The 57671-nt window shown below is 52.6% G+C and carries 55 protein-coding genes, 5 tRNA genes and 1 pseudogene (2 of these 61 cut by a window edge); 13 read left to right on the forward strand and 48 right to left on the reverse strand.

Annotation, left to right across the window (positions count from 1 at the left end; all coding sequences use genetic code 11):
• The 4 genes in view from HCH_RS20385 to HCH_RS35250 are tightly spaced (at most 59 nt apart) and all read right to left on the reverse strand, a layout consistent with a single transcriptional unit that may run on beyond the window.
• A protein-coding gene (locus HCH_RS20385; RefSeq protein WP_011398326.1) for a hypothetical protein crosses the window boundary here: on the reverse strand, positions 1-404 show its 5' portion. It extends 259 nt beyond the left edge of the window; the window shows 404 of its 663 coding nt (coding positions 1-404); it begins with the start codon at positions 402-404; its stop codon lies beyond the left edge, outside the window.
• Positions 405-419: 15 nt separating this feature from the next.
• Positions 420-716 (reverse strand): type II toxin-antitoxin system RelE/ParE family toxin, encoded by a 297-nt coding sequence (locus HCH_RS35245; RefSeq protein ID WP_011398327.1) that lies wholly within the window; start codon positions 714-716, stop codon positions 420-422.
• Complete coding sequence (locus tag HCH_RS20395) at positions 706-960, reverse strand: type II toxin-antitoxin system ParD family antitoxin (RefSeq protein ID WP_011398328.1); 255 nt, start codon at positions 958-960, stop codon at positions 706-708. The genes HCH_RS35245 and HCH_RS20395 overlap by 11 nt, the downstream gene beginning before the upstream one ends.
• Positions 961-1019: 59 nt before the next feature.
• On the reverse strand, positions 1020-1121 hold the full coding sequence (locus HCH_RS35250; protein WP_083769802.1) for an HNH endonuclease: 102 nt from the start codon (positions 1119-1121) through the stop codon (positions 1020-1022).
• Between the two features lie 85 nt (positions 1122-1206).
• Between HCH_RS35250 and HCH_RS20405 the strand changes: the two genes are divergently transcribed.
• A complete protein-coding gene (locus HCH_RS20405) occupies positions 1207-1707 on the forward strand; it encodes a GNAT family N-acetyltransferase (protein ID WP_011398329.1) in 501 nt (166 codons plus the stop codon).
• A gap of 15 nt (positions 1708-1722) precedes the next feature.
• Here the strand turns inward: HCH_RS20405 and HCH_RS35255 are convergent, their stop codons facing one another.
• From HCH_RS35255 to HCH_RS20450, 10 genes are all read right to left on the reverse strand, one after another.
• Complete coding sequence (locus HCH_RS35255) at positions 1723-2079, reverse strand: HNH endonuclease (protein WP_011398330.1); 357 nt, start codon at positions 2077-2079, stop codon at positions 1723-1725.
• Positions 2079-2357, reverse strand: a complete 279-nt coding sequence (locus HCH_RS20415) for a hypothetical protein (RefSeq protein WP_011398331.1) — start codon at positions 2355-2357, stop codon at positions 2079-2081. Before HCH_RS20415 ends, HCH_RS35255 begins: the two co-directional genes overlap by 1 nt.
• Entirely contained in the window at positions 2357-2761 is a 405-nt protein-coding gene (locus tag HCH_RS20420) for a 3TM-type holin (protein WP_041598831.1), read from the reverse strand. Before HCH_RS20420 ends, HCH_RS20415 begins: the two co-directional genes overlap by 1 nt.
• On the reverse strand, positions 2758-3141 hold the full coding sequence (locus HCH_RS20425; protein WP_011398333.1) for a M15 family metallopeptidase: 384 nt from the start codon (positions 3139-3141) through the stop codon (positions 2758-2760). The genes HCH_RS20420 and HCH_RS20425 overlap by 4 nt, the downstream gene beginning before the upstream one ends.
• 88 nt (positions 3142-3229) lie before the next feature.
• Positions 3230-4618, reverse strand: coding sequence for a group II intron reverse transcriptase/maturase (gene ltrA, locus HCH_RS20430; protein WP_011395787.1), 1389 nt, complete (start codon positions 4616-4618; stop codon positions 3230-3232).
• Positions 4619-5260: 642 nt separating this feature from the next.
• On the reverse strand, positions 5261-5731 hold the full coding sequence (locus HCH_RS20435; RefSeq protein ID WP_148212635.1) for a hypothetical protein: 471 nt from the start codon (positions 5729-5731) through the stop codon (positions 5261-5263).
• 516 nt (positions 5732-6247) lie between these two features.
• Positions 6248-6874, reverse strand: coding sequence for a hypothetical protein (locus tag HCH_RS33930; protein WP_148212636.1), 627 nt, complete (start codon positions 6872-6874; stop codon positions 6248-6250).
• A 293-nt stretch (positions 6875-7167) separates the two neighbouring features.
• Entirely contained in the window at positions 7168-7584 is a 417-nt protein-coding gene (locus HCH_RS20440; RefSeq protein ID WP_011398335.1) for a hypothetical protein, read from the reverse strand.
• Positions 7585-7648: 64 nt separating this feature from the next.
• A complete protein-coding gene (locus HCH_RS35260) occupies positions 7649-8026 on the reverse strand; it encodes a zinc-ribbon domain-containing protein (protein ID WP_011398336.1) in 378 nt (125 codons plus the stop codon).
• Between the two features lie 93 nt (positions 8027-8119).
• Positions 8120-8590 carry a hypothetical protein gene (locus HCH_RS20450; protein WP_011398337.1) on the reverse strand — a complete coding sequence of 157 codons (471 nt, stop codon included), beginning with the start codon at positions 8588-8590 and terminating at the stop codon, positions 8120-8122.
• A 569-nt stretch (positions 8591-9159) separates the two neighbouring features.
• Between HCH_RS20450 and HCH_RS20455 the strand changes: the two are divergent.
• Together HCH_RS20455 and HCH_RS20460 are read left to right on the forward strand one after the other, a co-directional pair.
• Positions 9160-9976: pseudogene (locus HCH_RS20455) on the forward strand (IS5 family transposase).
• Between the two features lie 60 nt (positions 9977-10036).
• Entirely contained in the window at positions 10037-10516 is a 480-nt protein-coding gene (locus HCH_RS20460; protein WP_011398339.1) for a tyrosine-type recombinase/integrase, read from the forward strand.
• Positions 10517-10660: 144 nt separating this feature from the next.
• Here HCH_RS20460 and HCH_RS20465 read toward each other — a convergent pair.
• The 9 genes from HCH_RS20465 to thrS form a co-directional block, all read right to left on the reverse strand.
• A tRNA-Pro gene (locus HCH_RS20465) sits at positions 10661-10737 on the reverse strand.
• Positions 10738-10840: 103 nt separating this feature from the next.
• Positions 10841-11197 (reverse strand): MerR family transcriptional regulator, encoded by a 357-nt coding sequence (locus HCH_RS20470; protein WP_011398340.1) that lies wholly within the window; start codon positions 11195-11197, stop codon positions 10841-10843.
• Complete coding sequence (gene ihfA / locus HCH_RS20475; RefSeq protein ID WP_011398341.1) at positions 11178-11480, reverse strand: integration host factor subunit alpha; 303 nt, start codon at positions 11478-11480, stop codon at positions 11178-11180. Before ihfA ends, HCH_RS20470 begins: the two co-directional genes overlap by 20 nt.
• Positions 11481-11482: 2 nt before the next feature.
• Entirely contained in the window at positions 11483-13855 is a 2373-nt protein-coding gene (pheT, locus tag HCH_RS20480; RefSeq protein WP_011398342.1) for a phenylalanine--tRNA ligase subunit beta, read from the reverse strand.
• A 56-nt stretch (positions 13856-13911) separates the two neighbouring features.
• Complete coding sequence (pheS, locus tag HCH_RS20485; protein ID WP_011398343.1) at positions 13912-14907, reverse strand: phenylalanine--tRNA ligase subunit alpha; 996 nt, start codon at positions 14905-14907, stop codon at positions 13912-13914.
• Positions 14908-15000: 93 nt separating this feature from the next.
• Positions 15001-15357, reverse strand: a complete 357-nt coding sequence (gene rplT, locus HCH_RS20490) for a 50S ribosomal protein L20 (protein ID WP_011398344.1) — start codon at positions 15355-15357, stop codon at positions 15001-15003.
• A 21-nt stretch (positions 15358-15378) separates the two neighbouring features.
• The gene (rpmI, locus tag HCH_RS20495) at positions 15379-15570 is read right to left on the reverse strand and encodes a 50S ribosomal protein L35 (RefSeq protein WP_011398345.1); all 192 of its coding nucleotides are present in this window, start codon (positions 15568-15570) and stop codon (positions 15379-15381) included.
• Positions 15571-15627: 57 nt separating this feature from the next.
• Positions 15628-16164, reverse strand: coding sequence for a translation initiation factor IF-3 (gene infC, locus HCH_RS20500; RefSeq protein ID WP_083769803.1), 537 nt, complete (start codon positions 16162-16164; stop codon positions 15628-15630).
• 29 nt (positions 16165-16193) lie between these two features.
• Positions 16194-18107 carry a threonine--tRNA ligase gene (gene thrS, locus HCH_RS20505; protein ID WP_011398347.1) on the reverse strand — a complete coding sequence of 638 codons (1914 nt, stop codon included), beginning with the start codon at positions 18105-18107 and terminating at the stop codon, positions 16194-16196.
• A 293-nt stretch (positions 18108-18400) separates the two neighbouring features.
• On the opposite strand from thrS, the gene HCH_RS20510 reads away from it, so the two are divergent.
• The gene (locus HCH_RS20510) at positions 18401-19147 is read left to right on the forward strand and encodes a ParA family protein (RefSeq protein WP_041598833.1); all 747 of its coding nucleotides are present in this window, start codon (positions 18401-18403) and stop codon (positions 19145-19147) included.
• Between the two features lie 26 nt (positions 19148-19173).
• Here the strand turns inward: HCH_RS20510 and HCH_RS20515 are convergent, their stop codons facing one another.
• From HCH_RS20515 to HCH_RS20560, 10 genes are all read right to left on the reverse strand, one after another.
• The gene (locus HCH_RS20515; RefSeq protein WP_011398349.1) at positions 19174-20157 is read right to left on the reverse strand and encodes a TAXI family TRAP transporter solute-binding subunit; all 984 of its coding nucleotides are present in this window, start codon (positions 20155-20157) and stop codon (positions 19174-19176) included.
• A 187-nt stretch (positions 20158-20344) separates the two neighbouring features.
• Positions 20345-22738: an efflux RND transporter permease subunit gene (locus HCH_RS20520; protein WP_011398350.1), complete on the reverse strand. Its 2394-nt coding sequence runs from the start codon at positions 22736-22738 to the stop codon at positions 20345-20347.
• Positions 22739-22789: 51 nt separating this feature from the next.
• Positions 22790-23929, reverse strand: coding sequence for a WD40/YVTN/BNR-like repeat-containing protein (locus HCH_RS20525; protein ID WP_011398351.1), 1140 nt, complete (start codon positions 23927-23929; stop codon positions 22790-22792).
• A 114-nt stretch (positions 23930-24043) separates the two neighbouring features.
• Positions 24044-25429, reverse strand: a complete 1386-nt coding sequence (locus tag HCH_RS20530; RefSeq protein WP_011398352.1) for a DUF1329 domain-containing protein — start codon at positions 25427-25429, stop codon at positions 24044-24046.
• Between the two features lie 234 nt (positions 25430-25663).
• Positions 25664-28324: an aminopeptidase N gene (gene pepN, locus HCH_RS20535; protein WP_011398353.1), complete on the reverse strand. Its 2661-nt coding sequence runs from the start codon at positions 28322-28324 to the stop codon at positions 25664-25666.
• A 44-nt stretch (positions 28325-28368) separates the two neighbouring features.
• Complete coding sequence (locus HCH_RS20540; protein WP_011398354.1) at positions 28369-29196, reverse strand: DUF2797 domain-containing protein; 828 nt, start codon at positions 29194-29196, stop codon at positions 28369-28371.
• An 86-nt stretch (positions 29197-29282) separates the two neighbouring features.
• On the reverse strand, positions 29283-29567 hold the full coding sequence (locus tag HCH_RS20545; RefSeq protein ID WP_011398355.1) for a YeaC family protein: 285 nt from the start codon (positions 29565-29567) through the stop codon (positions 29283-29285).
• A gap of 216 nt (positions 29568-29783) precedes the next feature.
• A complete protein-coding gene (locus HCH_RS20550) occupies positions 29784-30674 on the reverse strand; it encodes a rhomboid family intramembrane serine protease (protein ID WP_011398356.1) in 891 nt (296 codons plus the stop codon).
• A 4-nt stretch (positions 30675-30678) separates the two neighbouring features.
• Positions 30679-31668, reverse strand: coding sequence for a metallophosphoesterase (locus tag HCH_RS20555; RefSeq protein ID WP_011398357.1), 990 nt, complete (start codon positions 31666-31668; stop codon positions 30679-30681).
• Positions 31669-31672: 4 nt separating this feature from the next.
• Positions 31673-32563 (reverse strand): NAD(+) kinase, encoded by an 891-nt coding sequence (locus HCH_RS20560; RefSeq protein WP_011398358.1) that lies wholly within the window; start codon positions 32561-32563, stop codon positions 31673-31675.
• A 170-nt stretch (positions 32564-32733) separates the two neighbouring features.
• Here HCH_RS20560 and HCH_RS20565 point away from each other — a divergent pair, with 170 nt between their 5' ends.
• Complete coding sequence (locus HCH_RS20565; protein ID WP_011398359.1) at positions 32734-33654, forward strand: DUF1853 family protein; 921 nt, start codon at positions 32734-32736, stop codon at positions 33652-33654.
• A 9-nt stretch (positions 33655-33663) separates the two neighbouring features.
• On the opposite strand, the gene HCH_RS20570 is transcribed toward HCH_RS20565, so the two are convergent.
• From HCH_RS20570 to HCH_RS20580, 3 genes are all read right to left on the reverse strand, one after another.
• Positions 33664-34605: a 1-aminocyclopropane-1-carboxylate deaminase/D-cysteine desulfhydrase gene (locus tag HCH_RS20570; RefSeq protein ID WP_011398360.1), complete on the reverse strand. Its 942-nt coding sequence runs from the start codon at positions 34603-34605 to the stop codon at positions 33664-33666.
• Between the two features lie 3 nt (positions 34606-34608).
• Positions 34609-35925, reverse strand: a complete 1317-nt coding sequence (locus HCH_RS20575; protein WP_011398361.1) for a DNA repair ATPase — start codon at positions 35923-35925, stop codon at positions 34609-34611.
• 368 nt (positions 35926-36293) lie between these two features.
• Positions 36294-38342 carry an NADPH-dependent 2,4-dienoyl-CoA reductase gene (locus HCH_RS20580; RefSeq protein ID WP_011398362.1) on the reverse strand — a complete coding sequence of 683 codons (2049 nt, stop codon included), beginning with the start codon at positions 38340-38342 and terminating at the stop codon, positions 36294-36296.
• 205 nt (positions 38343-38547) lie between these two features.
• Here HCH_RS20580 and HCH_RS20585 point away from each other — a divergent pair, with 205 nt between their 5' ends.
• On the forward strand, positions 38548-39603 hold the full coding sequence (locus HCH_RS20585) for an AraC family transcriptional regulator (RefSeq protein ID WP_011398363.1): 1056 nt from the start codon (positions 38548-38550) through the stop codon (positions 39601-39603).
• A gap of 266 nt (positions 39604-39869) precedes the next feature.
• On the opposite strand, the gene HCH_RS20590 is transcribed toward HCH_RS20585, so the two are convergent.
• From HCH_RS20590 to HCH_RS20620, 7 genes are all read right to left on the reverse strand, one after another.
• Positions 39870-39946, reverse strand: a tRNA-Asp gene (locus tag HCH_RS20590).
• A 24-nt stretch (positions 39947-39970) separates the two neighbouring features.
• Positions 39971-40046 (reverse strand) — tRNA-Val (locus HCH_RS20595).
• 36 nt (positions 40047-40082) lie between these two features.
• Positions 40083-40159 (reverse strand) — tRNA-Asp (locus HCH_RS20600).
• A gap of 20 nt (positions 40160-40179) precedes the next feature.
• Positions 40180-40255: transfer RNA gene (locus tag HCH_RS20605), tRNA-Val, on the reverse strand.
• Positions 40256-40477: 222 nt separating this feature from the next.
• Entirely contained in the window at positions 40478-40858 is a 381-nt protein-coding gene (gene gloA, locus HCH_RS20610; protein ID WP_011398364.1) for a lactoylglutathione lyase, read from the reverse strand.
• Between the two features lie 79 nt (positions 40859-40937).
• A complete protein-coding gene (locus tag HCH_RS20615) occupies positions 40938-41273 on the reverse strand; it encodes a hypothetical protein (protein WP_011398365.1) in 336 nt (111 codons plus the stop codon).
• 229 nt (positions 41274-41502) lie between these two features.
• Positions 41503-42354 (reverse strand): DUF2846 domain-containing protein, encoded by an 852-nt coding sequence (locus HCH_RS20620; RefSeq protein WP_011398366.1) that lies wholly within the window; start codon positions 42352-42354, stop codon positions 41503-41505.
• 383 nt (positions 42355-42737) lie between these two features.
• On the opposite strand from HCH_RS20620, the gene HCH_RS20625 reads away from it, so the two are divergent.
• Positions 42738-43292, forward strand: coding sequence for a hypothetical protein (locus HCH_RS20625; protein WP_011398367.1), 555 nt, complete (start codon positions 42738-42740; stop codon positions 43290-43292).
• Positions 43293-43359: 67 nt separating this feature from the next.
• On the opposite strand, the gene HCH_RS20630 is transcribed toward HCH_RS20625, so the two are convergent.
• The gene (locus HCH_RS20630; protein WP_011398368.1) at positions 43360-44256 is read right to left on the reverse strand and encodes a hypothetical protein; all 897 of its coding nucleotides are present in this window, start codon (positions 44254-44256) and stop codon (positions 43360-43362) included.
• 386 nt (positions 44257-44642) lie between these two features.
• Here HCH_RS20630 and purE point away from each other — a divergent pair, with 386 nt between their 5' ends.
• The 6 genes from purE (at position 44643) to HCH_RS20665 (ending at position 52124) form a co-directional block, all read left to right on the forward strand.
• Positions 44643-45134 carry a 5-(carboxyamino)imidazole ribonucleotide mutase gene (purE, locus tag HCH_RS20635; protein WP_011398369.1) on the forward strand — a complete coding sequence of 164 codons (492 nt, stop codon included), beginning with the start codon at positions 44643-44645 and terminating at the stop codon, positions 45132-45134.
• Positions 45131-46258, forward strand: a complete 1128-nt coding sequence (locus tag HCH_RS20640; protein WP_011398370.1) for a 5-(carboxyamino)imidazole ribonucleotide synthase — start codon at positions 45131-45133, stop codon at positions 46256-46258. The genes purE and HCH_RS20640 overlap by 4 nt, the downstream gene beginning before the upstream one ends.
• A gap of 358 nt (positions 46259-46616) precedes the next feature.
• Entirely contained in the window at positions 46617-47201 is a 585-nt protein-coding gene (sodB, locus tag HCH_RS20650; protein WP_011398372.1) for a superoxide dismutase [Fe], read from the forward strand.
• Positions 47202-47417: 216 nt separating this feature from the next.
• Complete coding sequence (locus tag HCH_RS20655) at positions 47418-49478, forward strand: putative bifunctional diguanylate cyclase/phosphodiesterase (protein WP_011398373.1); 2061 nt, start codon at positions 47418-47420, stop codon at positions 49476-49478.
• An 83-nt stretch (positions 49479-49561) separates the two neighbouring features.
• Complete coding sequence (locus HCH_RS20660; protein ID WP_011398374.1) at positions 49562-50155, forward strand: LemA family protein; 594 nt, start codon at positions 49562-49564, stop codon at positions 50153-50155.
• Between the two features lie 13 nt (positions 50156-50168).
• Positions 50169-52124: a M48 family metallopeptidase gene (locus HCH_RS20665; protein WP_011398375.1), complete on the forward strand. Its 1956-nt coding sequence runs from the start codon at positions 50169-50171 to the stop codon at positions 52122-52124.
• A gap of 67 nt (positions 52125-52191) precedes the next feature.
• Here HCH_RS20665 and gspD read toward each other — a convergent pair whose 3' ends face one another.
• The 4 genes from gspD to groL all read right to left on the reverse strand — a co-directional run.
• A complete protein-coding gene (gspD, locus tag HCH_RS20670; RefSeq protein ID WP_011398376.1) occupies positions 52192-54135 on the reverse strand; it encodes a type II secretion system secretin GspD in 1944 nt (647 codons plus the stop codon).
• Positions 54136-54198: 63 nt separating this feature from the next.
• The gene (locus HCH_RS20675; RefSeq protein ID WP_011398377.1) at positions 54199-55035 is read right to left on the reverse strand and encodes a type II secretion system protein N; all 837 of its coding nucleotides are present in this window, start codon (positions 55033-55035) and stop codon (positions 54199-54201) included.
• 6 nt (positions 55036-55041) lie between these two features.
• Positions 55042-55791, reverse strand: coding sequence for a type II secretion system protein N (gene gspN / locus HCH_RS20680; RefSeq protein ID WP_148212637.1), 750 nt, complete (start codon positions 55789-55791; stop codon positions 55042-55044).
• A 378-nt stretch (positions 55792-56169) separates the two neighbouring features.
• Positions 56170-57671: the 3' portion of a chaperonin GroEL gene (groL, locus tag HCH_RS20685; protein WP_011398379.1), read on the reverse strand. The gene runs 148 nt beyond the window's last position; only the last 1502 of its 1650 coding nucleotides appear in the window; its start codon lies off the right edge, out of view; it ends in the stop codon at positions 56170-56172.

Raw genomic sequence — 57671 nt, forward strand, 5'->3', positions numbered from 1 at the left:
ATATGAGCATTGTCAGGGTATGGAAGTTCAACGCAGTTTGGGTTCGGGACGTATCCAAACTCCTTAAATTGCAACTTTTGCTTCAAGTATTCTTCCTGCGTTTCCTCTTTCATCTCAACGTATAAGCAAAGGTCTTCAGGGGAACAGTCGAGCTTCCATTTGCCATCCACCCTTGAATAGGAGTACCACTCCCCTCCGATGAACTCGTTAAGGTCACCCCTACCAACAAGCCCCTCACTATCAGCAAAAAGCGTTGCCAGTAGTATCTCCTCGTTAAACCCTTCCGGCCTATACTTAGCCAAAGGCAGCATTACCGACTTTTCGACATCGCTTGCAAAGACATCATCCGGCTCAGGAAATGCCGTAAAGTTATCGCTGTTTGTGTAAATGCTCTCGGCTGTCATGACTGATCCCGTAGTTTATAAGTGCCGCACATAATCCATCGACTGATGCAAAACCCGAATAACGGCGACACCATAAACAGTTGGTTTGTAGAAGACTACATGAGAGCCTACGTAATAAGCTCGCAAAGAAGGGCGTACGTAGCTGCGATCACTGCCAAGAGTCTTGTTGTTAACGAGCGTTAGGAAAGCTTCGTTAATCTCCCTGATATAGGCTTCCGCCTTGTCTGCTCCCCACTCCCTTAACGAGAACTGATAGATTGAGACTAGATCAGCCTCCGCTTTAGGACGAAGCTTGAATGTGTTATCCGTCATTCGAGGTCTTTTTCATCCTTGCAAGAAACTCATTCACATCCCAGTTTTTAAGCTCTCCGCTGGCTTCTCCCTCATCAATCAGGCTACGAAGCTCTTGCAGTTTAGAAGCCGCCATCTGCTCTTGTAGCAACCTCAACCCTGCTCGGATAACTTCGCTCTGATTGTTATAGCTGCCGGTCTCGATCATCGAAGAAATGAAGCTTTCCAGCTCAGCGCTAGGCTGAAAGGTGATTGTTCTAGGCATGGTTCGCCCTCCACTTTGTAAGAACTATTCTTACAGTATCACAAACTGGTGAAGCCTGCTCAACTCTGCGACGTCTTACGCCTATGACAAAGCCTACAAATTCCCTGCAGGTTCTTCTCCTGATCGTCACCGCCTTTCGCTTTGGGCTGTATGTGATCCACCTCCGTCGCCGGACTAGTTCACCCTGCCTTGCCCAAACAGGTATTATTGCTTGCTATTTCAACCTCTTATACACAAGGAATTATAGTGAGCTGCACTATCAGAAAGGCAAAGAAAGAAGACTTCCCCGTATTACGCATGCTGTGGCAGTTTTACGAATACCATAACTCCTATTACACACATGAGGATATCGATCACAACGGCCTATTCGATATCGACGATGACTATATTTTGGCCACTCTTGAAGAAAAAGAAGAATGCGAGGTCTACTTAATTATCTCAGACCAGTCTGTCGCCGGGTTCCTTACCATTGAGCCCGTGGAGATTAGAGGGAAAGAGCTTCTAGAGCTTGCAGACTTATTCATTCTTCCTAAGTACCGATCTCGTGGAATAGCCAGTTACGCTATTAAAAACATGATCTTCAAAGAAGATAAGGCGTGGCACATTTCCATTTATCAAGGCGATACACTGGCGCTAGCATTTTGGAAGCGCATATTCCATAAGTTACCATTTAGGTCTGTCGGTGAGATATCGCCACCAGAAGTAGCAGGGTTTTATGAGTTTGTGGTTGAGGCAATAGCGCTTTAGTAACTTGGCCCCGACCTATTCCTTTGCGGTTTTATGACTGTGGCAAAGCCTGCAAATTGCCTGCAGGTTTCCTACTTGATCGTCACCGCCTTGCGCCTTGGGTTGGATATGATCCACCTGAGTCGCCGCACTGGTTCGCCCCTGCTTTAAGCACACCTGACACAGGTAGTTATCTCGTCTCAGTATCCGTGCTCTAAGCTTACGCCATTGCCAACCATAACCGCGTTGGGTGTCGCTGCCTTTCTGTTGTTGCCAGACTCCCCAGCGTGTCGCCTCTCGCTTGTCTGCGTGGCTTTCACAGTACCGTGACTTGTGCCGGGTCGTATTAGGGCAGCCTTTATCTTTGCAGGGCCTTAGCGATGCCTTGGGCATTAGCGTTCACTCTGCCGCTCGATCAGGCGGTCTAACTTGTCGTTGATGGCCCGCAGATCCGTTTTAATCTCATTACGGACGGCGTCGATACGCTGACGCTGTTGCACCTGCTCTTCATTCAGGTACTTCACCGCTAAGGCGTTTTGCTCCACACGGCGATCTATGGAGCCCGCCCAGGTGATCACGGAAATGGCGATTACCAGCGTGCTGATCAGATGGCCTACACTTATGGTCTTGTCCAAGTGCCAGTGCCTCCGGGTGGTTTGGTTCTCTTCCATTATTTCTTACTCATCACGTCGGTTACCTTGGGGGCGATCTTCTCCAGCGATCTGCCGGCGACGTATCCGCCTAAGCCTATTTGCAGCAGGTCCCAGGCTTCCACACTCAACCTGAACGTCAGCAGGCCGAAGGAGTCGCACACCACCAACGCCAGGAAACACAGCATGGTTAACGGGCGCCAGTTGCGCTGTAGGATGCTTTGCCCTTGCGCCTCCGCCTGAATCGTTCTGGCCTTCGCCTCCAGCAGCTTGGTTTCGTACTCCATCACTCGCTGGGTTAACTCGGCCTGGATCTGGAATAGCTGCGCCTGTACCTGCAGGCGCTCTTCGTCGCTGGTGTGGACGTTGTCGATCAAATCAGCGACCGGTTTAAACAGGTTCAGAATTGAAGTCCAGGCGCTCACGGGTATTCTTTCCAAGGCAGTTGGTAATGAGGTCCATCGAAAAAGCCGTTGAAGTCGCCGCCCCACTCTATGGGTATGCCCAGCTCTTCGGCGGCTTGCTTCACAGCGTCGGCGAGTATCTGGTAATAGCGAGTCTCCCAGGTGATCGCCCCATTAATCAAAGCACCCAAGTCCACCGCATGACCGGTTAAGTGGCGGCTGCGCATCGTTTTCGATTTGCGGGCCTTATACAGTTCCTTTTGGCGTTCGATGCTGCGCAGCCCTTCCAGCACAGTGAAGTCTATCGGTGTGATCTGAATCGCTCTCTCGATCACTTTCACAAGGTCAGGATGTAAGCCAACCAAGCGCGACTTGGAGCGCTTGCCTAAGTAGAAGCTCATGATTTGCATAACCCAGATCGAGTAGGAGGGGGAGTTACCTCCCCCGTCCTCTCACACCACCGGGCATACGGTTCCGTACCACGGCGGTTCATGATTGGCGCTGAAGCCGGTTCATCGTATCCAGCAAGCTTACCAGAGACAGGCGGTCGAACATCCTCTTGGGAAGCGCCGCGTTCATATGGGACGCGCCACTATTCCACCAAGGTCCCCGACCATTGCTTGCGCTACTCCAAGCCCTCTGCTCGGACAGTCCTAGTCGCATTAGATTACGGGCTCGGGTGTAAGTCCGTTTCCACTGTCGCCAGAGCAACAGGCGCAACCGCCGTCGCACCCAGCCATCGAGTCCTTCCACTGGGCGCTTCGAGGTCGTCAGGCGATAGTAGTTCGCCCAGCCCCGGAGTGCCGGATTCAGTCGCGCAATGGTGGTCTGCAGCGGTCGCCCTCGTGATTGTCTGAGCAACTGACGCAGTTTGGCCTGGTAGCGCTTCAGGCTCTTCGGCGCGATCCTCAGCCGTACCTGCTTGCGCCAGCTCACGCTGTAACCCAGATAGCTCCGGCGCCATGGTCGATCCACAGCACTTTTCTCCGCGTTCACTTTCAGGCGAAGGTGCATTTTCAGGTAATGGGTAATGCTAGTCATGACCCGGTGACCGGCCCGCTCGCTTCGGACGTAGATATTGCAGTCGTCCGCGTAGCGGCAGAACCGGTGGCCCCGGCGCTCCAGCTCCCGGTCCAGTTCGGTCAGGAGCACATTAGAGAGCAGAGGTGACAGGGGGCCGCCTTGCGGCGCGCCTTCCCGCCTTGGGCTGACCAGCCCACCGTCCAGCATACCGGCTTGCAGGTATCGGCGGATCAGGGTGAGCATCCGTCGGTCGGCGATGCGGCGGGCCAGCAGGCCCATCAGCACATCGTGGTTGACCCGGTCAAAGAACTGCTCCAGATCCAGATCGACCACCCAGCGGTGACCGTCGTTGATGTGCCGTTGCATCGCCCTAACCGCCTGATGGGCGCTTCGCCCGGGGCGGAACCCGTAACTGTGGTCCGAGAAGATCGGCTCCAGCATCGGGCTCAGCACTTGGTGCAGGGCTTGTTGGATCAGGCGATCCTGTACCGTTGGGATGCCCAGTATCCGTTCTCCGCCTTGCGGTTTGGGGATACTGACCCGGCGTACTGGTTGAGGATGGTAGTCTCCGGCCAACAGCCGCTCTCGCAGCGTTGGCCAATGCTGTTGCAGGTGGCCTTTCAGGGCCGCCACCGGCATCTGATCGACACCGGCGGCGCCCTTGTTGGACATCACCCGCTGATACGCATGCATCAGGTTCGGGCGCTCAAGCACCTGTTCCATCAGCGTATTCGGCTCCGCGTTCGTCCACGAGTGAGCCCCCGTGTCTGCCTCAACACGGGCTTCAGTCTCTGCCGGATACCGTCCGACGTCTCCCTGAATACCCTGACCCATCCGGATCGCTTCTGTCTTCATAAGCACATCACGAGAACTCACCGCCTACTGGCGGTCAACCATGTTCAGTCCTTCAGTACGCGGTAACGCACCTACTATGACCTCGGCTGAGTTCTGGCGCTCCATCCCCACCCCTCACGAGGTGAGTAGCACAACGGCAGAGAACCAGACTTCCCAGGGTAAGACGCGTGACCTTCACACTTATGCCCGCCGCATCTACGTCCACACCTTCCGTGCAAGTACGGGCTTTGACGGTATTTGCCGCCTTACCCAGTGTGGCCGCCTCGTATGCGATTCCTGTTCGTCAGGCCAGTGCTTTGCCTACGGCTTCCTTCAGATTCCACCTCACGATGGACACCCTTGCCGTTCGGCTAGTGGTTCCCCTTGCCGGGCCCACAGGGGACTTGCACCCCCAAGTCATCCGGCCAGCACCACCTGAACCGGAACAGCGCCCGTCAAGGCACTACGCGCCATGCCTGGCGCACAAAGCAAAAAACCCGGCTCCTTTCGGATACCGGGTCTCTATATGAAAACGCCCTGAGAGTTGTCAGGGCGCAGTAGTGCAGAATATGGGGATTAGCTTACACAATTGTTTCAAAAATAGCGACAATAACTAATAAAAATACAACATTTTTCCATAAAACAAAACAATAAGCCTTCCGGTTACTTCCCAGTAATGCAAAGCCAGCCGATCTTGACGTTAGCAATAACCTTATCTGACTTTATATAAACCTTTGAAACACTTGAGCCACGAGGAAGCTTCTCGCCATCAGTTCCAAATGCTATAAACCCAGCTAGCGCCGTTTCACTCATGTAATAGGTTGTTCCATCTTGAGTAAGAACCTTTATATCTATTTGTACGGGGTTTCCATCCTTATCCAGCAAACCATCAGATTCAAAACCGTCCATTTTGAAATCCCAGGTTATTACATCTTCAAACTCCAAGGTAATCCACTGAGTCTGATTTATAATTTCCAAGGCAGGATCGGGCGAAAACTCTTTCCAATCGGCGCCTAGTTCAACTTTATCGGCTATTTCCACCTGATACGGATTACGAAACAGCTCATTATATAGGTCACTATCACAACCAGATAAAGTGAACACCAAAAAAAGAGAGATAAGCATTTTATTCATAGCAGTTACAGTCGAAAGCCCATCCATTTACTAATAATTGACGCGTAACGGCTTCCTGATGCACATATAAGGAGGGCCACGCATTTCATAGAAATACAGTTCATAGAGACTTCTACTGGAGCATTCATATGAGGTAGGTAATCCCTAAACTACATTTTCCTATAATTGGAGGTTGCTATGGCACCATTACCTTATCGCAAGGTAAATAGGGCCATTACACAATATTCTGTCTTGGCGAATGACAAACCAGAATAAAGGCAACGCCAATGACGATACAAAAGTTAACAAAAAAGTAACTTGCGGTCCATCTAGCATGATACCTATGCCAATTGGACGAAATTTAATCAAGACTTAGCGCACCCTCGCGCCATCTCCCAGGCATGCATAGCCATTTCCACGCGCTATGCATTGAGATATGATGCCAAAGTATCCAACGGACACTGGGCCTTTACTAATGAAAGCTATCCCCAAAGCCACAATCAGTCCGATGTGATAGATGTACTTAGTGGGCAATATCTATCTATTAGATTTTAGACCACGTGCATTAACGGCTATAAACAACAGCGCACCAATTACAGCGACAAACCAAGCTGTACGTGGATGAGTGAATGCCTGTAGATATATAGGTGTTGGTATCGAAGCACTTACTAAATCAACACTATCCTTGGGATAAGGACCAGTATACTTTTGTGAAGATAACAAATTTCCATCTAGATCGTAGTGGTACTTCATTCTACTTCGCGCGGTAAATATATAAAAAGTAGAGTCCTCAGCTGGGAACAACTTGAATGGGCCGCCGGAGGCCTTTACTTGCCAGCCTCGTATAAACTGAAGAGAGTGATTATACAATTGGACTCTGCCAGATGGCTCATGAGGTACGACTAGGTAGCCGTCAGGATATTCTAGGGCTTTATCGGTATTACCTATTGGCCATTCAAAGGACTGCGAAGCACCTAGGCCAGAAATTGACGAAAGTGCAGGACCAAAAAAGCCTACAGCCCCAACAATAACGCAGGCACTAGCCAAGAAGTTTAAAATAGTTTTCCATGTGAACCCTTTTTGAGAAAAAACGATACTAATAGCTTGAGCGATCACCGCAGTCAGCAATACTAAGATAATAATCGAGGAAAAGTTTAGTTCCATAATTTGACGAATCTAACATTTGTATATCGCATATTCGCGCTTATCAATTTCATGACCTTGCAGATCCTTCAGGGGGGATTCAGCATGTTACATCCTATCCCGTATCTAACGCCAAAAAACGTCGCATCGTGGCTTGTCATCCACACAACCGGCGCCATTTACCGAGGTCACAACCATACTGTATTTTTATGCAGTATATTTTATCACTTTGGAGTTCACAATGCGCGTATCGCTACTTGGTCGCAGCGGTGCAAGGATGCGCAGTCGTTTACTCACAATGCCACTTAACTTTGTTATGCAACTCCGTCCACATCCTTTGACAAATCAAACCAAGCAATCACTTTAGCATCGTAAGGACCAATATACTTTTCGCCCTGCTTCGAGTCATAGTATTGCTTTGCACTTTCAGGTGTCGCGGATGATTCGGGCAATGCATTTCCGTTCTCGTCATAAGACCAGTGTGTACCAACCATCCTCTCAAACTTCTCTTTCATTTTCAGTTGAAATTCCATCTCTTCCGGATTCAACTCCAATACAACAAAAACTTTCTGATCAGGCACATCTTCAGGAAAACAGCAAAACCGATGAATTTCTCCCCGAAAGTATACCAATCCCTCTATTGGAGCATCGTAATAATTGGAGATAAAGCACCACCCAATTTCCTTTGGGTCAACCTTTAAGGTTGGTACTAGCAAATCATCTCTATCCATACTTCCACCTAATAATCACGGTCGCTGCATATTCATTCGTTTGCATTCGAAGGACGAGCTGCCGCTACTTGTTATATTTTCTTGCCAAACCTTCAAGATGGACTCTCCTGGCCTCCTCTTTCCTACGTTTTTCTTTGTAACGACACGACCGGCATCGTACAGCTTTCGATGCGATACTTCCTCTGGCAATCTCATACCACCACTTCTGTTGCTTTGCCGTCCATATCTCGTGACTTTCACAGTCCTTACATATGAAATGACGGTCTATATAAAAGTTTGGCAAACGCTCCAAAGGATTTATCTCCCTCAGAATTTCCGTATTTGCAGGCAACGCACCTTTAGGGACGACTTCTGAGTAAACATCCACCTCCGATCGCTTGACCCTCTCCAAGCGTGCGGCCTTTATTTCTTTTCTTCTCTGTAACCCACTTTTTCTAAACATAACGCCTTTGATCCTGTCGACAAAGATTAGACACGTCACTATGCTATTTTCGATGCATCATAACTCTCTGGGCAGAGATAGCCATAACCGCTCTTACTTACCAGTAGTGCAAAGCCACCCAATATTAGCGTCAGCAATAGCTCTGCTCGACCTAATATATATTGTTGAAACCTCTGTATCCTTTGGCAACTTAGTACTATAAATCCCGAATGCTATAAAGGAAGATATTGAACTTTCAGCGAGACGAAACTCTCGCCCATCTAGAGTAATTATCTTTACGTCTATTTTTATAGGATTATCATCTTGATCTACGAGCCCTATCGACTCCATGCCATCCTTTATAAAATCCCATTTCTCAGCCCCTTCAAACCCAATCGTAACCCACTGTCTTTGGTTAATAATTTCCAAGGGAGACTTAGGAGAAAACTTCTTCCATTCCTGGTCTAGCTTCACTCCTTCGGCCACGTCAACCATATATGGGTTACGAAAAAGTTCGTTGTACAGGTCGTTATCACAAGCCGACAATGTGAAAGCAAGCAAAAGAGTGATTAGAAATTTATTCATAGCAATTACGTTTCTATAAGCCTTAGAACGACATTTTCATCATAGCTACTAACGACCTTTCTAGCATGTATTCTATGTCGACCGGACGATATCAGTCAGCACCTTAAATGCTGGAACTCCAACGCATCAGCCGGAAAGCTGCCTTTTCCTTCTGACGATACCCGCGATTTTATAGAGCTTGCCAGGGTGTTACTGGAGAAGATCTGGCCAGAAAGCGAACGCTATTTGATTTGTGAAAAACACCAATACGTAGATACCTCCTTCGTTGCGGGAACAGGTTTCGCAACACCCTCCAAACAGCCCCCAAACCAGCCCTAATTTATTGATTAGTATTGGAATTCACGGATACTCCTTTTAAAAAACAACCTACGCTGCGCGCTCTTTAAAACCCAATTGCGAGAAAGCTTTAGGAGGAACCTCGTGAGAATTACCACATGGAACATGCAAGGAAACTCTAGAGGCTGTTATTAACCCGAACAATTTCTGAACATTCGAATATTTTTCGATCGTCTTGCCACGCAGTGGCTATCAGGAGCGGTTGATTCGGTTATCATTTGTGGGTGCAGACGATCACTCGAAAACCTTATCCAACCGATGTCAGCGATGAAGAATGGGCTTTTGTAGCGCCCTATCTGGCGCTGATGCCCGAATCTTCCGCGCAGCGTGCATGACTTGCGCGAGGTCTTTAACGCCCTGCGCTATATTGCCCGGGGCGGTTTGCTTTGGCGCCAGATGCCGCACGACCTGCCGCCCTGGCAGGTCGTGTATCAGCAAACCCGCCGCTGGATTGACGCGGGCGTGTTTGAAGCCTTGTTGCATGATTTGCGCGAGTTGATCCGGATTGCTGACAAGCGCAACGCCCAGCCCAGCGCCATGATCCTCGACAGCCGGACTTTGCAGTCGACACCGGAAAGCGGGGCGCGCGCCGGTTACGATGGAGCCAAGCGCCTCAAGGGTTCAAAAGTGCATCTGGCGGTCGATACGCTGGGGCAGTTGCTGGCGTTGCGGATCACACCTGCTAACGAGCAGGACCGGGATCAGGTGGCGGCTCTGGCTGAGCAGGTGCAGAAAGTGACGGGCGAGTCGGTGGAAGTGGCCTTCGTCGATCAAGGCTATACCGGCGAATCGGCGGCCCGGCAAGCCGAACAGCATGGCATTCGGTTAGAGGTGGTTAAGCACACTGAGGCGAAGAAGGGCTTTATTTTGCTGCCGCGGCGTTGGGTGGTGGAACGCAGCTTTGGCTGGATGGCGCGCTTTCGGCGGTTGAGCCGGGATTATGAGCGTCTGTCGACCGTACTGGCGGGCTTTCACTTCATTGCATTCGTGTGCCTGATGCTACCGACGGCGATGAAGGCATTGGCGGCATCAGGGGTGTCTATGAATTGAGCGGGTTAATAACAGCCTCTAGAAGAATATAAACGCATTAGATTTCATGCTCCAGCATGGATGAAAAATGCGATGGATTTAGCTTTGCTGACCCTTCAGCGACGAGAAGATATATCGAAGATGAAATTCGAAGATATTAAGGACGGATACCTGTATGTAATCCAAGAGAAAACAAAAAAACACGACACGGGATATTTGAGAATAGAAATAGGAGAGCAACTTCAAGAGGTCCTAAAAAGATGCCGCACAGACATCCCCAGCCCCTTCATAATAAACAGGAGGCCGCAAAGAAAATTCAAACGGATAAAGTCCAAACACTGGACCCAAGTGCTACCCGATATGATCTCAAGAGAGTTCAAGTCAATCAGGGATTCTCAAGTTGGACTGTACGAAAATTATCAAGAAGGTGAGAAGCCCACCTTTCATGAGATACGTGCTCTGGGTGAAAAATTGTACAAAGACCAAGGAAAAGACCCCAAGCAACTGGGCGGATGGGCTTCAGAAAAGATGGTGAAGAACTACGATTCCGGACACAGCTAAATTAGGTGGGTAAATGCCGTCGCAGACCTAAAAATAGCTGAAATTTAACGGGAGGTTTTGCAAAACATTTGCAAATCTTTTGCAAGATTAAAATTTAACCACAAGTAAATAGTGGTGTAACTTATTGATACTATAAAGAAAAATTGGTCGGGACGGAGTGATTTGAACACTCGACCCCTTGCACCCCATGCAAGTGCGCTACCAGGCTGCGCTACGCCCCGACTCGAAGAGGTGCGTATAATAGATAAAATCACCTCACCCTTCAACCCCTAAAAAACCAAATAATTCAGTTTTTTACTTTGGGGCGACAGTCCTCGAAACCCATTAGGCTTCGAGGACCAACAACACTTCTTCTAACTCAATAATCATCTGACGTATGAGCTGCTTGGCCTGTGTCGCGTCTTCCTTGGTTTCGGAGCCCGCCAATTTCTGCTTGGCGCCGCCGATGGTGTAACCCTGATTATATAGCAGGTCTCGAATCTGACGAATCATCAACACATCCTGGCGTTGATAATAGCGACGGTTTCCACGCCGCTTTACGGGGGCGAGTTGAGGAAACTCCTGCTCCCAATATCGCAGCACGTGAGCCTTTACACTACATAAATCGCTAACTTCACCAATGGTGAAGTAGCGTTTTCCTGGAATGGGTGGGAGCTCGTCGTTATGACTGGGTTCCAGCATAAGCTTCTACTTTAGCCTTTAGTTTTTGACCTGGTCTAAAAGTAACAACCCGCCTGGCGGTAATAGGAATCTCCTCACCAGTCTTCGGGTTACGGCCAGGACGCTGTTTTTTGTCCCTCAGGTCAAAATTGCCGAATCCTGACAGCTTTACTTGCTCGTTATGGCTTAATGCATCCCTGACCTCGTCAAAGAAGGCCTCTACCATTTCCTTAGCTTCACGCTTATTGAGACCCACTTCCTGATAAAGCCGCTCAGCCATATCTGCTTTCGTTAAAGCTCCCATGACTAACTCCTCAAAGACGCACCGAAACGATTACCAAGTTCTTTCACCACGTTGTCAAATGCCTCCGTGATTTCTTCGTCGCGTAATGTTCTTTCAGGATGGCGCCACACGATACTGATGGCCAGGCTCTTCTTATCAGCACCGACCGATTCCCCATGATATACATCGAACAGCTCGTGGTGAACACGCCACTCCCCTGCGCTCTGAGCAATAGCCAGGGCGACATCCGCGTAAGGTGTTTGTTCATCTATTACAATAGCAAGGTCTCTTCGGATCTCCGGGAAGCGGGAAACTCCTTTAAAAGAAGGCACTTGCCCGTCTGCTATTGAATTTAAGCATAGCTCAAATAAATAAAGTGGGCCATTTAAATTCAAAGTTTTAGCAATTCTGGGATGCAGTGCGCCTAACACACCAATAGGTTGACCGTCTTTCAGCACTTCAGCCGTCTGTCCAGGGTGCAAGGCAGGATGCTGAGCACTACGGAAACTCAAGTTGCAGCCAGGAATTTCTAAAAGCGATTCCAGATCTCCCTTCACATCGTAGAAGTCTACCGTGCGCTTTTTACTTTCCCAGCCTTCCGGCATGCTGGCTCCCATTATCAGCCCCGCCAACATCGGGTCCTGTTGAATTTGGCCGCCCCTCTTAAGGAAGCGTAGACCAGATTCAAAAAGGCGAATGCGATTTTGTTGGCGATTTTGATTATACAAAGCGGTTTGCAAAAGCCCTGCCCAGAGAGTCGTACGCATTGCAGCCATATCGCTGGCGATAGGATTCGCCAATGTAATGGTATCTTCCTCAGGGGTCAGCAGACTTAACACTTTCTGATCCACGAAAGTATAAGTAATCGCTTCCTGATACCCTCTTGACACCAAATGTAGCTTCAAGCGACGCAGCGACACCTTGCTTTCCGGCAACGGCTTGATTCCCAATGGAGCCATAGGTTCGGTAACAGGAAGCTTGTTGTAGCCGTACAGCCTCGCCACTTCCTCTATCAGATCTACCTCAATACTGATGTCAAAGCGATGGGTCGGAGCACTGAAAGTCCAGCCGTCCTTAGCTACCTTATGTACGCCAAGTCCCAGTCTCGCCAGCATTTCCTCCACTCTGGTGCGGTCAAGATGAACCCCCAACAACTCATCAACACGCGCATGGCGTAGATTCACCAACGCTTTGGCGGGCAAATGCTCTTTGCTGCAGATTTCAGTAACAGGACCAGGCTGGCCGCCCACTATCTCCAGCAACAGCTCAGTGGCTCTCTCTATAGCGCGCGCCTGATGAGCGTAATCAACGCCTCGTTCAAAGCGGTGAGATGAGTCCGTATGCAGACCATATGAGCGCGCCTTGCCTGCTAAGTGCAAAGGAGCAAAGAACGCGCTTTCCAGGAATATATCTTTGGTTTTTTCAGAAACACCGCTGTGTTCGCCCCCCATAACGCCAGCCAAGGCAAGAGGCTTTTCATTATCCGCAATGACCAGCGTATCAGGATTAATAGTTATTTCCTGACCGTCAAGCAGCACTAACTTCTCGCCCGGGGTAGGCATACGAACAACGATACCGTCCGCTAGTTCGTTGAGGTCAAAGGCATGCATGGGCTGCCCCAACTCAATCATTACGAAATTAGTGACGTCCACCACAGCGTCAATGCTGCGAATACCACTACGGCGCAGCTTTTCAACCATCCATTGAGGTGTTGGCGCAGACAAATCCACGCCTTTGATAACGCGTCCGACATATCTTGGACAAGCTTCCGGGGCCTCAACGCGGACGGGGAACACGTCGTCGATAACGGCTGCTGTTTTCTTCACCTCAGGCGCTTCAAAAGGAATCTTGTTGAGAGCGGCCACTTCCCGCGCCATGCCCAAAATGCTGAGGCAATCGCTACGGTTAGGAGTCAGATCAACATCAATAATATTATCATCCAGCTTTAAGTAGCTGCGAACGTCAACGCCAACCGGCGCATCCGCAGCTAGCGGCATCAAGCCATCAGACTTTTCAGCCAGCGTCAGCTCCTCTTCCGAGCACAACATGCCCTGAGATTCTACGCCCCGCAACTTGGCCTTCTTAATTTTGAAGTCGCCAGACAACACCGCGCCAATTTTGGCGAAGGGAACCTTCATTCCCGCAGCGACATTAGGAGCGCCACAAACTACCTGGAACTCCTCCTGACCATCAGATACCTTACAAACGCGAAGTTTATCTGCATCGGGATGAGGCTCGACTGACAACACCTCACCCACCACGATTCCACTAAAAGGCTTGGCTACGCGCTCAGCAGCGTCCACTTCCAGGCCCGCCATGGTGATTTGCTGAACCAACGCTTCAGAGCTCAGCTGCGGATCAACCCACTCTCGTAACCAATATTCACTGAATTTCATATCACAAAGCCTATTATTAATCCTTACCGTGTTTTATGGGGTATTCACGCCTGAGGTTAGAACTGGTCAAGAAAACGCATGTCGTTTTCAAAAAACATCCGCAGATCGTTCACGCCGTACCGGAGCATCGCCAATCGCTCAACGCCCATGCCGAAGGCAAACCCTGAATAGGTTTCTGAGTCGACGCCCGCCGCTTCAAACACTTTAGGATGAACCATGCCGCAGCCCATCACTTCCAGCCACTTAATTGAGCCGTCTTCGTTTCTTCCCCACTCGATGTCCACTTCAGCGGAAGGCTCTGTGAACGGGAAGTATGAAGGACGGAAACGCACTTCAAGGTCTTTCTCAAAGAATTCCCGGAGGAACTCAACGATTGTACTTTTCAGGTCAGCAAAGCTGACGTGCTTATCCACCATCAGACCTTCGACCTGGTGGAACATTGGAGTATGAGTCATATCCGAGTCACAACGATAAACTCTTCCAGGGCAAATCATGCGAAATGGAGGCTTGCTTGATTCCATCACCCGAATCTGCACGGGGGATGTATGCGTGCGCAGCAATGTCTTCGGATCAAAGTAAAAGGTATCGTGCATGGCGCGCGCTGGATGGTGAGACGGGATATTAAGGGCCTCGAAGTTATGATAGTCATCTTGGATTTCAGGACCTTCTTCCACTGTGTAACCAGATCGTGCGAAGAAATCTTCAATACGTAACATCGTCCGGGTGACAGGATGAAGAGTTCCTAATGACTCTTTACGCCCAGGCAGGGTTACGTCAATTGATTCCGCAGCCAGTTTGGCCGCTTCGTTTTTGCTGGAGAGCTCGCTTTTGGCTTCGTTGATAAGGTCTTGCACCAACAGCTTGGCTTCATTGATCTTTGCTCCCGCCGCAGGTCTCTCCGCAGCGTCAAGACGTCCCAGCTCTTTCAGAAGTTGGGTGATTCGCCCCTTCTTGCCAAGGTAGTCAACTCTTAGTTGTTCAAGGCTCTGTTCGCTCTCCGCCTTGGCGACGGCGTCTTTGGCGCGATCAACAATACCTTCAAGATTCTCCATTTTTCCGCTCCGAGAAACAAAAATAGGGGAAGAGCAGCCCCTTCCCCTATCAAATATTAATCAACAAAATCAAGGATTTGCTGAGAAGTTAGATTACGCCAGGGCCTCTTTAGCTTTCTGAACTACAGCAGCAAACGCTGCTTTTTCGTTCATAGCCAGATCCGCCAGGACCTTACGGTCGATTTCGACGTTGGCGCGCTTCAGACCAGCGATCAAACGGCTATAGGACAGACCGTTGTCACGCGCGCCGGCGTTGATACGGGCAATCCACAGTGCGCGGAATTGACGCTTACGCTGACGACGGTCACGGTAAGCATATTGTCCGGCTTTGATAACCGCTTGTTTGGCTACACGGAATACACGACTACGCGCTCCGTAGTAACCCTTGGCTTGATTCAGAACTTTCTTATGGCGACGGCGAGCCGTTACACCACGTTTAACTCGAGGCATATTTCAATCCTTCCGTATTAATTACTGGCAGAGCATACGCTTGATCAATGGAACATCCGAAGGGTTCACTTGCTTCTTAGGACGCAGGTGACGCTTACGCTTAGTGCTCTTCTTGGTCAAAATATGACTGGTGAAGGATTGGCGGTGTTTAAAGCCGTTAGCGGTTTTTTTGAACCGCTTCGCCGCCGAGCTTTTGCTTTTCATCTTAGGCATATGAATACTCCGCATTCATTTAGATATAAATGAGCAGCCCCTATATTGCTGAGAAGGCTACTTTTTCTTTTTCGGGGCTACCACCATCATAGCCTGACGCCCTTCCATCTTGGGCCTTTGCTCGACGACGCCGAACTCCTCCAGGTCTTTCTCGACCCTTTGCAGTAACTGCAGTCCGAGCTCTTGGTGGGCCATTTCCCGTCCGCGAAAGCGAATGGATACTTTGGCCTTGTCCCCGTGCTCTAGGAAACGTATCAGGTTGCGCAGCTTTACCTGATAATCCCCTTCTTCCGTCCCTGGTCGAAATTTCATTTCTTTTACTTGCGTCTGCTTCTGCTTCTTCTTGGCAGCAGCTTTCTGCTTCTTCTCTTCAAAAATCTTTTTCCCGTAGTCCATTATGCGGCAGACTACCGGGTCAGAATCCGCGATCTGCACTAAATCCAAGCCTTCCTGCTCTGCTTTTTCCAAGGCTTCTTTTATAGGAACTATACCGACCTGCTTCCCGTCGGATGCTATCAGCCGAACTTCTGGAGCAGTTATGTTCTCATTTATTTTCGGACGATCGGATTTGCCTTGTGGCGTATTGCGCTTAATCGTGTTTTCTCCGTGTTAATTAATCATTTCTAGCTACGGCTGCGTTTGGCTTCTTCATTTTGAAGCAATTCTTCAAACGCAGAAATGGACATCACGCCGAGGTCTTCGCCTTGACGAGTCCGGATAGCTAAACATTGAGTTTCGACTTCTTTGTCCCCGACCACTGCCAAAAAGGGGACTCTGTTCAAAGTATGCTCGCGAATTTTATAGTTGATTTTTTCGTTTCTCAAGTCCAGACGCACCCTAAACCCTTTATCATTCAGGATTTCGCCTATTTTTTTACAATAATCCGCTTGTTTATCGGTAATATTGAGGATCGCGACCTGAGTTGGCGCCAGCCAGGAAGGGAACGCGCCTTCGTAATGCTCAATAAGAATTCCAATAAATCTCTCAAACGAGCCCAAAATCGCCCGGTGCAACATAACTGGCGTTTTTCTGACCTGCTCATCGGACACGTATTGCGCACCCAAACGGCCTGGCATGGAGAAGTCCACCTGAACAGTACCGCACTGCCACAAACGCCCCAGACAATCTTTCAGTGAAAACTCAACCTTCGGACCATAAAACGCCCCTTCACCGGGCAGCTCTTCCCAAGGCAAGCCTTTGGCGTCCAGCGCATCAGCCAGAGCTTTTTCCGACTTATCCCAGATTTCGTCTGAGCCAACGCGCTTCTCTGGACGAGTAGACAGCTTATAGATGATCTCAGAGAAGCCGAAATCCGCATAAACCTCATGCAGGAAGTCGATAAACTTGCCGACTTCTTCCTGGATCTGCTCTTCGGTACAGAAAATATGCGCGTCATCCTGCGTGAAACCACGCACTCGCATCAGACCGTGGAGCGCACCAGAAGCTTCATTACGGTGACAAGAGCCGAATTCGGCCAGTCGCAGTGGTAGATCACGGTAACTGCGAAGACCTTGGTTGAACACCTGAACATGACAGGGACAGTTCATCGGCTTGATAGCGAAGTCGCGATCTTCAGACTGAGTGGTGAACATATCGTCGCGGAACTTTTCCCAATGCCCGGACTTCTCCCACAAAGTGCGTTCGACTACCTGAGGCGTTTTGATCTCTTTGTAGTCGTGCTTGCGCAGCTGCTTGCGCATGTATTGCTCGATGACCTGATACAGGGTCCAGCCGTCAGAGTGCCAGAACACCATGCCTGGCGCTTCTTCCTGCATGTGGAACAGGCCCAGCTTTTTACCGATTTTACGGTGATCGCGCTTTTCAGCTTCTTCGATTCTGTGCAAATAGGCCTTGAGGTCTTTCTTGTTACCCCAGGCAGTGCCATAAATTCGCTGCAGCATGGCGTTATTGGAATCGCCGCGCCAGTATGCGCCCGCCACTTTGGTCAGTTTGAACGCTTTGATTTTGCCTGTGCTGGGCACGTGTGGGCCGCGACACAGATCAATAAAATCGCCCTGAGAATAGAAAGACAGGTTTTCTTCAGTGGGAATACTCGCGATGATTTCGACTTTGTATTCTTCACCCATCTTCTTGAACAGCTCTACCGCCTCGGAACGAGACATCAACGAGCGAGTGACCGGCAAGTCAGCGTCGGACAGCTCCTGCATCTTTTCTTCGATCTTAACCAGATCGTCTGGCGTGAAAGGACGCTCAAAAGCAAAGTCGTAATAAAAGCCGTCTTCGATAACCGGGCCGATAGTTACCTGTGCACTGGGAAAAATACTTTGCACCGCCATCGCCAGCAAGTGAGCGCTGGAGTGTCTGATCACCTCCACGCCTTCAGCGTCCCGCTCCGTTACAATCGCCAGCTCGGCGTCTTTATCAATAACGTGAGAGCAGTCGACCAGTGTTCCATCCACTTTACCCGCCACGGCGGCTTTGGCCAATCCGGGACCGATGTCGGCAGCGACATCCAGTACGGTTACAGGGTTGGAAAATTCTCTCTTACTGCCGTCAGGCAATGTAATTACGGGCATAAAAAACTATCCTTCACCAGTGGTGGTCCATACCAAAGACCACTTGCACACAAATTTCAGGGGCAGAGATTCTAGCAACTATGCCGCCGCGTTACCACGCTAAAAGCGCCCTGGCGTGCGATTGTTTCTTGATTTTACAGTTAAAGCCTATATAACTCTGACAGAGTAACCGAATAACAAAACCCTGTCGGCAAAGCCTGACTGTCCATATTCACCGGCGCTCCATGGAAGTATTACGTCAACGCCGGTCACCAAAGGCCCCAGCCGACCATAACAAGGCGCCATCAGACTTCATGAAAACCATAGCGGTATACAACCTCAAAGGCGGGGTGGGAAAAACCGCCACTGCCGTCAATATTGCTTATCTCAGCGCTTGTAGCGGACAGCCCACACTGTTATGGGACTTTGACGCTCAGGCGGCGGCGAGTTGGTACTTCCAGGTAGAGAACAGCAAGCGCAAGAAGGCGAGCAAGCTGATCAAGGACAAACTTGCGCTGGGCGAGCTGATTCAGGGAACCGGTTATGACCGTCTGGATATCATTCCGTCTGACATGAGCAACCGTAATATCGACGTCAATCTCACCGGCGTCAGCGGAGGCAAACTCGATTCCTGGCTGTCTATGCTGAGCGAAACCTATGGCGTGTTGGTGCTGGACTGCCCCCCTACTTTATCGGAGCTGGCGCTGCGCATACTCAAAGCCGCCGACGCGGTGCTGATTACAATGATCCCAACCCATCTATCGTTTGAAACATACCGTCATGTGACGGAGATGATGGAGCAGAAGAAAATCGATTTGGCCAAGCTCTATCCTGTACTGACCATGATTGATCGCCGCAAGAGCATTCATCAGGAGTTCACCGCCAGTTGCAAAAAAACGCTCGGCAAGACGCCTATCGGCTTTGTTCCTTATTGCAGCGACGTGGAGAAGATGGGGGAGTTTCGCGAGCCATTGCCGGTATTTGCGCCGAGGTCGCCAGCCACCCTCGCCTATCAATTGTTATGGGACAACATCCGCAAGAAAGCACTGCGCCGACGCTAAGATCGGCCTTGCGATGACGGACTCGATCAGTTACCGATCATGCCCATTTCCCGATAGTATTTTTCAGCGCCGGCATGCAGCGGCGCCGTCAGACTATCGAAGATCATCTGCTCTTTCTTCAGATTAGCCAGCGCGGGATGCAGGCGTCGAAACAGGTCGAAATTCTCGAAGACCGCCTTCACCACACTGTAAACCACCTCATCCGAAACCGCCGCAGTCGTCACAAAGGTGGCTCCGACGCCGAAGGTGTTCACATCGCGTTCGTTGCCCCGATACATCCCGCCGGGAACAACTGCGCGGCGATAGTAGGTATTGGCGCGGATAAGTTTATCGATCTCCGCCCCCTCTACCGACACCAGTACGCTGTCACATAAAGTGGTCGCCTCTTTCACCGCACCGCTTGGATGACCGACGATGTACAACATCACATCAATCTGCCCCGCGCAGAGCGCCCGCGGTTGTTCGATGGCCTTGATTTCGGAGGCGGACTTGAAGTCATTGAGAGACCAGCCATAGGCGTTCATCAAAACTTCCATCGTCCCCCGTTGCCCGGAGCCTTCATTGCCTACATTGACCCGCTTGCCTTTCAAGTCCTTGAAACTTTTCACATTGGCGTCTTTGCGCGCAACGATAGTAAAAGCTTCAGGGTGGATCGCGAATACCGAGCGCAACTCTTTATGAGGCCCGGCCTCTTTGAAAATACTGCTGCCATGATAGGCATGAAACTGCCAGTCGGACTGCACAACTGCAAAGTCCACTTCTCCAGCGCGTAGCGCGCGGAGGTTGTAGGGTGATCCGTCTGTGCTTTCAACGAAACAGCGAAAGCCGTATTCCTTGCTGGACTTATTCACCAACCGGCAAATGGCGCCGCCGGTAGGAAAGTACACTCCGGTTTCATTGCCGGTAGCGATACTGATATGAGAGGGCGTGTCTGCGGAGTACGTCAATGTGGCGCAAAGAGCTGCAATGCTCAGAACCAAGAAGCGCAGCATAGCGTTAATCAATGGCATTGGGAGATGAGTACCTGCTTTCAAGACTGCTTTACGTATACTGGGTGATGTACAGGCCTGCGAGCCGCATTACCACCCAATTTACTATTCAATTCCAGACGCTTACCAATTAATTATAGTCAAAGAAGGACCCTTGACCGGGCCCTGTACATTACAGAGATGTAGGACGGCGACAGCGCCTGACGTCTCAGACGCCCCTTTCCGCAGCTCTCGCTTTGGCGACCATCTTCTCCGGATTAAGCAGAAAACGGGCCAAAGCCGGCAATAGCCACAATGCGCCCACCATGTTCCAGAGGAACATGAAGAACAGCAGCAGCCCCATATTCGCCTGCAGTTTGATGGGCGAGAATATCCAGGTGCATACGCCAATCGCCAGTGTAATGCCGGTGAACATGACTGCTTTACCTGTGGAGCGCAACGTTTCGAAGTACGCATCCTGCAGGCTTTTTCCTTCAAGAATATAGTGCTCAAACTTGGTGTAGATATAGATGCCGTAATCCACGCCAATGCCCACTCCCAGTGCAATCACCGGCAAGGTCTCGACTTTGATGCCGATCCCCATCTGCGTCATCAGCGCCTCGCACAGAATCGAGGTCAACCCCAGAGGCACGACGATGCACAACACCGCCCTGATAGAACGGAACGTGACAAAGCACAATACGCTCACCACCGAGTAAACAAAGACCAGCATCAGGTCTTTGGCTTTAGAGATAACCTGATTCGTGGCGGCATCGACGCCGGCGTTACCCGCCGCCAGCAGCAATTGGTAGTCTTCACTGGCGTTATCTCGAGAGAAAGCTTCTACTGTGTCCACTACCCGCTGCAAGGTTTCCGCTTTATGGTCTTCAAGGAAAGCCAACAACGGCGTCATGCTGCAGTCAGAGTTCACCAGCCCGGATGGCGCACGCTGGATGGAAGAGTTGATAATCTGCTGATTGCGGGACAGTTCGTACCACTTGAAGTTGCCTTCATTTAGCGCTTTGGTGACGATTTTGGAGACCGTCGCCAGCGAGGCCGTCGACTCTACGCCCGGCGTGTTCTCCAACACCCACTGCAGCTCATCCATGGCTTTCATGACAGGATAACTGGAGCATTTCTCCTTATCTGTCCTCACCATCACCACCATTACATCCGAGCTGGTGCTGTAGTTGTTGATAATGAAGTCATTGTCGCGGTTGTATCTGCTGTCGGGGCGCAGCTCGGGAGCGCCTTTATCCAGATCGCCGATCTTCAGTCCCTGCTTGTAGTAAATACCCAGACCGGCGCCGACCAATGCGATCAACAAAGATACTCGCGCCACCGAGGGATGAGCGAAATAGGACATGCGCAGCCATTTGCGGTCGCGCCCCTCGCCCCGGTCCTTCTGGTGTTTGACCCCGGACTTGGTGATGCCAACATAGGAAAGAATAATGGGATGCAGCACCAGGTTGGTGACAATGATCACCGCTACGCCAATACTGGCGGTGACGGCGAGATCCTTGATGACGTCGATCTTAATGAACAGAAGCGTCAGGAACCCCATCGCATCGCTGACCAAAGCCAGCATGCCCGGAATATACAGCGCCCTGAACGCCAGGCGCGCAGATGTGGTGGCGTCAAAACCGCGGGCTGACTCAATGGTCATCGCATTGACGATTTGCACGCCATGACTGATGCCGATAGCGAACACCAGGAACGGCACCAGAATGGAGTATGGGTCTATCCCATATCCCAGCAGCCGCAAAATGCCCACCTGCCAGATAACCGCCACAATGGAAGCAAAAACTGGCGTCAATGTGCCGGACCAACAGCGCGAATACCAGTACAACAGTACGATAGTGAGAACGATGGCGACCAGGAAGAACAACACGACGGAGCGCATTCCTTCGATCAAATCTCCCAGCTTCTTCGCGAAACCAATCGCGTAGATTCGAACATTGGGATTCTGCGCCTGAAATTTCTCCCTGATATTGGTTTCCAGATCACGGGAAAACTGCTCGTAATTCAATGATTGCCCGGTATCCGGGTCGATTTCCAATAGAGGCGCATAGATAATAGCGGAGCGGAAATTGTCCGCCACCAGCCTGCCCACCTCACCGGAGCGCAGAATATTCTGGCGCAGCTTGTCCAGACTTTCCTGGCCGCCATTGTAACCATCAGGAATGACTGTGCCGCCTTGAAACCCTTCTTCAGTGACCTCCACCCAACGCACATTAGGGGTCCACACAGAACGCACGCCGGAGCGATCCACGCCGCGCAAATAAAACACCTCGTCTGTGATTTGCTTCAGGGTCTCCATGTAGGAGTCGGTGAAGATATCTCCCTCCTCGACCGCTACAGCAATGCGGATGGAATTGCCCAGATTTTCCAGATCGTCCCGATTCTCAAGCATATTCTGGATGTAAGGGTGCTCCAGCGGTATCAGCCTTTCAAAGCTGGAGTCCGGCTTGATTTTGGCGGCGCTATAGGCCATGAAAACAGTAATCGCCAGGAAAGCGATAAGAATGACCAGGCGATTGTTAAACACCAGCCGTTCCAGCCACGGCTCGGCTTTGGGCGTTAAGATGAAGTGATCGCCTTGATCGTGCAACTTGTTCGACATTCAAGTTTCCCCTGTCTGATTGTTCTACTGTGGGTTGCTATCGAACTATGGCTAGTTCAGCTTGCTTATGCTTTTGAGGACGTTCACGCCACCCTCGCCGACTAGCAATAATTGGTCGGAAGACAAGAAGGCCGCCCCCAACAGACCTTGGCGGTCCGGCTGCGGGTGAACCTTAAAGTCCTCGCCGAAATTCTGACTCAACAACATAACGCCGGAGTTGCCCACCACCGTCATCCGCCCGTTCTCACCCACTGCCGCCCCTATCAGCGACTCTTCCACATCGACGCCAACCCGCTCCCAGGTCGAGCCGGAGTCCTGGGAATAGAACAAATGCCCACGCAGACCAAATACAAACACTTCATTGACATTGCCATTGCCGCTCACCCCGAACAGCGAGCCGTCATAGGGCGACTCCAGTGTTTCCCAAGTCGCGCCAAAGTCCGTTGAGCGGAAAACGTATCCCGCCTCACCGACAATAAACATGGCTCCGCCGGTGATCTGCGCAATCGCGTTCAAGTGAAAGCGTTCGGTGTTTTCCAGCCTGGGCGCCCAGTTGGTCCAACTGACCCCGCCGTCTTCCGTATGAAAGAAGAAACCATAGGCGCCAACAACGAAACCTTCTTGCGCGTTTTTAAACCAAACGTCGAGCAAGGGTTTACCCGGCCCGACTTCCGCATCCGCCATGGCGTCCTCAAGAGCGAAGTTAGCGTCTTCCAGTTGATATTCCAGATCCGACGCCTCTTCTTCCGGCGCCGTCTCCAGCTGCTCCTTCAAATTCGCCACGCGCTTTTGCGCCTGAGCGATAACCATCTCATTCGCGGCGAAACCGTCAAACTGCTTACTCCAATTGACGCCGCCGTCTTCGGTATGCAGCACCACTGCGCCATGGCCCACCGCCCAACCTTGCTTGGCGTCAACAAAATACAGAGAGGTCAATAATGTCGATACAGGGGAGTTGGACTGAGTCCAGCTTCCGCCCTGATCATCTGAATAAATGATATGCCCCCGCTGCCCAACCGCCACCAGGCGGTCGCCGGCCTTCGCCACATCCACCAGCAACGTGGACGGAGCCAGCTCAGTTTTCATTGCCGGGGTGCTAAGCACATCCCCCGCCAGCGCCCAAGGAGAGTTCAGCGACGCACATAACGCGCACGCGAACGTCATTTTCCGCAGAACCGTCGTTAACTTCATTTATTCCTGCCTTTTTCTGAGCCCATCACTGTCTACGCCCACTTCTTCCTTTTACACATTGCGCCTCACGACGCCCCTTAAAAATTAGCCGCTATCGCGCCAACTGCAAGCGCACTAGCGTATGCCGCGCCGCCGCAGCGATTGCGGACTGAAGTAACGGCGGTCTGGAACCTCATTGGTGAACACCCGCGTGGAGCGCTCCTCGCTGTCGAGGCCCTGTACGTGATATCGGCGCGCCTGCAAATCGTAAAACACGTCCAGCGCCGTCCATGTGGAAGGCAATTCGTAGAAATTTTTCAGAAACGCCATACTGACTCGCCATAGTTCTCCACGACCATCGTATTGGTCCACCAAGGCGATATTCCAGCTGTCCTCATCGATATAAAATACGCGCCGGGAATAAATATGCCGCTCGCCCGCCTTGAGTTTAGCCTCAACCACATGCACGCGGTGCTTTTCAAAGCGGGTGTAGTCAGGATTGATATGGGAAACGCCCAGCACATCCGCATACTTCAAACCAGCCTGTGATATTTGATAGCTGTTGTAGGGGATATACATTTCCTTCAACCCCAGATAATTCCAGTCGTATCGATCCGGGGCGCCGTTGTACATATCCGTGTCGTCCGCCGTACGCAGATTATCCGAGGCGGCGATGGGCGAGTCATAGGCCAGATTCGGAGCCCTTCTGACGCGCCTTTGTCCAGCGTTATAGCCCCATGCCTGTCGGGGCTCTTTCACCTGATCGAGGGTTTCATGGACCAGCACCGCGCCACCGGCAAGACGCGCAGGGGAAATGGTGAAGGATAGATAATAAAAAAGGATATTCTTCAGATCCTTCTCGCTGCCTTCCGGATTATAAAAATTCCAGAATACCTCCTGCTGAGAGTTGACCAGACTGAACTCGCCGTTGCGCTGCACCGCGGTTTCCGATGCGCGACGGGTGACGAAAACGCCGCGCCAGCGGGTAAGGTGGTTCCAGACAGCCTGCAGCGCCTTACGTTCGTTCGAACCGTGCAGGACAGGGAACGGTATGCCGCCATAAGCGCCAGTCACGCCATTTCCATCTTTAGTCAACTCTGCGTTAACGGCGTTCTCGTAGGTATTCTGATTCACCCAATCCGGCGCAGAGTGTGAACGTCGGGTGACATACAGCGGAATCTTGAATGTGGTGGGATAGGTCTTGAATAGCGCCTTCAGCCCTTCGCTCAAGTATTTTTCGTACTGGGTGAAGTTCTGCGCGGTAATCGTCTCTTTAGGCTTATCTTCTTTGAAGGGGTCAGGATGGTGCTGCCCCTCGCGTTGATATTCTTTCGGCGGCTGGGCGATCCCCCCTTCCCAGCGGGGGATATCCGCGCCGTTACCTTCGCGGATTGCGCCAAAAGGAGTGAGCTCTCCCGTTAGTTTTTTGGCTTCAGTGGGACTTACAGCCGCCCCTGCGCAGGCGGCGTAAAAGGAAAACAGCAACAAGCTTCCAAGCAGTATTTTTTTATTCTGCATCATAGATACTCTTATTCCTAATCGAAGACAGCTGGATTATTGAACGACTCTTTCGGCGGACGCAGCGCTCAGCTGAGTGATTGAGCGCCGGACTTAGAGGTCCCCTCCTGCTTTATTCTTATTTTGCTCTGCTTCAACAGGGCTTTATTGTATGTAAAAGCTTAGTTTAGCAACAAATTTTGTCTATTCCTCCGGCACTTAGCCAACTTTTATCGACATTTTCTCTACAAATTACGCCTATTTCAGACTTTTTGACACCACTTCGTACGCATCTCTGGACAGGCCGGGGTGCGCCATGATTTCCTGCAACTCTTTTTGCATGAGCGCAGAACGCTGCGGCTCTAATTTGCGCCAGCGAGTCAGAGGGGTTAGCAGACGCGAAGCGATTTGCGGGTTCAAGCCGTCCATCTTAATGATCCATTCGCGCAGGAAACGATAGCCGGAGCCATCCGCTGCATGAAAATGCCTCCAGTTCTGACCGCCGAAAGTTCCGATAACTGAGCGAACCTTGTTTGGATTACGCTCAGAGAACAACTCATGCGCCGTCAAAGCCTGGATGCTGTCCAATGCGCCATGGCGCTCACTGGCCGCCTGCACGCTGAACCACTGTTCCATGACCAGCTGATCTTTCTTCCACTTACACAGGAAGTCGGCCAAAGCAGACTGCGCCGCTTCAATATCAGGACCGTTCACCAAAGCAGCTAAAGCGCCGAACTCGTCCGTCATAGTTTGCGCCTGCTGCATCTGCAACTTCGCCAAGGCGACGGACTCTTGCGCGCCACCTTGCGCGAGCAGCATCAAACAGGCGTTCTTATAGGCGCGCAAGCCCATGGAAACGCTATCTAACGCATTGCCGGATTGCGCATGCAGTTGGCGATATTTACTCAACAACAGCTCCGACAAAGAAGCGCCGATTCGCTCATGCACGCGTTGACGGGCATTGAGAATGGCGTCGACATGAACCACCTCAGCCTGCTCCGCCAGTAAAGATACGCCAGGAACCTGCACCATCTTCGCCAGCATGGCGTGATCGCCCTTGTCATCCAGCAATACTTGACGCATTGCGTCAATGTAGCGCTCGTCGATGTCGACCTGCTCGCCTTTCAGTTCAGCGTTTATCAATTCATTGAAGACAGAAACAGCCAGCTTCTGCCCCGCGTCCCAACGGTTGAAGCCGTCGCTGTCGAAAGACATGAGGAAGGTGAGCTGATTTCTGTCGTAGGGATAGTTCAAGCGCACTGGCGCAGAGAAACTGCGCAACAGCGAAGGCGTTGGTTTTTCCGTCACCCCGGTGAATACAAAGCTCTGCTCAGACTCCCGCACCAGTATATTGCGCGTGAGGTCGCCATCCGCGCCGGATGCGTCGCCCTGCCCTGCTTTCAGCGTCAGTGGCATGTCTTTGCCAGAGCCGTCCAGCAAGCCAACCGCCAGTGGAATCTGGAACGGCTGTTTTTCCTGCTGCCCCGGCGTGGGAGGGCAGCTTTGCTTGACGTCGAGTCGATACTCGCTTGTCTCAGCGTCATAATGATCCGTCACCGTCAATACCGGAGTACCGGACTGGCTGTACCAACGCTTGAACTGAGTAAAGTCCTGGCCGCTGACTTCCTCCATACAGGCGACGAAGTCGTCAGTAGTCACCGCCTGACCATCAAAGCGGGAGAAGTACAAGTCAGAGCCTTCGCGAAACTTCTCCGGCTCCAGCAGCGTGTGCAACATGCGCACGACTTCACTGCCCTTCTCATACACGGTCAGCGTATAAAAGTTGGAGATCTCCATGTAGGAGTCCGGACGCACCGGATGCGACATAGGGCCTGCGTCCTCGGCGAATTGCATAGTACGCAGCAGGGCGACATCTTCAATTCGTTTCACAGCGCGCGAGTGCATATCCGCAGAAAACTCCGCGTCACGGAATACAGTGAAACCTTCCTTCAGGCTCAACTGAAACCAGTCACGACAGGTCACCCGGTTGCCGGACCAGTTATGGAAGTACTCATGCGCGACAATCGCTTCTATACGCTGGAATGCGCTGTCTGTGGAGGTCTCTGGGTTCGCCAGCACGCAGGAAGAGTTGAAGATGTTCAACCCTTTGTTTTCCATCGCGCCCATATTGAAGTCGCTGACGGCGACAATATTGAAAATATCCAGGTCGTACTCGCGACCATACACCTCTTCGTCCCAAGTCATGGAGCGCTTGAGAGAGTCCATGGCGTGGCTGCACTTATTCAGGTCCTGCGGCTCAACATAGATACGCAGCTGCACTTCGCGACCGCTCATGGTTGTGAAGCTGTCTTCCACCCACTCCAAGTCGCCAGCGACCAACGCGAACAGATAGCAGGGTTTCTTGAAAGGGTCTTCCCATTTCACCCAATGGCGATCTCCGCTCTCGCCAGAGGCGACAGGGTTGCCGTTGGACAGCAGCACAGGATAACGGCTCTTCTCCGCTTCGATGGTGGTAGTAAAAGAGGACATCACATCCGGGCGATCCAGATAATAGGTAATGCGACGAAAGCCTTCCGCCTCGCACTGAGTGCAGAACATGGAGCTGGAGCGATACAGTCCTTCCAGACAAGTGTTTTCCTGCGGCTTGATCCAGGTTACCACGGTCAGCACAAACTGCTTGGGCAAACGCTCCAGTCTGAGCGTCTCATCGTCCAGCTGATACTCATCCGGGTTCAGCGTGCGCCCATCCAGCAGCAAGCGCTCCAGCTGCAACTCAACGCCATCCAACTCCAGAACATCACGAAACGCATCGGCGTCAGGGTTACGTCTGATATGCAGCTGCGAGGTGACTCGGGCCCCGTCTTCATAAAGCTGGAAGTTCAGGTCCGTGGCGTCGATCAAAAAGTCCGGTTTGCGATAATCTTTCAGGTAAATAGTGCGAGGTTGACTTTCTTTCATAGTAATTATGCTCAAGTGTTCCGTAGGCGAGCTTCCATATGCGCTCAAGCGGCGACTGAAACTTCGTATGATGTAAATTTGCGAACGTTAATGCAGCCAGTATCCAAAATCAGATACTGTCCTTTGATACCAAGTAATGTACCACTAACTTCCGGCTCTTTTTCCGGGTTTAGACTAACCACCTTCTGCGGATACTGCATCACCGGGAAAGCGATGTCGACCACATCCGCAGAGGTTAAAATTTCCATACTATCCGCGCCTTCTGCACGTCGTAAGCCTTCAAGCGAACTTTCCAGCTCCGCCAGTAAACGATCTCTTTCCGCAATCATATCCAATGGCTCAGGATCGCCCTTGAGCATCGCGCGCCAGTTAGTTCTATCCGTCACCGACTGGCGAAACACCTCCTCCACCAAGCCTGACATTCGTCGCGTGGTGACTTCCATGATGGGGAGAGCCTGTGTTGCGCCCTGATCAATCCAGCGCGTAGGTATTTGAGTTTTACGAGTGATGCCGACTTTCACTCCTGATGAGTTGGCCAGATACACCACATGGGGAACCATACAGTGGGTTTCCCCCCACTCAGGCTCCCGACAGGTGCCGGCGAAAAAGTGGCATTTTTCCGGACTCATAATGCAGCTGTCGCAACGCGCCAGTTTTTTGAAGCAGGGAAAACAGAACCCCTGACTGAAGCTCTTTTTCGTCGAGCGGCCGCAATGATTGCAGACAATCTTACCGCTGAATTTAATCTGAAGTGATTTGCCGAGCAGAGGATTCAACTCCACCCGTTCATCGCCAACCACCAGACTGTAGTTGACGGGGTTATCGAGCTGGCTGAACATTTTCTCCAGACAGCCTTGAGCTACTTCCCTCAAGTGAGTCCCCTTGGTTCTAAATTCATCTCTCAATTATTGTTATTGTCGAAACGCGCGCTCCCGTCACGACGGAGGCGAAGCTTCAATCAATGCTTGACGACGCCGCTTTCCGGCGCCCATACGCCAGAAGAAGATTCAGCCGCGGCCGCTTTCAAGGCGCAAGGCGTCGGCCGGTCTCTTTCTATATACCCCACCCGTTGCTCTTCAGGCACATTATGGGAAATTTCGTAGGTGATGAGCGCCTCCATGCAGAGCTCTTTCTGTTCCATTGATAACTTTTTGCCGTCCGGCCACTTGCCCAACTCCAAGGCTGTCTTCATCGCCTCATAGATCTCCGGAGTCAGGTTTTTTACTGCATTTTCAAAGGACATAAGGGGTCTCCAGCACAATGTTGCGGACTATAACATAAGGGCGATCCGACATTTCAATAAAATTCTGGTGAAAAAGTGTTGACTTACAAATGATAATCATTATCATTTGCATTGTGTGTTTGATCCCACACAGCTCTCATCAGAGTATTCACAGCTACTTGGGGGATGCGCATCAACGGAGGCTGGCTAAACCAGCTCTGCAACTTGGTTTAACCGTTATACTCCGTTGATGCCTTCCCCATCTTTTTTTCCACTTGTTTTTAGCCACAACGCCATTGACGTCAAGCCAAACCAAAAGCCGACGAAGTGCGCGGTATTGGCGAACGAAACGCCAAATTGATCAGAGACGCCCAGCATACCCGCCAACATCCACACAATACTGAAAATCACCATCGCGGAAGGCGCCCACATCCGCATACTCGGCGCTAACGCCCACCCCGCCGCGTGCGCGCCAACCAAGGCATAGGCGACGCCGGAAAAGCCGCCAAACGCCGGCCCCGCCACCAAATACTGAGCGAAGTTGCTCACTACAGCCGCCCCCAGAATAAACGAAACGAATCCGCCACGACTGAACAAGACCTCCAAGGTCCGGCCAAATATCCACAACGCAAGGGAGTTAAACAGCCAGTGCGCCAGCCCCAAGTGCAACCATGCGGGAGACAGCAAACGCCACCACTCTCCTTTTTGCAACGTAAACAGCAAGGACTGAACGCGAGAAGACAGGTCCCCGGAAGGCAGCTGAACACGATCAATGATGAAGAAATAACGACTGCTCTGGAAATCGCCAAAGCCAGTGTACAAGGCCGCCACCAGTATCGTCAGCAACAACCAGGCGATGCAGGGAAAAGGCTTTAACTGCATCGCCAGACTGGAACCCTTGGGGCGTGGTTGCGCGCTTACAACCTCTCCCAACCGCTCACGAACGCCAGGGTCTTCTTTGAAACGTTGATAGCAATCCAACACAACAGGCTTGGCGGCGGGATCTTTAACCCATATTTCCTGCCGCCCTTCATTCTCGGTGACCCATATCGCAACGCCCCTGCTGCGCAGATAGCGATACAGCGACTCAATATCTTCTTCGATTGGGATATCGCAAACTTTTTCCATGCACTTAGCGCCCGGCGGCGCCCCCTGCTTCACGCATGACATCGACCCAGACAAAGTTGTCCGCAGTCAGCTTGCGATCTCCCGCTTCGAGTCGATAGGCCACCAACTTGCCATACTTCACTGCGCTGTAATCCAGACAGGCGATATTGGGACGAATGGGACGCGGCGCGCCTTGCAGCCAGTAATGTCCAACGAACAACGGCGGCTCTTCCAGGCCATAAAACAGCAGCATGCGCCGCTCCCGCTCCGACAGACGTCTTTCCGCCACTTCGTCAGGCAGAGCGTCCGGCTGAAACACTACGTCGCCGTAGGTTTCAGGCTCCGCCTTCCAGAATTTGGTGCGGAATGCGGTGCGCACGAAGCCGTCGCTGCTGCGAATAGACATACCATCCGGGAGTTTCATATCCGTGCCGCGCAACAACCGGTCCATCACATGGCCGGCAAAACTGTCGCGCACGGTGGAGGCATGTAGAAAGTCTTCCGTAATAAGGCCATCGGGGTGATGCTCCAGAAACTGGGAAATCAATTCATGATCCCAGCAGGCGTGCACAACGCGGAAACTCTGGTCGTCAATCAGCAACGGCAGCGTCATGAACCACTCAAGAAACTCGTTCCATTCATGGCCATAATTGGCGAACTGATCCAGCGTTTCCCGAATCAAACGCTCATGACGGGGCGTATGCTCACGCAAATAGGTATGAGCGCTGCCCGGACGCGCCCGGGTGCAATAGCCCAGGGCGTTGTACTCATGATTCCCCATGACAATGCGCGCGCCGCCATGCTCCACCATATCCCGCACAATATGTAGCGCTTCGCGGATGCGTGGACCTCGGTCGACAATATCGCCCACGTAAATCGCCTGACGATGCTTATGCGTGTATACGCCGTTAATCTTCCGGTAGTCGAGCTTCTCCAGCAATGCCTCCAGCGTTTTGGCGCATCCATGGACGTCGCCGATGAAGTCAAAGCCTCGGTACTTCTGGCTCTCGGACATTAGACTACTGCCCTCCCTGATCTCTACTGCTTGACCAGCCCAGTTTATCCCGGCAGATCTGATAGAAATTATGGTTCATGGGATGAATCAGACGCAGCTTCTGCGGCTTCTTGCAAATCGTGACCGTATCGCCCGGCGCGCAGGTGACATGCGTCTGTCCATCACAACTGACATGAGGATAGGTTTGGTTGTAATCGCCGATGATAATCTTAATTTCGCTGTTGCCGTCCACCACAATCGGGCGGCTGCTCAGGGTATGGGGAAACATGGGTACCAGCACGATAGCGTCCAGACGCGGGTGCATGATCGGCCCGCCTGCAGACAGCGCATACGCTGTAGACCCGGTTGGCGTGGAAACGATCAAGCCGTCGGAACGCTGGCTGTTGACGAACTGCCCTTCGATATAAAGGTCGAAGCCGATCATCCGGGTGGATTTACCAGGATGCAGCACAATGTCATTCAGTCCGCAGCCGTAGCCGACAGGTTCGCCATTGCGCTTAACGTAGGCGTCTAACAGAAAGCGGGATTCTTCGACATACTTCCCGGACAGCACTTCCGCCAGCTGGGGCTCCATTTCCGTCGGCGTAATATCAGTGAGAAAGCCCAACCTGCCGCGATTGACGCCGAGCACCGGCACATTACAGCCCGCCAGCGCACGCGCAGCGCCCAGCAAACTGCCGTCGCCGCCGACCACAATCACCAGGTCGCAGATTTCTCCCAGCATTTTCTTGCTGGACACCTGCACGTTATGCCCTGGCAACACCGCTGCGGTAGCTTCTTCCAGGATCACCGCGTAACCTTCGCCGACCAGATAGTTTTTGAGCCGCTTCAGCGTCTCCACCACCTGTACGCTGCCCATCCGGCCCAGCAAACCGATATTACGAAACTGTTCCATACATGCCCTTAATCAAGCGTTTTTGTTATGTTACCCAAACTGCCTCGGCTTGTATGCGCCCCGGGGGCGGTTTTTGTCTTTTTCCCGACCCTCGCGCTCCGCTGCAGTCCAGTCAATGACTGCGCTCGACGACCAAAGCGCCGGCCGGGGCACTAACGGAAGTTTAATTTGTGAAGCGAACGCAACAACAACTGCTCAAAGATTTACAGTGGACTTGTAATAGCCCGGTGCTGGCCGCCATTCCTGACATGGCGCCAACACAGTTTGACCGCCAGGCGCCCATAGCGCTGAACGACGCCGACCGGACGCTGACCATGGACCTGCTAAACATGGAGAAAGTCTTAAAAAGCCGCTTTCTGGGCCCTTACTTTGAATCGCTTTGGCGCTTCGGCATCGACCGGCTTAGCGCCTGGCGCGTGATTGCCCATGGCTTGCAAGTGAAAGACCGCAAAAAGACTTACGGCGAGTTTGATTTTATCCTGCAGGACCCCGAAGGCAATTACGTCCATCAGGAAGTCGCCATCAAATATTACCTCGGCTTGTCTACGCCGTCGGCGAAAGGTGGAGACGCCCACTGGTTCGGCCCCAATTACTTGGATCGACTGGACCTTAAGCTGGACAAGCTGCTCAACAGCCAGATTTTACTCTCGGAAACACCCGAAGCCCGGCAAGCGCTGGCGCATCTGGGTATTAACGAAGTCGTCCGTCAGATCGTTATGAAAGGCTATCTGTTCTATCCTCTAATTGACCCAGACAGCGTGGAGCCATCCTTCCTCGCCGCACCCGATCACTTACGCGGCGGCTGGCTGCCTGTCAGCGCCCTGCCCCAATTGAAGGAAATAGCCACAAACTGGATACTCACTCCCAAATCACACTGGCTATCGCCCCTTTCAATACACCCCGATGATCAGGCCCCAATCATGAGCTGGGAAAAGTTATACAGGGAATTGAACTCTACAGAAGGGGACGGTCGTCCACAGATGTTGATCGCATTGGCGGAATCGCCAGCAGGTGGATGGCTGGAAACAGCCCGATATTTTGTCGTTAGCGACGACTGGGCGGAATCCGCCAGAGCCTCATTGAATCAATAGCCGGAAGAGTTAACGCTTACCAAGAAAACCTCGCGCGCCCTGCATACCACCAGTATGCACAAGCACAACGTCTGAGCCTTTAGGAGCCTCGCCTCGACGCAACCACTCCAGCGCTGCATACGCCATCTTTCCCGTGTAGACAGGCTCCAAACCAATGCCCGTGTGACCGGAAAATGCTTGAGTGAAGGCCATCAGCTCGGGGCTGGTCTTGGCGTAACCGCCAAACTCATAACCTTGCATAAAGCGAAAACAGGTTTCTGGTTGCTGGTTATTCAAAGCCAGCAACTCATCGATCTTAGCTGCAATAGAGTCGCCGGCGCGCAACACAGGCACACCGACCACCTCATGATGTGAGTGAGCGGCGACAAACCCCGCCATCGTACCGCCGGTGCCGCAAGGCAAGAATATGGATGCGGGAGTCGAGGGAAAGTAGGAATAGATTTGCTGCGCCCACTCAGATACACCCTTCACCGCCAGCGTATTGCTACCGCCCTCGGGGATGATCATCAGCTTTTGCGTATCGATCAGCTCTGACAGCCCCCAGTCCGCAATGCTTCCTTCCACCCAGGCAGGATCATCTTTGCAGCGATACGCCTCATTGCTGACGAACAGCAAACGCATCCCCCACTTCTCGGCATCCTGCAGAGTTGGCGTCAGCTCACGTCGCCAGGCGCCGCGCACCACGCCAAAGGTGGGGATATTCAGCATACGGCCCGCTGCGGCGAGCGCATGCAAGTGGTTGGAATAGGCGCCGCCGAAGCTCAACAATCCCGACGCTTGATTTCGCTCCGCCTCCAGCAGGCTGTATTTGAGCTTGAACCACTTGTTGCCGGATACAGACTCATGAACCAAATCACCCCGCGCCATCCACAGGCGCACGCCAGCGCGCTCAGCCACAGGGTGACTGAGCGGTTGAATGACGCAATCGGGTTGATACAGCAGAGAGGACACGAACTATTCTTGATGCTTCTCGCAACGGTTGCTTTCGCCTGCAACGAACTCAGCGGGCACGGTCACACGAGGGACGCTCTCGCCACACAGTCCCTTACCGGGAATTTCGTGTTCGCATACTGCGTTTTCGTAATGGTCCAGCCATTCTTTGTAGTGCCGCTCCGTTACAAAACAACGCTCCGCCGCATAGGCAATGGGATTTTGCACATAGCGCAAAACATCTTTCGCCGGGATCGTGATATGACCCGCACCGGGGTGATACACCACAAAGACCACATCCAGCTCAGACAGCTTATTGAGAATATCTCCGCCGCCATCCTCAGATTCATCCTTCAGGGTTTGAATCTCCTGGCGCAGCTGCTCCTCACGCTCATCGCGATACACCAACTCCGCCTCGCGACGCTGTAATTGCTCTTTCACAATCGTCAGTTCGCTTTCCAGACGCTGGCGCAGGCGCTCCGCTTCTTCGCCACCATCTCCCTTGCTGAGTTCTTTCTCCAGCATGGATTGACGCTTCTTGAACTGCACCATTTCCTCTTGCAGAGACAGGTATTGATCGCTGCGCTTCTGCAGTTTGATTTTAGTCTGATCGTAAAGCACCTTGGTGTGCTGGAGGCTTTGCTCCATATCCTGCACTTTGGTCTTCAGCGCCTGCATCTCCAACCGGTGCTGCCGGTTGAGCTCTTCAATTTCCGCTTCGTGCTGACTGTTCAACGTCTTGATGCGCAAGCGCTGCGCCTTCAGCAAGCGCGCCAGTTTCGTACGATGAATACGCTCCTGCTCTTCCAGCGCAGACGCTGATGCGGCAGGTTGCGGCGCGGCCTGAGTGGGAGTCAGGACAGGAATATCCTCTTCCTCCTCAATCACCTCGCCGACCACTTCGAAGCCCAGGCGATTCTCTTGCAGAGACTTTTTAATCACCTGAAAGTCATTGCCGCCCGGCTTCATGTCCGGATCCCACAAATCCCGCTGATGCCAGGAGATAGCGCATTGACTGCGGCACGCAAGCCGTATCGGACCTGCACCGAGATCCGGGCCGGAACCGGAAATTTTCGCCAACCGTTTCAGCGGCACGTTCCACTCCGAGTCCGCAATGCCTTCCTCGTCGAAATAGACCGTAAAAAATACCAGCGCACGCGGCACCAACTGCTTGTTCAGCTCTGCATAAACCGCCGTTATTTCCGTATCAGCCAGATCATTCAGAGCAACTACGCCGTCCAATATGGCCTCAAATTCCGAATAGCGCATTTGCCGCGCTACATACTGATCCTCCAGAAAGAGAACCGCTTCGTAAATATCATCTTTTTGAGGTTTGGGCATGCCAATGTCCTAGATAATAAGCCCTTCTTTCTTTGCTTGTTGTTTAAGCTGCGTTGACCAGAAGCCCATTGTCGATGTTGTTATTTTTTGTAAGCGCAACAAAATAACAGAAAATTGTTTCGTTAGCGCTTACCAAGCGTTTAAACACCGATATTTTTTACCTCCGGGCCACTTATAACGGCTCCGGCGCACTCGTTGATTATTAATGAAGCTGATGAAAACTTAGCACGCAACCTTGAAAATGTCAGTTGGACAGGTCGCGCCTAATTAGGGAAAGGGGGCGCAAACCAAGCCAATTGACTCGGTTTGTGCAAAAAATGAAAGGCTGAAGAGGGCTCAAGGCGCTACCCGAGCCCAAAGGGGTGAAATTAAATTTCCGCAGCCAGTCGGCTACCCTGATTAATCGCGCGCTTAGCGTCCAGCTCCGCAGCCACGTCCGCGCCGCCAATCAAATGCACTGACACGCCCGCCGCCTCAAGCGGCTGCTGCAGTTCACGCAAAGGGTCCTGACCTGCGCAAATAATCACGTTGTCCACCGGCAACAACTTGGCTTCGCCGTTAATATTCACATGGAAACCGTCATCATCGATTTTGACGTACTCGCAACCAGCGACCATGCGCACCTGCTTGTTCTTCAATGACGCCCGATGGATCCAGCCCGTCGTCTTGCCAAGATTCTTGCCGGGTTTGGAGGTTTTCCGCTGCAACAGATAGACCTCTCTGGGAGAGGGTTCAATATGCGCTTCAACGCCCTGAACACCGCCACGGCGCTCGACGCCCAAGTCCACGCCCCACTCTTTCATGAATGCGGATACATCAAGACTGGGAGACTTACCTTCATGAGTAATGAACTCACTGACGTCAAACCCAATGCCGCCGGCGCCGACAACCGCAACCCTCTTCCCTATTGGTTTACGCCCCAGTAACGCGTCCAGGTATCCCATCACTTTGGCATGATCAATCCCTTCAATTTCAGGTACGCGCGGGGAAACGCCCGTGGCGAGAACCACCTCATCGTAGCCGCCGGCTTTTAGGTCTTCAGCATTCACGCGAGTATTCAGGCGCACATCGACATTATGTTTTTTCAACATACGGTCGAAGTACCGCAAAGTTTCATAGAACTCTTCTTTACCCGGAATCAGTTTGGCGACATTGAACTGACCGCCGATCTTGTCTGCGCCATCAAACAGGGTCACATCATGCCCTCTTTCAGCGGCCACTGTAGCGAAAGCCAAACCTGCGGGACCGGCGCCGACAACCGCCAACTTTTTCTTCGTACTCGTCTTCACATAGACCAATTCGGTTTCATGACAGGCGCGAGGATTAACCAGGCAGGAAGTCAGCTTCATCTGGAAAGTGTGGTCAAGACAGGCTTGGTTACAGGCGATACACGTATTGATTTCATCCGCCCGATCTTCCGCCGCCTTCACCACAAAATCCGCATCCGCCAGGAAAGGACGCGCCATGGAAATCATGTCGGCATCGCCATCCGCCAGCACTTTTTCCGCCACATCCGGCATATTGATGCGGTTAGTGGTCACCAACGGAATGTTAACGTCTTTTTTCAGCTTCGCCGTCACCTTTGTGAACGCCGCACGCGGCACCATCGTCGCGATTGTGGGAACACGAGCTTCATGCCAACCGATGCCGGTATTAATGATCGTGGCGCCCGCCTCTTCAATCTTCTTGGCCAGCAATACCACTTCTTCCCAGTTACTGCCGTCGTCAATCAAGTCAAGCATGGAAAGGCGGTAAATGATAATGAAGTTAGGGCCGACTCGCTCACGCACGCGACGCACTACCTCTATCGGCATGCGAATGCGACTCTCGTAATCGCCGCCCCACTTATCGGTCCGCTTGTTGGTATGGCTTACGATAAACTGGTTGATGAAGTAGCCTTCCGACCCCATGATTTCAACGCCATCATAGCCCGCCTGCTGCGCCAGAGCCGCACAGTTAGCATAGGCGTCTATCTGCTCATCAACCTCCTCAGTGGACAGCTCGCGCGGCTTGAACATATTGATCGGAGCCTGGATGGCCGACGGCGCCACCAGCTTGGGATGATAAGCGTAGCGTCCTGCGTGCAGAATCTGCATACAGATTTTGCCGCCCGCTTCGTGCACTGCCTGGGTGATCATCTTGTGCTTTTCCGCATCCGCGTCGGAGTCCATCTTGGAAGCGCCCTGGGCAACTGCGCCTTCCGGGTTTGGAGCGATACCGCCGGTTACAATGAGACCCACTCCACCTCTCGCACGCTCAGCGTAAAACGCCGCCATACGCTGGAAGCCATTCGGCGATTCCTCCAAACCCGTGTGCATGGACCCCATTAGGGTGCGGTTGGCGAGGGTGGTGAAGCCCAGATCCAAAGGGGCCAACAGATGCGGATACTTACTCGCGCCAGATGAATTCTGTTGCATGAAACACTCCTGAATATTCACTTTTATGAGCGAAATGCCGATAACTTAACGGCTCTCGCCTCGAGTTATGCGCAGCGACCAAGGCTACGGGATTTGTCGTATAAATTAGCCCCGTCACGCAAGACAGCCAATACCCTTGGATAACATTTTTTTATCTATAAAATACACCCATCCGCCACTTTAAACCCCGCCAAAGGAGAACCCTATGCAGCTCGGCGACATATCGGTCAACTTCGTAGAATTAGTGCGCGAAGCTTGTCACAAGCTTAACGTCGACCCGATGCCGGTTCTCAACGAATATGGCGTGACGCCAGAAACTCTAGCCTCCCCCAAGGCGCGAATCAGCATATCCCGCTTCATGCGAATCGGGCAGGCGCTGATCAGCACCGCCAATCAACCGGCTCTGGGGCTATTCATGGGGCAGGCGCTACGCATCTCTCACATGGGCCTATCCGGCTATGCCGCCATGACCAGCCCCAATCTTGAGCGGGCGATCCGGCTATGGATTCACTATGAAAGCCTGAGCAGCGTCAACAAACGAGGCAGTAGCCGGTTTTACCTGACGGAAGAGAGCGGCGTCGCCCAGTTTTATTCCATCAGCCCCTATAATGAGTTCAACTATTTCGTGGTGGACTGCCTGCTGAGCGGATGGAGCGCGCTGGCGCACTGGATCACCGGACAGGAACGACTACTGAAAGAGGTGGAAATCGAATTTGAAGCGCCGCCTTACGCTCAACATTATCAACAGGCATTCAATTGCCCCGTTAAGTTTGGACGCTCTCGTAACGCACTGATTTTTCGCAAAGAAGCGCTATTACTCCCTTCCATCTACGCCAACCCTGCCACACACAGCGAAATTGTCAGCATTTGCAATCGGGAGCTCACCACCCTGGTTGGGGCCACCAGCCTGACAGAAAGAGTCAAACAGATTATCACCCCCATGCTGCAAGGACGTGAAGTGGGCCTCACAGAAACAGCTAAACAATTGGGCCTCTCGGAATGGACGTTACAAAGGCGATTAAAAAAGGAAGGGGTACAGTTTCAACAGGTTCTGGACGAGACCCGTAAGCAGATCGCAGAGACTTACCTCAAAGCCACAGACTTAACAATCGGCGAGATAGCTTATCTTCTGGGCTTTTCTTCACCCGCCGCTTTTCATCGGGCATTCAAGAGGTGGTTTGGCGTTAATCCGAAGCCGTTCAAAGACCAGCATGCTTCTGGCCGAACGGACGAAAATACAGCGACAGGCGAAAACACCTGAGAGACAAGAAGAGACTGGGCTAAAGCTCTACAGCGTCGTCAACGAACTCGTCGTCGTCAAACTCTTCATAGTCAACATCAATCAGGTCATCAATATACTCTTGCACGTCTACGACTCCTTGTTCAGATTGTAACCCAGATTACCAAGCTGCTATGTCAGCAAGATGACAAAGAAAGACGACAGGATAATTCAGAAAGAAAAATAAATTAGTGATTAAAATCAGAAAATTATGATGTGAGATAAGAGGAAATAATGAGGAAGAGAGTTGGCGGAGCGGACGGGACTCGAACCCGCGACCCCCGGCGTGACAGGCCGGTATTCTAACCGACTGAACTACCGCTCCGCGAAAATCCATCTTTGGGGAAGATGGTGGGTGGTGCAGGGATCGAACCTGCGACCCTCGCCTTGTAAGGGCGATGCTCTCCCAGCTGAGCTAACCACCCAGTTCCAGATGAACTGGCTCTTGATTTAGTAGAAATTGGCGGAGCGGACGGGACTCGAACCCGCGACCCCCGGCGTGACAGGCCGGTATTCTAACCGACTGAACTACCGCTCCGCGATCTCTATTTCAGAATTTGGTGGGTGGTGCAGGGATCGAACCTGCGACCCTCGCCTTGTAAGGGCGATGCTCTCCCAGCTGAGCTAACCACCCCCCACGTCACTCTGAATCAAGAGGCGCTTCCGAACCAACCCCGCGAACTGCTTGGCTGCCCCGTGAAGACGATGCGCATAGTACTGATCGCCCCAAGGAGTGTCAAGCGCAATGTTTAAAAAAGTTTTTCTAATTTCTATTTCGCTGCAAAGTCGATCAAAAGCGCCACATTACGGCGCTTATTCGATAGAGAAATAAAGGCCAATCTAGCCAGAAGAAAAGTTAGCGTTGGATCAGCTCGATCATATAGCCGTCAGGATCTTTGACAAACGCAATGACTGTAGTTCCGTGCTTCATTGGGCCCGCTTCCCGAACTACCTGCCCGCCTTTTTCACGAATAGCGTCACAGGCTTGATAGGCGTCTTCCACTTCAATAGCGAGGTGACCAAACCCGGAACCCAATTCATACTCAGCAGTGTCCCAATTATGAGTCAGCTCAATGACGGCGTTTTCTGATTCATCACCATAACCGACAAACGCCAAGGTGAAACGGCCTTCCGGGTAGTCTTTGCGCCGCAACAGACGCATACCCAGCACTTCAGTATAAAAACCGATGGAGCGATCCAGGTGGCCGACCCGGATCATCGTATGCAATAGCCTCATGATTTTTCCCCTAACAACAGTATGAAAAACGCGGCTACCTTAACATATCCAAACGCTCGATTACTTCGGAGACTCGATCTTAAATGTCCCGGCGCGAAGCGCCAGCGTCATTCACCCCATGTCGCGCTGCATAAGACTTCTCCTCCAGGCGAGCCGACTCGACATTAGAACGACGACACTCAGGAATGGCTTTATCCGCCAGCGACTGGTTGATGCTGTCGAAGATATGATGGGCCGAGTCGATACTATGTCGCACCTTAGGCTCCAGCGCCGCACCGATGCGCGTCGCTCCAGCCAGGCCGCCTTTTCCAGTCTGCAAAGCCTTGTCATAGGCCCTGCTGTATACATCCTTCACACGGTCAACAAAGCCTCTGGTTTTTTGCACTTGATCTTGAAACATGGTCGTTACGCTCATAGTTCAGTAAGTCCTTTTTCTGTTTCCTGTCCGCCGTTGATTCGCCGCCGCTTACATCCGAAATTAACCGGCTGAAAACCATACCCATATTTCAGAAGCGCGGCGTCGCCGCTGCTCCTGCTTCAATTGAAGCCCTTACAGTAAATGATAGATGTTAAACCCAGATGTCACCCGATAGAACTGGGTGACAATGCAGATTTGAAAATTTAATGTGGCTATCGCCCTTTCTTCAAAAGGGCCACCACCATGAAGAGCTTTCACTTTCCGCCAGCTGCGCCTCATAGACTTCCTTGCGCTTATCCAGCTCATGTTGCATGCGATCCGTCTTCAGCCGCTTGGTCGGCCCGCCGCCGCACATATACATACACCACCACTTATCGGGGCGGTAATAGCCCTGCTCTTTCAACCGTTCAATTTCTTCTTCACGGGCGACCTCAATTTCTTCCTGCTCCCGCTCAAATGAGTATTCGATATTCTCTTTCACAATAGAGGTGGCGGCATGATTCGGCGCGAGGAGATCACTATTCAGAAAGCGGGTCTCCACTATTTCGTTATAGGCGAACTCAGCCGCCACTAATTGCAAATCCCCCTCCGCCCAGGGAGAGTCAGTTTCGATCTCCGGGTTTGGATCTGGTTTGCTGACTTCAGAGTAGCGCAGGTAATAAATCTTACCCGCATCGACGCTGAGTATCTGATCCGTCATGTCGCTGAGAGTAAATCCGCCGATGCCTTCAAAGCCCAGCAAGGGCCTGCGCATGGTAATGCGTCGCTCGCCTGGAGCCACCTGCAGCCAAGTGTAACTGTTATCACGAAAGTTGAAGTATTGACTGTCATCGACATATACGCTGGGCGACTCGATTTCTTCTGACGCCCAGTCGCTATGCGGCCGATAAAAATATATGAGCGCGGAGGACGCACTATCCCACTCCGAGTCTGGAATATGCACGAATTTGGGACCGCTGACCGGGTGCACAAAGGCTCCGACGCTCTTCCCCATGGACTGATAAATCTTACATCCACTCATCCCCACCGTCGTCAACAACAGTAGGACAAACGTTTTAAAGCACGAATATCGCTGCATACTCACTCCCCCGTTTATAAGGGCGTCGCTTTCATGACCATTTCACAAATCATGGCTCTTGTTTATTGAGACGGAAGGTTGCGCGTGACTATATCCCTCACTCCCCTCCAGGCTGACAACGATTCTAGCAACCGAATGCTCCGCCAGCTGAGAATTGGAGCAAGAATTCGCTACAACGAGTTACTTTGCACTACATTTCTTTACAGTCGGCTATCCAGCACCGCCTGCAGCGTCCAACAAGCTGGTTAGATCTTCAGCTGCGCGCAATAAAATAGTACATGACAAAAATTAAGCCGTATTTTGAAACGGCTCCACATTCCCGTTCCGTTGAGTTGCTACAATCAGTCACAATCAATTATAAAAATGCGCAAGGGTCACTACTCATGAACAACTCGGATGTCCTCTCCACCGCGCCTGATCCGCGAGCGGATCGCCTGTTCACTCCGACTTTGGTAGCGCTACTGCTCGGCGCAACTCTGAGCATTTCAGCGGAAGAGCTTCCCTTCGAGGTGGAATGGAAAGCCCTGGATGAACCTTCCACTGAAGCCAGCGTGCATATCGAACTTGATGATGGGCAAGCGCTCGATATCACCTTCTCCGAGGCGCAAATTAACTACATCCCCATCGCGGATACAGTAGAGCGCTCCACGCTGGACTCCATTTCTCTCGCTCTACTCCAAAATCCGCAACTATCGGATATTTTCGTGCCCGGACTATTCTCTCCGCCAGCGGCGGGCGGCCCCGTTTATGAGGAAGCGCAACGCGCGAGGAATGATGAAAAGGAAGCCGCCCTATACGATCCGAACAAGTTGGCGACGCTGGAAACTTCCGTGGCGGCGGCGCTACTTTTTCGCCAATATGTGGAAGTAAGAATTGAACCGCAATTTCAAGCGGTGGATTTTGATGCGACCACGATCGTCAACACACCGCGGCCGTAAGAGAATAGAAGAGATGTTCTTGAGTTTCAGAAGCGCCTAAGCCTCACTTAGGCGCAAAATCGCAGAGTTATTTCTGCATGGCCTTCAATTGCAGCCCAATCTCGTTCATACGACGGTCCAGCTCAACATAGCGTTGCACCAGTTGATTGCGCGTAGCGTCGATAGCGCTGACTTTCTTCTCAAGCTCCTTAAGATTGCCGTCCAGATTCTGTTCATTCATTTTACCGACCATACGCTCAAGCTTGGCGACAGCTACTGTTTGCTCAGATATAGATTTCTCCAGCTTGTCGGAACTTTGCTTCAGAAGTTGCGCCAACTCCGTCTGTTTCCTCTCCAGCGCATCATCGGTGCGCCCCATATCATCCGTCAGCGCGGAAATCTGCAACGCCTGCGCTTCCTGGGACTTGCCAAGATTCTCGCCGATAACCGTCAGGCCATTTATCTCACCGCTTAACGCCTTAATCCGTTCTTGCGCCTGTTTGAAGTCGCCCTGAAGAGCGGTCAACGCCTTCTGGTTGTCTTCAATCAACTGCTTATTGCGCTTGTTGGACACATCCCACAGCTTGCGAATTTCAGAGTCCAGCGTCTTCAGCTCCCTGGCCATTTCATTGCCGCTTTGCGCCATTGTGGCGTCGGTCTGATTGATCTGCCCTTCGAGACGAGCGGTCACCAGCTTACTTTGGGATATGTACTGAGTCGCCTGCTCCAGTTGGTTCTGCAGCGACAGAATGGTTTGTTGCTGATTTTTGACCTGCCAATATCCGATAAGCGCAAAAGTCAGCACCAGAATGAATACAAAGACGATCGCCCATTGCGCAGGGCGGGACAGTCTGACATAAGCCTCCACCGGGGCCTCCGCAACCGGCGCAGCCTTCTTGGGCTCAGCAGGTCTCGTCGCAGGCGCTTTATGGCGCTGTGATTGAAATCGATCAACCTCGTCTTTCTCGGGCTTAATTGTCTCCATGTATCCTCGCTAGTGGACTGTATTTATATAGTGTATCGGCAAACGCCCGATTCTGCGCGGTTGCGCCATGGCATTTTAGACAATGCCGAAGTTTCCGTACACGCGCCCTTATCCAGCTTTACATCCAACTCAACAATATTTGCGGCAGAACAGGCATGAAGCAACCCGCTATTATTCCGTTTTTCCCGAGCCAGATAAAGGCTCCTCGCGCGCCTGAACGCCAAGGCCCTGCAACGAGAGCCGGCAAGGGCCGCTTTCGTTTGCATCCCATTAACCGACTCACTAAACTATGCGCCTCTTTTTTAAACAGTATGCCTCGACCACCCGCAAATTCGCGCCCCATAGGCGAATTTAACCAATAATGACAGGGTTACTAAGGAGAAATCATGCAGCCTTTAGTTGGCATTATTATGGGCTCCAAATCCGACTGGCCTACCATGGAGCACGCCGCCGAAATTCTCGACAAACTGGGCGTTCCCTATGAAGTGCAAGTCGTTTCCGCTCACCGCACGCCGGACCTGCTGTTTGACTACGCCAAGTCCGCCGAAGGCAGAGGCATCAAGATAATTATCGCCGGAGCTGGAGGCGCCGCCCACTTGCCCGGTATGGCCGCGTCACAGACCCCTATCCCCGTACTGGGCGTTCCCGTGCAATCCAAGACGCTGAATGGTCTAGACTCTTTATTGTCCATCGTACAAATGCCCGGAGGCGTCCCTGTCGGCGCACTGGCGATCGGCAAAGCCGGGGCCACCAACGCAGGACTTATGGCGGCTCAGATCCTGGGCTTGCAGGACAGCAAAATCATGGACGCCGTCAAAGCGTTCCGCAAGCAGCAGACAGACACTGTTCTCAGCAACGCTGATCCAAGGCAATCATGAAAAGAATCGGCATTCTCGGAGCCGGCCAACTTGGCCGCATGATGGCGCTGGCGGGTATGCCGCTGGGCTTTGAATTTGCGCTCTACGATACCTCCGGGGCCCCGTCTGCGGGCCTTGGAACGATTTTCAGCGACCCTGACAACACTCAGTCAGAACTGGATCGCTTCCTCGACTTCGTCGATGTAGTGACTTACGAGTTTGAGCATCTGCCCCTCGATTTGGCGCAAAATATCGCCGCTCGCAAGCCGCTCTACCCGGAAGTGGAGGCGCTGCGCGTGTGTCAGAACAGAGAGCACGAAAAGGCGCTGTTTACTCAATTGGGCATCCCTACTCCCAAGTATCGTCTGGTGAACAGCCCGAAAGAGTTGGCTGAAGCCGCCCGCGAACTGGGAACCCCGGTCGTGGCGAAGTCCATTACTGAGGGCTACGACGGCAAAGGCCAGGCCGTCCTCAAGTCCGCCGCAGAGGCGGAGGCAGCCTGGAACAACATCGGACACCCCCGGTTGATCGTCGAATCCTTCGTCAATTTCTCCCGGGAAATATCCATCATCGCCGCCCGGAGCAGCACTGGCGAAACCGTCACCTACCCTTTGGCGGAAAATATTCACCATGGCGGCATTCTGCGCTACACCATCGCCCCCGCGCCGCGCATTAGCGCCGAGCTGGCGCAGAAAGCAGCCGAATACATCGAAACATTGATGGCGCACCTGTCCTATGTGGGCGTCCTGGCGCTGGAGCTCTTTGAAACGCCCGACGGCCTCTTGGCCAATGAAATGGCGCCACGGGTCCATAACTCCGGTCACTGGTCCATGAATGGGGCGCATACAGGACAGTTTGAAAATCATCTGCGCGCCGTCGCCGGCTTGCCTTTGGGCGACACTCAGCCTGTCGGAGTCAGTTGTATGATCAACCTGATTGGTCGTCACGCAGACCGCGACAGCGTATTGACGCTCAGCGACACGCATCTGCACCTGTATGGAAAAGAAGAGCGCGCCGGCCGCAAACTCGGGCATATCAACATTGTCGCGGAAGACTACAAAGCGTTGATCGCCAAAGTGGAAAAGTGTCTTCCCTTCGTGCCGGAGCATACGCCTTTCACTTCGTCGCTGGCTCACTTTGACTAACGTTTTACCGGCCCATTTCCATGGGCCGACGCCCCAACAAGCCGCCTGTATTTCTTATAATCAACTGCCCCCGCCACTCGCCTAGCTTATTAATTTTATTAATAAGTCTGATAAATAATCTTGAAAAACCCTTGATAGCACTCCATATATGCGGGTGATATCATTCTGCGCGATCAAACAAAAGAATTCTGTCGGTCGTCATCTGGCTGGCATCAATACCCAGGGTGATACTGTGATGACCCTGAGCCTGCAGGCTGAATTTCCGGAGATTCGGATCTATCTCTTCTTACTCAGTCTGTATACTCTAGAATCAGAGACTTACACGGGATTACACACTTAAAAAGACGGAGAAAATCTCATGGCATTTGAACTTCCTGCTCTCCCTTACGAAAAGAATGCGCTTGCGCCGCACATTTCCGAAGAAACTATTGAATACCACTACGGTAAACACCACAAAACTTACGTCGATAAGTTGAACGGTCTGGTTCCCGGAACTGAATACGAAGGGAAGTCTCTGGAAGAGATTATCGTGGCTTCCAAGAGCGGCCCCGTTTTCAATAACGCCGCCCAGATCTGGAACCACACTTTCTACTGGCACTGCCTGAGCCCGAATGGCGGCGGCGAACCTACTGGCGAGCTGGCTGACGCCATCAACAAAACTTTCGGCTCCTTCGAAAGCTTCAAAACTCAATTCACTGACAAAGCCGTTAACAACTTTGGCTCGGCTTGGACCTGGCTGGTTAAAAACGCCGACGGTTCACTGGAAATCTTCAACACCAGCAACGCAGGCACGCCAATGACTGACGGCAAAACCGCACTGCTGACCGTTGACGTTTGGGAGCACGCTTACTACATCGACTACAGAAACGTTCGTCCTAACTACATGAACGCATTCTGGAATCTGGTGAACTGGGATTTCGTCGCCAAAAACCTGGCCGCTTAATCCGTTCCAACGTCGGGGCCCCCGCGCCCCGGCGTGACTTCTCCCCCGCCACTATCCCGCGCCTTATTCCGCCTGCAACCAAGTCTGTTTCTCTACGCCCCTCTCGACCCAAACGCCTATGCTGTTACTTTGTCCCGTATATAACTACACTTTCTATAGCAGGGGATAATAAGATTGACACAAACACCACCGCCGGCGTCGAAGCACTCAATCAGCATGGTTCAAGAAAAGCAAAACGCTCCAGTAAAATGGCGACATAGCCTGTCCGCCAAATTAATGAACTGGGTGTTGTTTACCGCGCTGGCGGTAGGCGTTTTACTCAGCATTGGTCAGATTATTTTCGAATCCATGCGCGCAGTAGAAGAAATGGACAACGAGGCCAGACAGACCCTGGCCATTGTGCGCGACCCGGCCACTCAGGCGGTTTACAGTATCGATCCGGACTTGGCGCAGCAGGTTCTGGAAGGCCTGTTCGAAAAGCCATCCATCCGCTATGCGGCTATCTCTCACCCCAATCAGACCACTCTGGCCGAGCTATCCAAACCCCTGCTGGAAACTCAAAGTCGCTGGATGACCGACGCCATTTTCGGCAAGGAGCGCGAGTACGCCATCTCTTTGTTTCGCCCAACTCCACAGCCAACCTACTATGGCGAGCTGAAAATCGTCGTAGACACCGCCCCTAAGTCAGCGCTGTTTTTCGAGCGCTCCATACTGATTTTCATGACCGGCCTCCTGCGCGCCCTGCTCTTGGCGTTTGTCCTGCATCTGGTCTACCACTTCCTGTTGACCGCGCCGCTTAAAGCTATCATCAATTCATTGCTGCGCATCAACCCTGCTGAGCCTGGATTACAGTCACTCCCGGTGCCCCGCCAACATGAAAAAGACGAATTGGGCAGTTGGGTGCGAGCCGCCAACAGCCTTTTGCAGTCCATAGAGGAGCACCAACAAAAGCGCCAGGCGGCGGAAGCGCGAATCATTAAGCTATCCCAGTACGATTCCCTCACCGGCTTGCCGACGCGATCTCTGTTCACTAACTACATTGCCGCAGCGGTGGATGACTCCGAAGCGTTAAACCAGAAATTCGCGGTTTTTTGCGTCGGCATTGACGACTTCAAGTCGATCAACGAGCAACTGGGCTACAGCCAGGGAGACAAGCTGTTACAGGCCTTCGCCGAGAGACTGCTGTCGCAGCGGGACGGCGTGCATACGGTCTGCCGACTTGGCGGCGATCAATTCGCCCTGATCCTGTTTAATGTCAGCAGCAGTTACCGGGTGGCGGCTTTTGCCGAGTCACTGCTACGGGAAATCAGCCGTCCGTTTGAGATAGAGGAGCAACTAACCCCCGTATCCTGCACCATCGGCATCGCTATTTACCCTGACGACGCCCGCGATGCGGAGAAGATTCTACAAAAGGCCGAGCAAACCATGATGTTGGCCAAGTCTGTCGCCAACAATCACTTTCAGTTCTACGTCGCCAGCCTCGACAGCGAAATCCGTGAACGTAAAAAACTGGAGAAAGATCTCTCCAAGGCCATACAAAACGACGAACTGTTCCTGGTGTATCAGCCGCAAATAGACCTGAACTCGAAGCAGGTTGTGGGCTGCGAAGCGCTGCTACGCTGGCGCCACCCCGAACGCGGCCTGGTGCCTCCTGATGTATTCATTCCCATTGCAGAGGCCAATGAAACTATCCTTGAAATCGGCGACTGGGTGCTGCACGAGGCCTGCGCTCAGGTTAATCAGTGGCGCAACCAGGGTTTCAACATCAAAGTGGCTATAAACCTGTCCGCTAACCAGCTCAGGCAGAAAGAGTTTGCGCCTCATGTCCTGAAAATCATTGAAAGCCGCCAAATTCCCACCTCGCTGATTGAGCTTGAAGTGACGGAAACCAGCTTCATGGAGAACCTGAATCAGGCCATCACTTCCCTGCGCCACCTGAGCGAATTCGGCATTCAGTGCGCCGTGGATGATTTCGGCACCGGCTATTCATCGCTCAGTTACCTGAAGCAACTGCCTATCCGCAAGATCAAAATCGACAAACAGTTTGTCCGCGACCTGATGAAAGACGAAGACGACACCCAAATCGTGCACGCCATCATCCAGCTGGGTAAAAGTCTGCGTCTGGATGTCATCGCCGAAGGCGTGGAGACGCCTCGACAAGAACGCTTCCTGAAACATGACGGCTGCACGCTGGCGCAGGGCTACTATTACAGCAAGCCGGTGCCGCCGGACGAGCTCATCGAGTTCATGAAAGTCAGTCACGCGCCGCAAACCTGACCGCCGAGGACGCACGCCAGGGTGGAACTTGCGTAACGCCCTCATTTAACATGCGGAAAACAATTTTCCATGGGAGCCTATCAATGAGCATTTCCGCGATTATCGGTATTGTCGTCATTATCGCCGTCGCTTTTTATCTGATATCCATCTACAACAAACTCGTGTCCCTGAAGAATCGCTTCAAGAACGCTTTCGCCCAAATAGACGTACAGTTACAGCGCCGCCATGATCTGATTCCCAATCTGGTGGAAACCGCCAAGGCGTTCATGAAGCATGAGCAGGACACATTGGAGAAAGTCATGCAGGCGCGCAGTCAGGCCATCAATGCGCAACAGGCGGCGGCGCAACGACCGGAGGAAGGAGAGCGCATCAAACAGTTGTCTCAGGCCGAAGGCATGCTAAGCCGCGCTCTGGCGAACTTCTACGCCGTGTCTGAAAACTACCCGGACATCAAGGCGAATCAAACGATGCAACAATTGATGGAAGAACTCACCAGCACGGAAAACAAAGTTGGCTTCGCCCGTCAGGCTTACAACGACGCCGTCATGACCTATCACACCTATCGGGAGCAATTCCCCAGCAATCTTATCGCCGGCTTTTTCGGCTTCAAAGAAACGGAGATGTTTGAAATCGAGTCCGCCGAGGCTCGTCAGGCTGTCAAAGTCAGCTTTAACTAATTCCTGACAAGTCATGGATTTTTTCGCCAAACAAGAGCGCGCGCGCAAGCTTTCCGGTCTGCTTCTGCTCCATTTCGCCGCCGCCCTGGTCGGCATCGCACTCGCCATTAATATCGCAGGATTCGTCGCTTACCACTATTTTGTGGACGCGCGCATGACGCCAGGCGTCTGGCTGGCTGGTCCAGCCTGGTGGGTCGCGCTGGCGGTCATCGCCATTGTCGCCGTGGGAGCAGGCAAACGCTTTTTACAGTTACGACACGGCGGACGCTCCGTTGCGCAGATGGTCGGCGCGCGCCAGATTAATGCATCATCCAGGAACCCAAATGAACGCTGCCTGGTCAATGTCGTGGAGGAAATGAGCATCGCTTCCGGCGTGCCCATCCCCAGCATCTACATCATGGACCATGAAGAAGCCGTCAACGCCTTCGTGGCGGGTTACACGCTTGAGGACATGTCTCTGGTGGTCACCGCAGGTACGCTTAACTCGTTAACCCGGGATGAGCTGCAAGGCGTCATTGGCCATGAGTTCAGCCATATTCTGAACGCTGATACCCGTTTGAATGTGCAGATCATCGCCGTTCTTGCAGGCATTCTGTTAATTGGCTCCACCGGCGCATTCTTACTACGCGCTTCAAGCAGGAGCGGCGGCGGGCGTTCTCGAGACGCCAGAGGCGCGATAGTCGTGCTGGCGGCGGGAGTGACCCTGTTTATACTGGGTTACATCGGCCTGTTCTTCGGGCGTCTGATTCAAGCTGCGCTCTCCCGCCAACGGGAATATCTGGCGGACGCGTCCTCAGTGCAGTTTACCCGAAACCCTGAAGGCATCGCCGGCGCACTCTTCAAAATACGGGAAAGCCAGACCCACTCGTATCTTGGCCACACGTCCAGCGCCCAAGAGGTTAATCATATGTGCTTTGGAGAAAGCCTGAAGCTCAACGCCTGGTTCGCATCACATCCGCCGCTGGATGAGCGTATTCGCGCCATAGACCCTCTTTTTCTCACCAAACAAAGAGCGCGTCGCAATCAAGATCAGATACAGGGAGCGCCACCAGCGAAAGACAGTGAAGGCGAGAGCCTCACCGCCGCTACATCCGGCTTCGCTTCAGGCGCAGCAGCAGCCAATGAGAAAATCCGGAGCGCAGGCATCGCCAAACAGGTGGGACGTCATACACAGGCGACGCAACACTGGAGCCAGCGAACACTGCAACGGCTGCAGGCGACGTTTGGGGACGCCCTGCACACGCCAAGCCAGGCGGAAAGCATGATTTACGCCCTATTGCTGCTGGAGTCGCCGGTCAGGCTGCCTATTGGCGACGCCATCCTGCACTCCTCCGGCTCCCCTGTTAAAAGCACGCCAGAATTCGAAAGTCTTGAACGCAAGATTACGACTTTGCCAGCCGATCACCGCTTGCCGCTTTTGGAGGTCTGCCTGGGCGCATTGAAAGGAGGGGCTGCCGCCACTCGCTCCCACGTCGTCGCCGTGGCGCAACAAATCGTCGCCCTGGACGAACGCACTACACTCTCGGAATTCGCCATCCTGGCGCTATTGCGCACGCAATTGGACGAGGACTTTGTTCCCCAACGAGGCGCCTTGACCCGCTACGAGCAGGCTGGAGATGAAATTGCACTCATGATCTCCGCTTTTGCGCGCTTGGGCGTCACCGCTTCAGGCGCAAGCCCGGAGGGCAATCCCAGCCAATTCTTCAAGCAAGTGATGTCGCAGAACTTCCCCCACCTACAGGCGACCTTTCACTCCAGACTCGCTTCCGATCAACTCACGGATGCGCTCAACAGATTATCGCAGTTGTCGGCGCTACTGAAACCCGCCGTGGTCGAGGCCTTCGCACAATGCGTCAGTTACGACGGATACGTCAGCTTGAAGGAGTATGAGTTGCTGCGCGCTGCGACAGCAGTGATGGGATGCCCGATGCCGCCTCTGGAGCCCAGCGGCGAGATTAATAGCGAATAAAGATAGATAAGGATGAAATCAGGCGTGAGGCGGCGGAATGTCCGCCGCCCTCCTTTGAGAAAAGGCATTACTGCTCGAACGCGTTCTCTTTGTATACGCTGTCCATAGAAGGCTTGATCATGTTGTCCGCATGCTTATCGCCTTTGTGGTTACGCTTGATATTGAGATTAAGCTCCCACAACTGGTCATACTTGTCCTGACTCGCCTTCTTGGCTTCTTCCTTGTTGCGCAGAATAGTCGGACGCAGAAACACGAGAAGGTTCTGCTTGTCTTTTTCGCGCTTGGTGCTGCGGAACAGCGCGCCCAGTAAAGGAATGTCGCCTAACAGCGGCACTTTGGCCTCCGATAGCTTGTAGTTTTCGCTCATCAGACCACCCAGTACGATGGTTTCAGCATTGTCCGCCAGAACGGAAGTTTTGATCTGACGCTTATTGGTGATGATGTCAGAGGCGCTTTCGTTGGATGGCGCAATAGAGGACGACTCCTGCTCAATTTCCAATCTGACCAAATCGCCATCACTGATGCTCGGCGTGACACGCAGCGTCAAACCAACATCCTGACGCTCGATAGTCGTGAACGGATTGCTGGTGCCGTCTGTGCCAGTGCCAGTCTGCCCTGTGCGGAATGGTACGTTCTGACCAACGATAATTTCGGACTGCAGATTGTCCATAGTGATAATGCTGGGGGTGGACAGCAGATTCGCCTGTCCGCTGGTGCCCAGCGCTTGAATTAATGCGCCCCAACCTTTGCGGCCTTCGGCTTCGCCAATCGCTACGGCTGCGATATCGCCGCCAATGCTTGGCGTAGAGTTGCTGGCGATCGCCGCTAATATAGCGGAGGCGGAAATACCCACGTTAGTGAAGTTAGTGACGGTCGCAGGACCAGACTTGCCAGTCAGATCTCCCGCCGCCATCTGCACGCCAAGCTGACGACTCAAGCCATCGCTGATCTCGACAATCGCCGCCTCAATCAATACTTGCGCACGACGCACGTCCAGCTGCTGAACGATAGCCTCTATTTCTTTCATCATGGAAGGTTCTGCGCGCACTACCAGCGCGTTCAATCCCTCATCAGGATAGATGCTGACTTTGCCGCCGCCAGGAGCCGCTGCCGCCCCTTCGCCTTTCGCAGGCGCAATCTCGCCCATCAGTCCTTTCAACAGCTCAGCCAGCGCTTCAGCGTCAGCGTGACGCAAATTGATAACTTTGGTCGTGCCGCTCACCGCCGCCGGCTGGTCCAGCTTGGCGATAAGAAGGCGCATTTTGTCGCGGAAGTTCTCGTCGCCTTTCAGGATCAGACGGTTGCTACGCTCGTCGGCGACAACGCTGAACTTGTTGGCGGGTCCTTTTGGCGCTCCCTTACCCAGCTCGGAAGGAGCCAGCTCTTCCAGCAGTTTCACCATGTCGCCTACCCAGGCGTCTTTCAGCTGAATGACTTCGAGTTGGTAGTTGGAAGGGCTGTCGAGCTCACTCACGATGCGCTCAATACGGGCGATGTTATTGACGTGGTCACTGATAATCAGACCATTGGCGGCGGCGACCCCGGCAAGGTGTCCATACTTGGCCACCATCGGACGTAGAATCGGCACCAGCTCAAGGGCGTTGGCGTTCTTGACCTGTATGACCCGGGTCACCAACTGCTCCTGCGGCACCGTCTTAAAAATCGAGGTGTTCTCCGCGGTCTGCTTGGCCTCGTTCTGCTGCACAATTTTGATGATTCCCTCGGAAGGAATCGCCGCGAAACCATGTACATTCAACACGGAAAGAAACATTTCGTAGACTTCATCACGCCCCATGGCGGCGTTCGACACCACTGTAACTTTGCCTTTCACCCTGGGGTCGACGACAAAGCTGTAGCCGGTGATGTCGGCGATTTGAGTAATGAAGGCGCGAATATCGGCGTCTTTAAGGTTGACCTTCCATGTCTGATCTTCGGCCCCCGCCACGCCGGAGAAAAAACCCGCAATCAACAACCAGGCAAATGTAAAGGCTCTAAAATGTTTCATGTCCATTCAACAATCTTTTTTTGATTTTCATTACTTTGAGGAAGTCGCTTAGCGCAGCGGGTAACTGGCTCAGCGTAATGGGTAACTGATAGTGAAAGTCGCCCCATCCCGTTCTATTTCCACCTCCAGCATGCCGCTTTCATACAGCTGCTGAATCATCTGTTTATCCTGCTCGATGTTGCCGAGGGTATGACCATTCACAGAGCGAATCACATCCCCTTTCTGCAGGTTCATGGCGCCCAACATAGGGTTATTGCCATCATACTGGTAGCCGGACGCTCCATCGCCGCTACTCACTGGCGCCAGACCCACCGAAGCCAGGGCTCCTCGCGGATCTTCCTCCAGTCTTTTCTGAGCGACGCTGACGAACTCTTCGGGAGAGTCAATTCCGCCGCTGTTTTTGGGTCTCGCCACCTGTTCGATAGCGCTGCCCGCAACGGTGACGGATTCGTCAAACGCCAACTTCTCCAAGGCGCCATTTCGGCTGATCAGCACATGATCAGGAAACACTGCCGACAATTTGGCTCCGCCGGGCAGCATTTCATTAATACGATAATATTCGGCCGATTTTCCCTTTTCCGCAATGATAGCGCCGGACCCACCCTCTTCACCGCCGACTACGACCCCATACAGATCCAGCCTTAACGCAGTGATTGGCGCGTCCACTTGGCTCAACGCCTTTTTGGCGGACGCATCTTCCGCCTTGCCGAATAAATTCCACGCAGGATAGTTAGCCTGCGTCGCCTGATTCTTGTTTGCATTCGCCACGCCGCCGACCGGCATGACGATAATGTCCGGGGTTCCCACCCAAACGCCCCAGGTCACCCTTGCGGCTTGCCACGCCAGCGTCACGACTATGGCGAGCAAGAGCACCCAGGTTATCTTAGTAATATGGCCTGTCAACATGGGTCGTTAAAGTATCCGTTGCTGTACCCGGAAAACAATGTCGTCAGGATTCGCCTGTTTACTCCAGGGCGCGCCCGCCAGGTCCAACAACCGTTTGCGAATTTGTATCTTCGCCGTGCCGTCCCGCGTTACCTGAGCGCTCATAACGGGTTTGTTTTCCGTGCTATCCAGTACTTCCAGGTGAATTTCCTCACCCTCCTGTTTAATCAGCCCCTGCAACGGAGGCATCGTGGCGGTCTTATTTTCCCGGCCCATCGGATAGGTAACCGGCCCGCCCGCCCACTGCGCTCGCCCTGAAGCTCGCACAGGAAGACCCGTATTGGTGTCCAGCGTCACATCCAAGCCACTGATCTTCAGCTCTCCGCTCAGATTCAGACGATGGCGGCGCAACGCCGGCGCCAGCGCCGCCAGATCCAGAGAACCGTCAGCAAGCACCCGGACCTGATCGAATCCATCCAGAGCGGCTTTGGCGTCTATATCGATTTTGTTAGCGCGAAAGTTCAGCGCCAGAGCATCGCCCATCAGCAGAAGGCCGGATGGATACACATCCCAGTCCAGCACGCCAGTGGCCCAAGAATGAGAAATCAGAGCTTTGCCTTCCCAAAGCGTGCCCTGCAGCTTCTGCACCCGCACGGGAAGTTGGTTGGCGGGAACGCCGGCCTGACGCCAAACAAACTCCACGGGCACGAGCAACACCAACCCCGCCAGATAGGTCAGGCCGCCAATAATAACCAATCCCACAATTTTTTTTATCACTTCTTTGGCCTACAACCTTCCCAATCAACCACTGAACATATGCATACGCGCAATGGACTACATTCTAATTGTTGAACCGACAAACCCTACTACGCCAAGCCTCGGCGGCCATTGTCGCTGGCCGGGCTCCGCCTCCGGGAGGTTTAAGACAACTGTCGCGAACAGCAGAATTCTTTTATCTTCGCCTCAAAATACAGGCTATAAATTTTTACATGGTAACAAAAGCATAGCAGTGTTTTCTAAAGAATATTTGCAACATTGGCAACGAGTTTGAGGTTAAACATTCTTAATAGACCTCTCCAGCCGCTCCAGGCTCTTCGCGCCATAAAAAAACCCGGCCGAAGCCGGGTTTTTCCGCGGGTGCGTTATGGGGGATGATTACATCATGCCGCCCATGCCACCCATTCCTCCCATGCCGCCCATGTCTGGCATGCCGCCTTTCTTGTCGTCTTCAGGCAGGTCGGAAACCATACACTCGGTAGTGATCATCAGACCAGCAATGGACGCAGCGGATTGCAGTGCGGTGCGGGTAACTTTCGCAGGGTCCAGAATACCCATTTCCAGCATGTCGCCGTATGCTTCAGTGCCAGCATTGTAACCGAACGCGCCTTCGCCCTGACGGACTTTGTCCACAACTACGGAAGGCTCGCCGCCAGCGTTGGCGACGATCTGACGCAGAGGCGCTTCCATCGCGCGACGCAGCAGATTGATGCCCACGTCTTGGTCAGCGTTGTCGCCAGCCAAGTCAGAAACGGCCTGCAGCGCGCGCACCAGTGCGACGCCACCACCAGGCACAACGCCCTCTTCAACCGCAGCGCGAGTTGAGTGCAGCGCGTCTTCAACGCGGGCTTTCTTCTCTTTCATTTCCACTTCAGTCGCTGCGCCAACTTTGATAACGGCTACGCCGCCAGCCAGTTTAGCGACGCGCTCTTGCAGCTTCTCACGGTCGTAATCGGAAGAAGTTTCTTCGATTTGACGACGGATTTGCGCAACGCGCGCTTCGATATCGCTCTTAGCGCCAGCGCCATCGATGATAGTGGTGTTTTCTTTGGTGACTACAACGCGCTTGGCAGTGCCCAGGTCATCCAGAGTAGCGCCTTCCAGGTTCAGGCCTACTTCTTCAGAGATTACGGTGCCGCCGGTCAGGATAGCGATATCCTGCAGCATTTCTTTACGACGATCGCCGAAGCCAGGCGCTTTAACCGCCGCAACTTTTACGATGCCGCGCATGTTGTTAACAACCAGAGTCGCCAGCGCTTCGCCTTCCAGATCTTCAGAGATCACCAGCAGAGGTTTGGAGGACTTGGCTACTGCTTCCAGTACAGGCAGCATTTCGCGGATGTTGGAGATCTTCTTGTCAACCAGCAGGATGAAAGGATCTTCCAGTTCAGCGCTCATGCTGTCCTGGTTGTTTACGAAGTAGGCGGACAGGTAGCCACGGTCGAACTGCATACCTTCAACCACGTCCAGCTCGTCTTCCAGACCACTGCCTTCTTCAACAGTGATAACGCCTTCCTTACCCACTTTTTCCATGGCTTCAGCAATGATATTGCCGATGCGCTCGTCGCTGTTGGCGGAGATAGTGCCAACCTGGGCGATGGACTTGGAGTCTTCGCAAGGACGGGAGATGTTCTTGATTTCTTTGACCGCAGCGATAACGGCTTTGTCGATGCCGCGCTTCAGGTCCATTGGGTTCATGCCCGCTGCGACAGACTTCAAGCCTTCGTTCAGGATCGCCTGAGCCAGTACAGTTGCAGTGGTGGTGCCGTCACCCGCTTCATCGTTGGTTTTGGAAGCAACTTCCTTCACCATTTGCGCGCCCATGTTTTCGAACTTGTCTTTCAGTTCGATTTCTTTAGCTACGGACACACCGTCTTTAG

Source organism: Hahella chejuensis KCTC 2396, from assembly GCF_000012985.1.
Taxonomy (GTDB): Bacteria; Pseudomonadota; Gammaproteobacteria; order Pseudomonadales; family Oleiphilaceae; genus Hahella; species Hahella chejuensis.

What these genes read in the sequence shown, in the direction of transcription:
- HCH_RS35245 (WP_011398327.1), bottom strand. Translation starts at nt 716, where the DNA reads ATGACGGATAACACATTCAAGCTTCGTCCTAAAGCGGAGGCTGATCTA.
- HCH_RS20395 (WP_011398328.1), bottom strand. Translation starts at nt 960, where the DNA reads ATGCCTAGAACAATCACCTTTCAGCCTAGCGCTGAGCTGGAAAGCTTC.
- HCH_RS35255 (WP_011398330.1), bottom strand. Translation starts at nt 2,079, where the DNA reads ATGCCCAAGGCATCGCTAAGGCCCTGCAAAGATAAAGGCTGCCCTAAT.
- HCH_RS20415 (WP_011398331.1), bottom strand. Translation starts at nt 2,357, where the DNA reads ATGGAAGAGAACCAAACCACCCGGAGGCACTGGCACTTGGACAAGACC.
- HCH_RS20425 (WP_011398333.1), bottom strand. Translation starts at nt 3,141, where the DNA reads ATGAGCTTCTACTTAGGCAAGCGCTCCAAGTCGCGCTTGGTTGGCTTA.
- ltrA (WP_011395787.1), bottom strand. Translation starts at nt 4,618, where the DNA reads ATGAAGACAGAAGCGATCCGGATGGGTCAGGGTATTCAGGGAGACGTC.
- HCH_RS20435 (WP_148212635.1), bottom strand. Translation starts at nt 5,731, where the DNA reads ATGAATAAAATGCTTATCTCTCTTTTTTTGGTGTTCACTTTATCTGGT.
- HCH_RS33930 (WP_148212636.1), bottom strand. Translation starts at nt 6,874, where the DNA reads ATGGAACTAAACTTTTCCTCGATTATTATCTTAGTATTGCTGACTGCG.
- HCH_RS20440 (WP_011398335.1), bottom strand. Translation starts at nt 7,584, where the DNA reads ATGGATAGAGATGATTTGCTAGTACCAACCTTAAAGGTTGACCCAAAG.
- HCH_RS35260 (WP_011398336.1), bottom strand. Translation starts at nt 8,026, where the DNA reads ATGTTTAGAAAAAGTGGGTTACAGAGAAGAAAAGAAATAAAGGCCGCA.
- HCH_RS20450 (WP_011398337.1), bottom strand. Translation starts at nt 8,590, where the DNA reads ATGAATAAATTTCTAATCACTCTTTTGCTTGCTTTCACATTGTCGGCT.
- HCH_RS20460 (WP_011398339.1), top strand. Translation starts at nt 10,037, where the DNA reads ATGAAAAATGCGATGGATTTAGCTTTGCTGACCCTTCAGCGACGAGAA.
- HCH_RS20470 (WP_011398340.1), bottom strand. Translation starts at nt 11,197, where the DNA reads ATGCTGGAACCCAGTCATAACGACGAGCTCCCACCCATTCCAGGAAAA.
- ihfA (WP_011398341.1), bottom strand. Translation starts at nt 11,480, where the DNA reads ATGGGAGCTTTAACGAAAGCAGATATGGCTGAGCGGCTTTATCAGGAA.
- pheT (WP_011398342.1), bottom strand. Translation starts at nt 13,855, where the DNA reads ATGAAATTCAGTGAATATTGGTTACGAGAGTGGGTTGATCCGCAGCTG.
- pheS (WP_011398343.1), bottom strand. Translation starts at nt 14,907, where the DNA reads ATGGAGAATCTTGAAGGTATTGTTGATCGCGCCAAAGACGCCGTCGCC.
- rplT (WP_011398344.1), bottom strand. Translation starts at nt 15,357, where the DNA reads ATGCCTCGAGTTAAACGTGGTGTAACGGCTCGCCGTCGCCATAAGAAA.
- rpmI (WP_011398345.1), bottom strand. Translation starts at nt 15,570, where the DNA reads ATGCCTAAGATGAAAAGCAAAAGCTCGGCGGCGAAGCGGTTCAAAAAA.
- thrS (WP_011398347.1), bottom strand. Translation starts at nt 18,107, where the DNA reads ATGCCCGTAATTACATTGCCTGACGGCAGTAAGAGAGAATTTTCCAAC.
- HCH_RS20510 (WP_041598833.1), top strand. Translation starts at nt 18,401, where the DNA reads ATGAAAACCATAGCGGTATACAACCTCAAAGGCGGGGTGGGAAAAACC.
- HCH_RS20515 (WP_011398349.1), bottom strand. Translation starts at nt 20,157, where the DNA reads ATGCCATTGATTAACGCTATGCTGCGCTTCTTGGTTCTGAGCATTGCA.
- HCH_RS20520 (WP_011398350.1), bottom strand. Translation starts at nt 22,738, where the DNA reads ATGTCGAACAAGTTGCACGATCAAGGCGATCACTTCATCTTAACGCCC.
- HCH_RS20525 (WP_011398351.1), bottom strand. Translation starts at nt 23,929, where the DNA reads ATGAAGTTAACGACGGTTCTGCGGAAAATGACGTTCGCGTGCGCGTTA.
- HCH_RS20530 (WP_011398352.1), bottom strand. Translation starts at nt 25,429, where the DNA reads ATGATGCAGAATAAAAAAATACTGCTTGGAAGCTTGTTGCTGTTTTCC.
- pepN (WP_011398353.1), bottom strand. Translation starts at nt 28,324, where the DNA reads ATGAAAGAAAGTCAACCTCGCACTATTTACCTGAAAGATTATCGCAAA.
- HCH_RS20545 (WP_011398355.1), bottom strand. Translation starts at nt 29,567, where the DNA reads ATGTCCTTTGAAAATGCAGTAAAAAACCTGACTCCGGAGATCTATGAG.
- HCH_RS20550 (WP_011398356.1), bottom strand. Translation starts at nt 30,674, where the DNA reads ATGGAAAAAGTTTGCGATATCCCAATCGAAGAAGATATTGAGTCGCTG.
- HCH_RS20555 (WP_011398357.1), bottom strand. Translation starts at nt 31,668, where the DNA reads ATGTCCGAGAGCCAGAAGTACCGAGGCTTTGACTTCATCGGCGACGTC.
- HCH_RS20560 (WP_011398358.1), bottom strand. Translation starts at nt 32,563, where the DNA reads ATGGAACAGTTTCGTAATATCGGTTTGCTGGGCCGGATGGGCAGCGTA.
- HCH_RS20575 (WP_011398361.1), bottom strand. Translation starts at nt 35,925, where the DNA reads ATGCCCAAACCTCAAAAAGATGATATTTACGAAGCGGTTCTCTTTCTG.
- HCH_RS20580 (WP_011398362.1), bottom strand. Translation starts at nt 38,342, where the DNA reads ATGCAACAGAATTCATCTGGCGCGAGTAAGTATCCGCATCTGTTGGCC.
- HCH_RS20585 (WP_011398363.1), top strand. Translation starts at nt 38,548, where the DNA reads ATGCAGCTCGGCGACATATCGGTCAACTTCGTAGAATTAGTGCGCGAA.
- gloA (WP_011398364.1), bottom strand. Translation starts at nt 40,858, where the DNA reads ATGAGGCTATTGCATACGATGATCCGGGTCGGCCACCTGGATCGCTCC.
- HCH_RS20615 (WP_011398365.1), bottom strand. Translation starts at nt 41,273, where the DNA reads ATGAGCGTAACGACCATGTTTCAAGATCAAGTGCAAAAAACCAGAGGC.
- HCH_RS20620 (WP_011398366.1), bottom strand. Translation starts at nt 42,354, where the DNA reads ATGCAGCGATATTCGTGCTTTAAAACGTTTGTCCTACTGTTGTTGACG.
- HCH_RS20625 (WP_011398367.1), top strand. Translation starts at nt 42,738, where the DNA reads ATGAACAACTCGGATGTCCTCTCCACCGCGCCTGATCCGCGAGCGGAT.
- HCH_RS20630 (WP_011398368.1), bottom strand. Translation starts at nt 44,256, where the DNA reads ATGGAGACAATTAAGCCCGAGAAAGACGAGGTTGATCGATTTCAATCA.
- purE (WP_011398369.1), top strand. Translation starts at nt 44,643, where the DNA reads ATGCAGCCTTTAGTTGGCATTATTATGGGCTCCAAATCCGACTGGCCT.
- HCH_RS20640 (WP_011398370.1), top strand. Translation starts at nt 45,131, where the DNA reads ATGAAAAGAATCGGCATTCTCGGAGCCGGCCAACTTGGCCGCATGATG.
- sodB (WP_011398372.1), top strand. Translation starts at nt 46,617, where the DNA reads ATGGCATTTGAACTTCCTGCTCTCCCTTACGAAAAGAATGCGCTTGCG.
- HCH_RS20655 (WP_011398373.1), top strand. Translation starts at nt 47,418, where the DNA reads ATGGTTCAAGAAAAGCAAAACGCTCCAGTAAAATGGCGACATAGCCTG.
- HCH_RS20660 (WP_011398374.1), top strand. Translation starts at nt 49,562, where the DNA reads ATGAGCATTTCCGCGATTATCGGTATTGTCGTCATTATCGCCGTCGCT.
- HCH_RS20665 (WP_011398375.1), top strand. Translation starts at nt 50,169, where the DNA reads ATGGATTTTTTCGCCAAACAAGAGCGCGCGCGCAAGCTTTCCGGTCTG.
- gspD (WP_011398376.1), bottom strand. Translation starts at nt 54,135, where the DNA reads ATGGACATGAAACATTTTAGAGCCTTTACATTTGCCTGGTTGTTGATT.
- HCH_RS20675 (WP_011398377.1), bottom strand. Translation starts at nt 55,035, where the DNA reads ATGTTGACAGGCCATATTACTAAGATAACCTGGGTGCTCTTGCTCGCC.